Genomic DNA, 55289 nt, shown 5'->3' on the forward strand with positions numbered 1-55289 from the left:
TGAATACCCTACGGGAGATATAGCCACTGAATCCTTTCCTTCAATTTCGTTAGTTCAACTTTAAAGTTGAATTTCGGCAGACTTTACTACCTTTGAAGAACTTTACCGCAACATCTGCCGTTACGAGTGCAGGCATCTTTCTGACCGAGTTCAAAGCCCGGCTGGTAACGCCTCTGGTATTCTTCTGTACTGCCCCCGTTTGCAAAGGATTAAAAGCCCTGTGTAAATTGGGTTTCACCAACCATAACCTCACCGAGCACCTGCTCGCCCTCGAACCCACCGACTTTGTGCAAGGACCCACACCCGTCGCCGATGATATGCCGCCCCTCTGGGTGTTCGGGCGTAACATCTACACGTCGGAGCTGCGCGTCGAAGTATCGCTGGGTCCCATTCACCACCCGTATGCCTGCATCGCCTACAGCGTATCAGAACGCCCCATGACGTACCCCCTGCGCCAGCTTGCCCCGAAACGCAAACCATGATACCCCAGCAAATAGACAGCCCCACGGGCCCGGCATTGCTGCGGACTGAAACCGCTACGGAAATTTTCCGCAAAGAATCGTTTACCTACACCAAGCACTTCTACGAATGCAAAAAAACGCATAAGCAGTACCACACGGCCGAAGTTGAGAACCTGAACATCACGCAGATTTACAACCAGTACCGCGCGGAGCACCGCATTCTTTTTCCGGAGCAGATACGGCAATTACGTCAGCAATATGACCTAAGCGCCAGCAAAATGTCGATGCTGATGGACTTCGGGACCAATCAGTACCGGCAGTATGAGGACGGAGAAATACCCAGTACCTCGAACGCTGCGCACCTGCGCCTGGCCCGCGACCCAGGCATCTTCTGTCAGTTGGTACAGGACAAGCAGAATGAGTTGAAGCCCAACGAATACGAGCGCCTCATCAAACGGACCGAGGAGCTAAAGCGTGAGCAGAAGGCCACCACCGGTTTTATCATTTCCAAGCTGTTGCAGCGCAACCTCTGGAACCAAGATGAGATACCCTCGGCCCTGACCGGCTTCGCGGTGCCGCGCTTCGACAAGTTTGCGCAGATGGTGCTCTACTTCTACAACCACCTGGACCACGTGTTCACGGTGCGCCTGATGAAACTGCTGTTCTACGCTGATTTTCTGCATTTCAGCCGCACCGGCTGCTCCATCTCCGGCAACAAGTACAAGGCCATCACCTACGGCCCCGTACCGCAGGAGTACCAGATGCAGCTGGGTATGCTGATTGACGAAGGCTACCTCAGCCAGGACCTTGACCACACCAAACGACGCTCCGACACCAACGAGCCCGTGGTTGTGTACGAGCCTCTCAAGAAGCGTGAAAAAGAATTACTAACCGATGCCGAGTGGGAAACGCTTGATGCAGTTGCCACTTACCTCGGCCGGCTTAAAACCAACGACTTGATTGACCTGAGCCACCAAGAAGAAGCGTGGAAGAAGAACGAAGCCGACCGCAACCTGATTGACTACCAAAAATACGCCTTTCAACTATGTGCGGCGACTAAAATCCCTCACCACTAAGCTTATATCGATAATGTAGGAGTGTCTTTAAAACCAAAAAGCAGCCGCCACTAGGTGACGGCCGCTTAGGAACCGAGAAGCGAGCATGTAACGAATTGAGCCCCGTACCGTGCCGCGCTCTTCCGAGTGGACCTGGAGTTAGCCACCGGGTCACACTGCTTACAGGAAAAATTCTGTGCGAAAGTAGCTGCTTTTTTATTAGCGGCGAATGAGTGCGTGGTTTTCCGGCTCGGTCGGCCTCACGGTTTGAGGTCACAAGCTTACCCAATTACCACGACCATGGGCAAAAACGTCCACATCGTCTCCCGGCCTACTGGCTGGGCAGTCAAGACGGCCGGCGCCGAGCGCGCGGCCACCATTGTTCCTACCCAGGCTGCCGCGGCAGCCATCGGCCGCCAAATGGCGATTAATCGGGGCAGCGAACTGCTCATTCATGGGCGCAACGGCCAGATTCGGGAGAAAAACAGCTACGGCAACGACCCCGAATCCTCGAAAGGCTAATTCATTTTCTGGTTGGAATGCGCCTCGCTACTACTAGCGAGGCGCACCTCCGCTTGCTGCCTTTTGCCCATCCGGCGAATGGAGAACGGGGCTGCTCATGCAGTTTTCGCAGCAAACCAAGATTGAATTATGCCGGCCTGCGCCTGTCACTTTCACACACCTAAAACCAATATTCCAGTAACATGGACACTAGTAACAAAGGCTCGAATAAAGAGCCCGAAACCAAAAACAACACCCCCGCCAACGGTAACGCGGGAAACGCTGCCGGCAACGGTAATAATGGCAACGGCAATTCCGGCAATGGAAACGCGGGGGCTGGAAATTCTAACCCCGGTAACGGCAACGCTGGCGCTGGCAACAGCGGTGGGGCCGGCAACGGAAACGCCGGTGAAAATCCGGGCAATGGCAATGGTGGCAACCCCGGTAACGGGGGCGGTGCCCCAGGCAACAGCGGCGCAGGAAACGGCGATTCGGGTGCAAACCCAGGTAACGGAAATTCCGGCAACGGCAACTCCGGGGCAGGTAACTCTGGCAGCAGTGGTGCCGGTAATGGCAATTCTGGTGAAAATCCTGGGAACGGCAATCCGGGCAGTGGCAACAATGGCAACGGCAATGGAGGTCCTAAAGACATCACCATTATCGTAAACGGAACTCCGCATGTGGTGGCGAAGGAGGAAATGACGTTCCGAGAAATCATCGCATTGGCCGAACTGGCCAGCGGGCCGAACGTGAGCTACACGCTTACTTACCGCAGGGGCCACGGCAATAAGCCGGAGGGCAGCCTGGTAGAAGGAGATGTTGTTAAGGTTAAAGACGGAATGATTTTCAATGCAACAGCAACTGATAAGTCTTAGCCCCGACCTGCAGCGCCTTCGAAACGAAGGCTATGACGTGGAAATCAGAGCTGGTTTCCTACTCGTCAAAGGCATTCCGTACGTGAATTCGAGCCGAGCAATTGGCTTCGGAACATTGGTAACGCACTTATCAATGGCAGGGAATATCGCCACGAAACCGGCGACGCACGTGGCTTATTTCACGGGTGGATATCCTTGTGACAAGGATGGCAATCCATTGAGCAAGCTCGTCATCGGAAGCCAGCCCCAGCAGCCATTGGCTGCTGGGGTACTGGTTGACCATACGTTTTCCAGCAAGCCCTTTCCTCTTCAAGCGGGCTACTCGGATTACTACCAGTTAGTGACAACGTACGTTGCCATTATTGCGAGTGCGGCTGAGGCGCTCGACTCTTCCGTCACCGCCAAGTCATTCCCAGTGATTGAGCCAACGACCGACGAGTCGGTTTTCCATTACTACGACACGGCCTCCACCAGGGCGCGGATTTCGATGGTTACCGATAAGCTAGCGTCAGGTAAAGTAGCCATCGTGGGCCTGGGTGGCACGGGAACCTATGTATTGGACTTAGTGGCCAAAACACCGGTGCAGCAGATTCATCTGTTCGACGGCGACGTATTTTCTCAACACAATGCGTTTCGCTCACCAGGGGCTCCGTCGGTGGCGGCACTACAAGGCAAGCCACAAAAAGTCAACTACTTTGCGAGCTTGTATGGCAACATGCACCGTCACATTTTCCCGCATGACGGCTACCTGGATGCCACCAATGTCGAGCAGCTGCGGAGCATGAACTTCGTATTCTTGTGCCTCGATAAGGGTAGTGCAAAGCGGGCAATCGTCGCGGCTTTGGAAGCATTCGCCATTCCCTTTATTGATGTGGGTATGGGCATTTACCTGAATGAGAAAACCAACTCTTTGGGTGGTATTGTGCGGGTAACAGCTAGTAGCGCTCAGCAACGCGCGCATGTGCATGACAAGCAGCGCATTTCCTTCGGTGATGGTGACGAGGGCAATGAGTACCGGCAGAATATTCAAATCGCTGACCTCAATGCCCTGAACGGAGCTTTGGCGGTGGTAAAGTGGAAGAAAATGGCCGGGTTTTATCAGGACTTGGAGCACGAGCTGCATAGCACCTACACTATCGACGGCAACATCTTGCAGAATGAGGACCAGCCAGCATGAAGAGCGCCGTCCTCAACCACGAATTTGTAGAGTTCATCCCCAAGGTGTTGGAGGATGGTATGCTCTATGTGTCGATGACCTACGCCACAGCAGCACACAATTGCTGCTGTGGCTGCGGCAACAAGGTTATCACTCCGCTGACGCCGACCGACTGGAAGCTCATCTATGATGGCGAATCAATCTCCATTACTCCTTCGATAGGAAACTGGAGCTTTCCGTGCCAGTCACATTACTGGATAAAGCACGGGAAAATCAAATGGTCGGGCCAATGGTCATCGGGAGAAATTGCCGCAGGCAGAACCAGGGACCTATTGGCCAAGAAGAAGCAGTTCAAGAGTGTTGAAACTGCCATTGTTGATGAGGTAATTGTAGCTCCTGAGCCATTGCTACCAGTGAAGCCCCCCAAAGGATTCTGGCGTAGAATGTGGGATAAACTGACCTTTTCAAATGAAGCGGATTAATTAAAATCCGCTTCGGCCGCTGTCAGCAAGCACCAATGTCTCAATGTTATCTCACTCTTAAGGCTCGCAGTCCGTTTGTTGAAACGGACTGCGAGCCTTAGTTTTTTGTCCAAAAACCGTAATACTGGATAGTAAGCAGCTTCAACAAGCCTGTTTGAAATAAGCCATCTGAGTCTGGAAGGTGGCCAGCGCCTCCCCGTCCGGTAGCAAAAACCGCTGACTCGGGCTATTCGGGGGAAACTGCAGCAGCTCGTTCGGCACGTCGAGGCTCCGTAACAGCCGGTGCAGCAACCGGGGCTCCTCCTTCTTCAAATTGCCGTTTTTCAGATTGATGATGGTGGTGTAGGGAAACTTGTGCGCCTCGCAAAACGGTAGCAACCCACCCCGCGCAATCATTTTCAACCGGCTCTGGGCGTAGTGCAGCGCGTCCTGATAAGGCAGGGCCAGGCTCAGGTCGGGAAAGCTCAGGGGCGCTACTTCCGGCCCGCGTTTTTCTTCTTCCATGCTTTGTAGCTTTTAATCATTTCGGCGGCCTGCTCGGCCGTGGTGGCCCGGGCCTGCTCCTCCGTACAGTCGGGCTTAAACTTAGCTTTTACCTCTCCGTCGGTGACGTAAAGACCCCACTCGTTGCGGCCGATGGTGTATTTGCCCACGGTGGCCAGCACGTTTTTGGCGGCTTCCGCTTGGGCTTTAATGAGGTAATTGACGGCCAGCGCTGGGGTAACGGCCGCGGCGGTTATGCCGGCCGGCACGCTGAAATACTGCTCGCGCCACTTTAGGTAAACGCCTTTCGGCCCCTGCCCTACCACCACCGGCTTGCCCTCGTGCAGGCCCACTTCGCGGGGGGCCGACGCCCGGCGCTGGCTGATGAGGTCCCGAGCCTGCGCTTCGCTCAGCTGCGCGGGGCTAACACCTTCGGGAAGGTTGTAGTATTTCTCGGCGTGCAGAATATAGGGGCCGTTTTTGCCGGTGCCCAGCAGCATCTCCGTGCCTTCGAAGTGGCCGACGAGGCGCTTTTGCAGCTCGGCCCGGTCTGGGGTGAGCTGGTCGGCGGCGGCCACCCAGCCCAGCAGGTTCTGGTCGAACATGGGCACAAACTGCTGGTATGTCTGTTGGCCCCGGGCAATCTTGTCGAACACGGCCTCGCAGCCAGCGGTGAACTTGTAGTCCATCACCTTGGGGAAGTTGCGCTCCAGAAACTCCGTGACCTGGGTACCGGTGGCCGTGGGCAGCAGTTTGTCCTTATCGGCGCCCAGCGTTTCGCTGCGCTGGCTGGTGGTCAGCTGGCCACCTTGCCAGGCTAGGACCTGCGCGGTGAGCTTCTTGCCCGCGACGCTGCCGGTGCTGATGTACTTCCGGGCGAAGATGGTGCGCAGGATGGACGCGTAAGTGCTCGGCCGGCCAATGCCCTGCTTTTCCAAATCCGCGACCAGGGTGGCCTCGTTGTAGCGCTTGGCGGGTCGGGCAAAGCTCTGGCGGGCCTCCAGCTTGAGCAGCGTCAGCGCCTCCCCCTCCTGCACCGGGTGTTTGAGCGTCGTTTCCGCTTCGTCATCGGGCTCATCCCCTTCTTCCTCGGCATCCTGATACACGACCAGGTAGCCGGGGCGGGTGAGTACGCGGGTGGAACTGGTGTAGGTGTCGGCGGCATCGGCCGCCGGCGCGAGGGTTATGGTGGTCTGGTCGTACTGCGCGGCCAGCATCTGCGAGGCCAGGGCACGGGTGTATATCAGCCGGTAGAGCGCCTGCTCGTCGGGCGTGTCGCCGGCGTGGGCCTGCTCCCAATGCGTGGGGCGGATGGCCTCGTGGGCTTCCTGCGCGCCGTCCTTATTCTTGGTCTGGCGGGCCTGGAACTGGCCGGGCCCAAACTGCGCCGTAATCTGCGCCTGGGCCTGCTGGGTAGCTTCCTCGCCTAGGTTCACGCTGTCGGTGCGGATGTAGGTGATGTGGCCGCCCTCGAAAAGCTTCTGGGCCAGGTCCGACACCTTCTGCACGGTGAATCGGAGCTTTTTCACCCCTTCCTGCTGCAGCGTCGAAGTGGAAAACGCCGGCGCGGGCTGCCGTTCCACCGGCTTCTTCTCTACGCTCAGCACCCCAAAATCTGCGCCGCGGCCGACCTGCGACAAGTAGGCCTGCGCCTGGTCGAGCGCGGCGAAGGGCGCGGCCGTGCGGCGGGCGCGCAGCTGCTCGCCGTGACTGGTTTGCAGGGTGGCCACCACCGGCACGGTAAACGTGTCGGTGAACTGCTGAATCTGGCGCTCCCGCTCCACCACCAGGCGCACGGCCACCGACTGCACCCGGCCCGCCGAGAGGCCCGCCGCCAGCTTGCGGTTGAGTACCGGGCTGATGGTGAAGCCCACTAGCCTATCCACCGCCCGGCGGCCTTCCTGAGCGTGCACCAGGTGCAGGTCCACCGTGGTGGGCGCAGCCAGCGCGGCCTTGATAGCCTTTTCAGTGATTTCCTGGAAGGCGATGCGCTTGGTCGTGCGCGGGTCCAGACCCAGCACTTCGCAGAGGTGAAAGGCAATGGCTTCGCCCTCCCGGTCGGGGTCGGTGGCCAGGTACACGCCCTGGGGGCCGGCGGCTTTGGCCAGGCGGCGGAGGTTGGCTACTACGGCCTTCTTGTCGTCGCTGACGACATACTTCAGGGCGTGGCCGTGCTCGCGGTCAATGCCAATATACCCCCCGCCCACGGGCAAATCCCGAATGTGGCCCACCGAGGCGGCTACCTCGTAATCGGGCCCCGCGTAGCCCTTGATTTTTTTAATCTTGTTGGGACTTTCGACGATAATAAGCTTCATGCTGAGCAGATAGTACGCAGCGAAACTACCAAGCCCGATTAGCCCTGGGGAGAAAAAAGGACGAGTGGTAAAAAGTCGGCGGTGAAGTGCCGAAACTGGCTACGAATGGTAGTCCAGCTAATGTCTAAGCTAGGCGTTTGTTGACTAAAAGCTAGCTATGCCGTTGCTTCAAACGCCTCGTGGTAGCGCACCGTGCCCACGGGAATGTTTCCCTGGAAAGTAAGGGCCTGAAAATACGGCGGGGGCACGCCGGGTAAGACGAGGGTCGGCTCCGCCTGGAATCCGAACCGGCCGTAATAGCCCGGCTCGCCCAGCACGACGCAGCCCACCGCGCCCCGCTGACGTAGTTCGGTGAGCGCCGCGTGAATGAGCCGCGAGCCGATGCCCTGCTGCTGCCGGGCAGGCTCAACCGCAACGGGACCCAGGCCATACCATCCGACTGCCCCAGAAGAAATGACTACCGGGGAAATCGCCACGTGGCCTACCACCTGGCCAGCCGCCACGGCCACGAGCGATACTGTGAGCTGCTGGTGCCGGCGCAAAGCATCGATGATAAACTGCTCGGTGTGTGACGAATGCGGCTCGGACGCAAAGGCCACCTCGGTGAGCCGGGAAATAGCCGGCTCGTCGGCGGGCTGTTCAGGACGAATAAGGAGGGATTCCATCAGGGGAAGGTGGCCGCAGGGCCGCTATGCCAGCTGAATAAGCTGGGGTGGCACTAGCCGGCGTCGGTCTGGTTCTTCTTGAAGCGCGGGCGGCCCAGCGCCGGGGCGGGCGGCTCCACGGGGTTGTCCATCTGCTTCTGGGCCAGTTTGGTCATAGTGAGCAGGTCGGACTTGGCCAGCTCGGCCACTTTCACCAGCTCGTCCAGCGTGAAGCTGCCGGGCTTGGCCATGCGCACATTCAGAGTGTTATGCGAGATGCCGATGTGCCGGGCCGTGTCGCTGCGCATGCCCAGGGCGTGAATCAGTTCGGCCAGCGAATTATAGGAACTTGGTTTGAGCATAGCCGGGGCCGCAAAGAGGTCTAACACGAGCAAAGATTAGTCAATTTTTGCAACATTACGGCCCCCACCGCCCCGTAGTTCGGCTATTCAAAAAAGCTGGGCGCCTGGTAGCGGAGTATCTCCGCTCCATCCGGCTCGGTGATGCGGTCTAGGTAGACCAGCACGTTGCCATCGCGGGCTTGGCGCTCGTCGGCCCGCTGCCAGACAGCGTACAGCTCGGCGTAGGGGAAGAAATTCATCTGGTCGAAGCCGCTGGCAAAGCCCTGCACCATCTCCTCCACCTGCTCGCGCTGCTCATGGGAAACGTCGTTGTAGACCCAGCGCAGGAACTCGTCCGTGTCGGGTGGCAGGTCGAAGTAGGCCACCGTCTGCGGCACGGTGTGGCTGCCCATATAAAGCAGCAGCTCCCAGAGCTGGTAGTGGCTTTTCTCCCGCTGCCAGTATTCCACAATGTCGCGGCGGCCGGCCCCCACGTTCTGCCCGGCAAACTTCATCGTGCCCGGGTCGGCCGCGAGGGCTTTGCGAAAGCCGTAGTCGGTGACCCAGTCCTTTTTCGTGAGGCTCGGAAAGTTGTACATCGGGGCGTGGTCAGGGTTGGAGAGGCAAGTTAAGGCAAAGCCGGAACTGAAAAACCACTTTTTATAAGCGGCTATTCCGGCCCCGAAGTGGGTAGTGGGCTGTTCCAGTCGCGGTAGGCGGTGGTGTAGCGGTCGGCCACGATGGCCAAGCGCTCGGGCTGGTCGTCGCGCTTTATCCAGACGTGCGAGCTGCCGCATTGCACCTGGTAGCCGGGGCCCAGTAGCTGACGGGCGGCCTCGGCAAATCCGCGTAGGTCGGTTGTATCCGGCGCGGCCTCGATAAGCTGCCGTAGCTCCTCCAGGCGCTGCGCTTCGGCAGCGTCGGCCGGTTGCTGCTCCACGGCCAGATAAGCCAGTTGCGGGGCGAAAACGGGGCTATTCAGGGGCGGCTGAGTGGTCGGGGGCATTGCAAAAAGAACAAAAGGGAGAAAATGGCTACGCAACAGGCGGCTCGGGGCTGGCCAGCTCCTGCGCGAGCAGCAGCACCCGGGCATTGTGAAAGGCCTGGCCGAACACGCCGCGCTGGTAGTCGCGGGCCAACTGGCCCACGTTCACAAACTCGTAGCGCAGGCCCGTATCACCCAGCAGCTGCAGAAACTGGTCAGCCTCCTCGGCGCTGAAGCCGCTTAGGTCGCGGCCGTCGCTGAGCAGCAGCTGCACGCCGGGGCGCTCGTGGCGGCCCCGCTCGTAGGTGGTGTAAATCAGGCCCACGGCCGGCTCCCGGGCGTAATACACGGCATCGCCAACAACTAAATCCGGGGGCTGGGGCATGCTATAGGGGTTAAAGTAGCAGGAGAGAAAATTGGCCGCCCTGGTCCTCACGGGTGGCCCGCAGCGCTTCGCGGCCGATGGGGCGTACGGCCCGCACCAGGGCATTGAGCACGTCGAAATCGGCCTGGGTATCGATGCGCAGCCCGAGCCGCTCGGCCACTTCGGCGGTCAGGCCGTCGCAGTCGAGGCCTTTTCCGAGCTGCTGCATTAGCATTTCCACGTCGGTAATGGCGGCGATAACCCGGCTGCGGTACTGGTTCCAGCCCGGGTGGATGATGGTGGGGGCTTCGCTGGCACGCATCCGGCAGGGGCTACAGGTGGGTATCGTAGCCCGTGACCGAAGTGAACAGGGCCGGCAAGTCCTCCCCGTACACCATTTCAAAGGTTTGCTGGTTGGTAATGACCGGCTCCCAGTCGACCAGCTTCTGGTGGTAAAATTCCACCTTGTAGGTGTCGGTCGGCATAAGGGTAATTTTCAGCCGGTTCACCTGGGCCTGGTTGCGGCGCAGGTCCATTCGCAGCCAGGGGTTGGGGTTGCTGGCCGTCCGGCCGGCGGCCATGAGCTTGTCGGCCCCGGTCATCACGAGGAAGCGACGGCCCCCTAATTGCGATAGAATGATGTAAGCTTCTTCCACGACTTCGGGTTTGGTGCTCATAATCAAAAGGCTGTTTTACTGCGTTGCGGACACTAATTAAACGCAAAACAAGGCTTTAATGTTTCAATTTTGTTTAAATTAAAGTGTCTATTATTGATTAAATAAAAGGGCGTTTCCGTGCCCGTGTGTCTTTACCTGCTCACAATTCTCTTCAGGAAAACGGCCTAGTCGATTGAATCACCCTGCTAGTGTTCAATGCCCCTGTTGTTTCCGCTCTGGGCACCTAAATCTGCCAGGTATTGAGAGTATAAAACTGGTAAATGCAGTACAACAGCGTATGGTTAATTCTCTTAGCTAAGTAGCTGTTATTTTGTACCTTAATTGCGTTTAATAGGCAGTTTCACACCTAACTAATGATTCAACTTTATTAAAAATAAAGTGTCAAATTATGACGATTTAACCTGACCTCTTGGCACAGGCATTGATTTTCCCCTCTTGTTCATTTTTAAGGCAGCTTTTCAGCGCTTTTCCGGGTCACTATCACCATAATGGTACCCAGGGCTTAGTTTTTTCGGTTTTGAGGCAGGAATCGGTCAGCCGAACGCTATTGAGTGGCTACGCTGCTGTGGCCGTTGCTCTGGAAACTGTGGCCGCTGATGATTCTCTGAGCAGCTGATACTTATTCCAGTACCTTCGCAGTACAAGGCGCTGTCCTCAACCTGTAATAATAGTATAAAAAAGCAGAAAAGTGCAATCTCTGTTTTTTACCTTTTTAAACTTTGTTATTTGTTTCCCTTTCGCCCCTTGTGCCGTTGGAGTACATCCCTTCGGTTCTAAATGCCTTCGCCTGGTCGACAGACTAAATAGTAGTCTTTTACTGATTAGTTAAAAAGAACATACTAGTTTACTATAAGGAGTAAACGGCCAAAAGCTAAGTTCTGGACAGGTAAAAGCTAAGTTCCGGACAGGTACTACTGTTGCAAAAGCTAAGTTCTGGACAGGTTTTCGCCATCAAATAGTAAGTTCTGGACAGGTAAAAAGTAAGGTTTGGACAGGTGGGTTATCCACATTGCTCCGCCGGTTTCAACAGCTGCTGCGGGTTGCCAAACGGAATAAACTAAGGTTTGGACAGGTCCGTGGCTCGGGCAATTGGCTCCTGGATAGGTGGCGTTATAGCTGCGCTGGGTGAATAAACTAAGGTTTAGACAGGTGGTACTGGTCACGTCAATGCCCGCCTCGCTGGCGGGTAACCGGGGGCGGGCTACGGCAAAAGGTAAGGTAGGCGAAGTGGCACCTTACCTTTTTAGCTGTTTTGGTATATCTTGCGTATGCTTCCCACCGCTACCTGCTGCTTAACTCCATGGCTGATAAACGTATCTCCCGCGTCCCGGCGGCTCCGATGCTGGAGCTGGACCTCAAGTACGAACCCGAATACCGGGGGGAAGTCAAGCAGCACTGGAACGTCACCTTTGCCCACCAGAAGAAGATTTCGGTGTACGGCAAGCGCATCATGGCGCGGGTGATTGACCAGATTCGGGACAACGACTACCAGCTGCGAGATTTCTATCAGCTGCACATCTCCTCCATTCTGGAGGGCACCGACATTGAGCCGGAAACGGCGTATTCGAAAATCAAGGGCGCGCTCTATGAGTTGGCCGACGTGAAGTGGGAGTTTGAGAGCATCGAGAAGAAGGAATGGTACTTCCGGCACCTGCTCGACACCACCCGCGAGCAGCGTGTGGGCTACAAGGACGGCATAATCACCATCCTGCTCAACCCGCAGCTGGCCCCCTACTTGGTGAAGGCGGCCCACTTCAGCAAGTTTCCGCTGCACGGCTACATGAACCTGAAAAGCTGGTACAGCATGCGATTCTTCGAAATCCTGGCTGCTTGGCAGGACAAAGGCTACTGGGAAGTGCCGGTGGAAGAGTATCGGCAGTACATGGACTGCTGGTACGAGTACGACAAGCGCGGGCAGGTGAAGAAGGGCAAGACCGGCAAGGCGCTGATGAAGTACCCCAACACCATGCTGCTCATCGCTAACACCATGAAGGAGCCGGAAAAGGAGCTGGCCGGCACCGACTTCGAGTTCACTTTCACCCCCATCTACGAAACCACCCGGCCCACCCGGGGCCGCAAGAAGATTATCCGGTTTCGGTTCGAGTTGAAGAAGGGACCGACGCTGAAAGACATCCCCGCGTCCTGGCTGGAAAACGCGGCCACCGGCAGCATCATCGCCCGGCTGCGCGACTGGAAGGTGACCGATGCCAACATCGTCAAATACGCCCCCATCCTCAAACAGGAAGGTGCGCTGGAGCTGCTCAAGGCCTGGGAGCTGAAGAACCGCTCCAACCGGCACATTGATGACAAGCTGCGCTACTGCAACGCGGCCTTCGTGCGGGCCGGCAAGCAGGCGCTGGAAGACGCCAAGCAAGCAAAAATCGACGCCAAGAACGAGGCGGCCGAGGCCAAGCTGATTGTGCAACAGGCGCTGAATTTATAAGCCCTTTACTAAAGCTTAGTTGGTAACGCTTCAGTGGTCCACGTTTAGAACTGACACTCGGAATTCTACCAGTTAAACCACTGATAGCGAGATATTTTATTGAGCATTGCAGCACACCTACCCCGATAATTCAACCCATGGCGATTTTTACTAGGCAGACATCACTTGATAAAATTGAGTTACCGGACATCGTATACAAGTATCGGTTTTGGGATGATTCTCATCCTTTTCACAAAACCATCCTAACGAATCAGGAGGTCTTTTTTGCTTCGCCCCTGACATTCGAAGACCCTGTAGACTGCAAAAACCTGACCCGGTATGACCTGCTTACAGACGATGAAATTTATAAGCGGTATTTAACCGATTCCTTAGAACGGCATCCGAATTTCACTCCTGAGCAGCACAAAGCATTTGCTGTTCACTGGTTTGAGAAAAGCCCACTGAGGGACAAAGCATCAGTGAGGGAATACATGGAGCAGATGTTTGTGCAATTATGCAATCGGTTTGGTGTCCTGAGCCTTACGGAAAAGAATGCGTTACCCGAAATGTGGACGAAATACGCTGGCGGCCATACGGGCATATGCGTAGGCTTTGACTCCAGACTTACATTCAGTTTTTTTGGTGGCGGCGGGAAGGTCAACTACTATGAAACGTTGCCTATAATTTATCCAAGTCCTCGGCACTCAATCGAAGAGCAGATAGTAACCCAGGTTTATTCCAAGGAAGAAAAATGGGAATTCGAACAAGAATACAGAGCGCAGAAGCTATTCTTCACGAACAACGCAACTAATTCAGATAGAACGATTAAGCTTCCAAAAGCAGCCATAAAAGAAGTTATATTCGGTGCTTTGATGCCAGACAACGAAAAACAAGCACTGACCACCTTAATAGCAAGTGAGTTGCCTCATGTGATGATGAGGCAATCGTCTTTGAATGCCAACGGCTCAATTACGATTAGCTGAGGTGCTATAATCCTAATTTACAGTACGACAGTCGCTAGGTATCAGGCAACGGTTTATCAGGGCCTTGGATAAACGTTTGGTGCAAGCGTTAAATGATTGGGTTGCTTAAGCCTACTTCTGGGTGTGTCCCCAAGTCCTTCCCTGCAATCAGTGAAGCGGATTCGGCTGCGATGCCGATTCTAGGGCCTCCCAGCCCCGGCAGTTACCTGACTGGACCGGGAGTTTTCTCGCGCCGTGAACCTTTCCGCAGGGCGGCATCTTGATACTTATTGGACCCGGCCGCAGCGCCCAGCGCCGGGGGCGGGTTCTTCCCGTTTATAAACCAAAACAAGAAGTACCGTTACCGCATGAGACAGCTCAAAATCAGCAAACAGATTACCAACCGCGAAAGCCAGTCGCTGGACAAGTACCTCCAGGAAATTGGCAAAGTGAGTTTGGTGTCGATAGACGAGGAAGTAGAGCTGGCCCAGCGCATTCGCGAGGGCGACCAGATGGCCCTCGAAAAGCTGACCAAGGCCAACCTGCGTTTCGTTGTCTCGGTGTCGAAGCAATACCAAAACCAGGGCCTGACCCTGGGCGACCTCATCAACGAGGGCAACCTAGGGTTGATTAAAGCAGCCAAGCGCTTCGATGAGACCAAGGGCTTCAAGTTCATCTCCTACGCCGTGTGGTGGATTCGCCAGAGCATCCTGCAGGCCCTGGCCGAGCAGAGCCGCATCGTGCGCCTGCCCCTGAACCGGGTGGGCTCGCTCAACAAAATCAGCCGCTCGTTCTCCGAACTGGAGCAGAAGTTCGAGCGTGAACCCTCGGCCGATGAGATTGCCGAGCTGCTGGAGCTCAGCACCACTGAGGTGACGGACACGCTAAAAATCGGGGGCCGCCACGTCTCAATGGATGCGCCCTTCGTGCAGGGCGAGGAAAACCGCCTGCTCGACGTGATGCAAGATGAGGGCGCGGAAAGCCCTGATGCCGGCTTGCTGGACGACTCCCTGCGCCGGGAGGTCCAGCGGGCCCTCTCGACCCTGACCCTGCGCGAGGCGGACGTCGTGACGCTCCACTTCGGACTGAATGGTCACGCGGCGCTGACGTTGGAAGAGATTGGCGAGAAGTTTAGCCTGACCCGCGAGCGGGTCAGGCAGATTAAGGAAAAAGCCATTCGCCGCCTCAAGCACACCACCCGCTCGAAGGCCCTGAAACCTTACCTGGGCTAGCACTGCGGCTTACTTGATGCCCCATTCAGTAGTAGGGATGTTGTTAAACAACACGGTGGTTTCTCCTTTTGTAGGCGGCCACCGGTCCCCGAGCGAAAGCGCCCCGGTCAGCTGACCGGGGCGCTTTCGTTTAGCGCTCAGGCGGGCGAGGCTACCGGCCCTGGGCTTGTTTCCTGGCGAGCATCACGCTACCCACCATCGGGGCCATCTCGGTAGCGCAGCTGAACATACCCAAGTTGAGCATAGTGGGCTTAGGGCCGTACAGGTGCTGCATTTGCTTGAACAGCTTTCCGGCCTGCTTGGGGTCGGCATCCAGCCAGTGTGCCACGTCGGCCACGGTGACGAGTTGGCCAGCCAACAGGAATTCCATGTTCGGGCTCAATTCCGCGAAGGGAGCCGGCTCGGGCTGGGGCCGTAGGCTCCGGTATACCGCGTCCTCGTGCTCGGGGCGGGGGTCGGTGGTTATCCACGTATCCGCAGCCTCGGTGCCGTAGCCCTTCACCCTGGCGGCCGTGTAGGTGCTGGGGGCCATATTGCTGCCCGCTTGGCGGCTAGCCTCGGCCACGAGCTGCGGGCTGGTCAGGAAGTCATAGCCGGCCGGAAATTGGTACGGTAGGCGGTGCTGGCAGCTTAGGCGCAACTCGCCCAGCAGATTGCGGCAAGCGCCATTCATCCAAACGGCCTGCACCTGGCCATTAATGCTGGAAAACTCGCGGATGGGCGCGGCCGTGTCGGCGTTGCGGGTGCTCATGTGAACGTAAGCGCCAACGCGAAAACCTTGGGCAGCGGCTTTAGCCGTGATTTCCTGGGGGGTGGGGTAAGCCATAACAAAAGGGAGAAATGAGCTGCTGGTTTTGCAGTTGTAAAACGATAGGCTACGCGGCCAACTCTGCCGACGCGGCCGTGGTGTTGGCCTCGCTCATGGGGTGATGGGTACCCTTTGCGCCTTCGTAGAAGTAGTGCCACTGCGTCTGGCCGTAGTTCAGGCGGTCCTTGTACAAAGCCAGCCCGCTAACCGTGTGGGCCGTGTGGGGGCTGAAAAAATGCACCTGCTGCCCCACCAGAAACCCGGGGGCCGGGTGCCGCTTGCCAGTGCCAGTGCTCACGTAAGCGAGCTGGCCAACGATGCTGCCCACGGCCTGCCCACGCCAACGCAGCTCGTCCACCGGGCCAGCCGCGGCCCGCTGCTTCAGGTACTCGACTTCGCGGGCCTGGTCGCGCAGACCGATGGTAGCCGCCAGCAAGGCAATGGCCTGCTCAGCGGTATCGGCAAAATATATCCGGTCGCCCTCCGCTGGTAGCAGTACCTCAAACTTGCCGCTTAGCACCTGCTGGGTGTTCGGATTGACGTAATTAAAGCCCTGGTGGGTGTTTTCAGAAAGCAGCTCGTACTGGCCCGCGTCGTCGCTGTGGCGGTCGTTTACTTTAATGGCATAGTGGTAGCCATTCCAGTAAATGGCGGTCACCACGCCCTGCACGTCGCGGTAGCGGGTACTGCGGACGGTGGCCCCAATGGCAATGCGGCCGGCGTGGGTTTCGATGGCGGGGAGGTTCGGTAGCATAAGATTTTGCAATTGTAAAAAGTGGGGTTAGTCGCGCTGCTCATCGGCCGGGTGCTCCGGGTAGTCGGTGCTGTCCTGGTTGTCAGCCAGCTCGTCGCCCTCCTGGGGCGGGTACTCCGGAATCCAGTCGCCGTGCTCGGCCGGCCCGGGCTCCTGCCCGTTGGGGGTGAAGTCGAAGGCATACTGCGCCTGCACCTCGGCCAGAGTTAGCGGGGTCAGGTTGGGGTAATTGGGGCCGTAGTGAAAGCGGGGCTCGGTTTCCACGTAGTACTGCCCGTCGGGCTGCTGCCAAAGCGTAACCCGCCCATTGCCCTCCCCTTCTTCGGCCGTGGCCTTGCGGCCCGAAATGTAGGCGTAGCTATCGAGCGGCAGCTGGCCCAAGTCGAGCTGTACCCGCTCCCACGGGCACTCCCCACTGCCGCCCATCTCTTCCTCAAAAGCTACCCACGTCCGCCACTCGTTTTTCTCCACGATGCGGCCCCGGTACTGCTCGCCCTGCTCCTTCATCACCTCAGCCAAGGCACTCAGCGTGTCGTACTGGTCGAAGGTGTAAGGCACAGCGGCGGGGACGCGGAACGGGCCGGGGAACTGCTCGGTCAGGTAGTCCACCTGGTCCGCCGTGCCGGCGCGGAGGGCGAAAAGCTGCGGCCCCTTGCGCTCGTGGCTGGCCTCGTGAACCTCTAGGTAGTGGTGCTCAGGAATTTCCTGCCAGTTGGCCGGGTCAGCCAGTTGAGCTGCGTCCTGCCGGTCCGTGCCGGTGAAAGCTTCCACCTCATAAAAGCCGTAGTAGTCGGCCAGCCCACCGTACACCACCGTAATGCGACCGGTGTGCAGGTGGCGGTAGTAGAGCGGGGCCGGAATCACCCGGTACTCCTGCGAGCGGATTTCTACCACTTCGGGCACCTGGGCCGGCGCTGCCGGGCCGGGCGTGTAGGGCTCCAGCTCCCGGCCGAAGAAATTCCCCAGCGTTGCGCCGTGCTTCGCCAGATGCTTGGGCATCTTATCCGGCTGACAAAGCACCCCCAAATAGCCTTCGGCGTGAAAATACGCTTTCACCTTGGCCGGGCCGATGCTGTTCATGTGGACATGAACGCGGGCACCGATGGCGGGCACCTCGCCCCGGCCCGACCATTGCAGGCCGGCCGGTAAGCCGGCGCGGGTGGGAAATCCTACCCACTGCGGGCACTGCTGCGGGTCGCCGGCCCAATCGAGGGGGCTGATTTGGGGCTGCTTGGCGGCGGGGGCGGGAGTTATCATATCGAAGGGGAAAGGGGAAAGGGGAAAAGGAGTAGGAAGAAGATGAGCCGGGGGCTAGGCGGCAAGGGCCAGCTGGCTGCCGAATACCACGCCGGCGCGGGGGCTGCTGCGCTTGCGCCGGCTGGCGGTCCTGGCGTGGTGGGTGGTTTCGGTAACCAGTCCCAGAAAGCCGGCGGCGTGGGTGTAGCCTTTCACCTCGGCCCGCTCCTGGTGGCCGTCGCGGTTCACCGTTACCGTGGCTCCTACCGCTGGCACGGGCTGCTGGGCCGACCAATGCAGCCCACCGGGCAACATCGTTAAGCGGGGCGCGGCCTCGAACTCGGGCACCGGGTTGGTTAGCTGCTCGGCGGCATCCTGGCGGGCTTGCCAGGCATCCTCGCGGGCCTGACGTTTGGCGGCGTTGGCAGCGCGGAGCCGGGCTAAGCGGGCGGCGGGAATGCGGCGGGCGGGGCGAGTGGCAGGAGCGTTTTTCATACTGCGGCAAGGGGAATGAAGTGAGAAATGAATCGGCTAGAACCAGGGGGCGGCTTCCCAAGCGGCCAGCTCGGCGGCGGATACTGCCGGCAGCACGTTAGCGGCTTCGTCGGCAGGGTCGAACCGGTCGGCCCACACCTCGCCGGGGGCTAAGTCAAAAGCTTCGTCAACCATGGATAAAGAGCTGTTTTATCGTTTGTTGCTTATACTTATTAAACGCAAAAACCGGTATTAATGTTTCAATAATATGTAAATTAAAGTGATAATTATTGACTATTAAAGCAGCCACTAGGAGTATTGCAATGGCGGATTTTTCCCTTTTGTACCGCTTTAGCAGTTGTCTTTTTGCAATTGCAATCTCCTTTTGTTTCCCGCCCCGGTGGCTGCCCGACGGAATGGCTCCATCGGGCGGCCGTTGGCCTTACTGCGGCGTGGCTTCGGCACTGGGGGCTTCCTCCGCTTCGTAGCTGGGCACAATGCCCAGAATGTGGTTGGCGGCTTTCTGGCCTTGGCTAGCGGCGGAAATAATTAGCTGTTTGTCGTTGCGCAGGGCTTGCAGCCAGTTGGCTAAGTAGCTGGCGCTGCTGGGTTCGGTGCGGGTCAAGTCCAGCCCGGCCGCGTGGCTCAGGAAGGAGGCCCCCAACTCGGCCACCAGTTCTTCCTTGGCGTAGGTTTCGCTGCCAAAGGCGGCTAGTTCGGTGAGCGTGGCCCGGTCCAGCCGCTTGGCGTGGCCGGTGGAGTGAGTCAGCTCGTGAAACAGGGTGTGGTAGTAGTCCTCGGCCGTGTGGAAGTCGCTGGCCTCGGGCATGGTCACGGTGTCGGTGCTGGTGCGGTACAGGGCTTCGCTGCCCTTGTGCAGCACGCGGGGGCCACCCACGTAACCGGCCAACACCTGCTCAGCAGCCTGCTCGGGCGTGTGCTCGCGGCTGGGCAGCTCGGGAAACGACCACGCTACGCCGTCAATCTGGGCCACGTTGAACACCGTGGAGTATTTGAGAAACGCCTTTTTCTTCTCCTCGCCCTTGCCGTCCTCCTTCTTAGTTACGGTGAAGAACACCACCGGCATGCCCTTCTCGCCTCGGCGCACCTGCCCGCCCAGCTCCTTGGCTTGGTTGTAGGTCAGGAAATAGGGGTGCTCATACTCCAGCATCCCCAGCAGCAGGGCATTTACGCCCTGATACACGTGCTTGCTGCGGTAGTTGCGGGGCGCACCATGGGCGGCGTTCCACGGCTTTTTCCACGGGGTCACGCCGTTCTCCAACGCCAGAATAATGCGGTTGGTAATGATTTCGTACACGTCGGGGCGGGGAGCGAAAGGAGCGGGCTTTTTCATGACTTAACAGGTTGGTTTTATGCTTGCTGCTTATACTATTTAAACGCAAAAGTCCGCATTAATGTTTCAATAATATGTAAATTAAAGTGTCAATTACTGCGCTTTATATCACTGCATTTGGCATGGATTCTGATTTTCCCCTTTTGTTCTGTATTCGCTCTTCTCAGGCATAATCGGCCGCTTCTCCTTGATGCGGCAACGGATTGGGCAGCCGGCTTTTCCTTTGGTTCGCGAAAGGGATGGGAGGGGTGTAGTCCGCAGGACCGCAGGCCCCGCCGGAGCCCCGCACAGCCCGGCCCGGAGGGGTTCGCCCAACTGCCCTTCGGATGCAGTCGTCATCCCATCGCTCACCACGAGCAATAGCGCTCCATTTGTCACTTGTGGCAATTATTTCAGCTACCCGCTGCCCTCTTTCAATTGATGACTTCTACCAGCCAAGCTGCTTACCAAGCGCTACGGGATTATCTGAACTCGCTGCTCCTGCCCACCTGCCCCGAGCAGCCCCTGGCGGCGGTACCCATGGCCCTGCGGCCCGAGTTGGCGGCCTTCCTGCGCGGCAAAACCGGGTATGAGGACAAAACCGGCCGGCCAATGATTTACGCAGCTGACCTGGCCGCCTGGGCCCGCGATTTGATTCAGGGGGCAGGCCTGGCCGCTCCCCTACCCTTGGCCACGCTGGACCTGACCGCATTGCGAATGGCCACCCAACGCCAGGCTTAAAAGCAGCGTGAAAGGTATGCCACTTATTGGCTTTTATTGGCGTATCTTGCAGCATGCATTCGTCTGACGAGCACTTCCTGGCAACCGTAGAGGCTCAGCTTCCTGATTGGTTCGGCACTCAGCCCGTGCTTTCCCGCAAGGAGCTGCTGGCGCGGGTGGCCACGCTGAACCCGACGCTTAAGCAGGCCACGCTCGACGTGTACCTGCACCGGCTGACCCAGCGCAACCAGCTGGCGCACGCGGGCCGGGGCGTGTATGCCCTACCGGGTGGGACTTCGGGAGCCGACTTCACCCCGACGATGCCACCGGAGCTGGCGAGCCTGTGGCAGGCAGTGGCGACCGAGTTATTCCTAAGCAGTGGCTGCGCGTGGACCACGCAGTGGCTGAACGACTTCGCCACCCACCAACTGATGCGCACGGTGCAGCTGGTAGAAGTGGAGCCGGAGGCGTTGCAATCAACTTACTACGCCCTGAAAGACCGGCTGGGGGGGCGCGTGTTTTTGCAGCCCGATGCCCGCGTGCTGGAGCTGTACGTGGCCGAAACCCCCGACGCCGTACTGGTGCTGCCGCTGGTGAGCCGCGCCCCCGTGCAGCGCGTGGCCGACGTGCCCGTGCCGCGCCTGGAGAAGCTGCTGGTGGACCTGCTCAGCGACCCCACGCTGTTTGCGGCCTACCAGGGCGAGGAACTGCGCACCATTTACCGCACGGCCGCCCGCCAGTACCGGCTCGATGCCCGCACCCTGTTCTCCTACGCCAAGCGGCGGGGCAAAGCGCCGGCCCTCCGCGAGCTGCTGCTGGCCGTGGGCCTCTCTTCGCTGCTTCCCGCATGATTACCACAACTTCTTTTACCCGCGAGTGGATGATGGACCACTGCCGGCAGCGCCCCGGCCTGGACCCTTCCATTCTGGAAAAAATGATTCTGGCCCTCACCCTGGTTGAACGGTTGGTCGAAACCGGGCTGCCCTTCACGTTTAAGGGCGGCACCTGCCTAGTGCTCGTGCTGGGCCAGGCCCGGCGCTTTTCCGTGGACGTGGATTTGGTTACCCAGGCCGAACTGGCGGCCATTGAGGCGGCCCTGACGCAGGTTTGCGCGCAGCCACCGTTTCGCTCGTTTGCCTACGACGCCACCCGCAGCCACAAGGACGATGTGCCGCGGGGCCACTACTACGTGTTCTACGACTCGGCCCTGGACCAGCAATTACTGGCCGAGCACCCGCAGCGGTCCATCGCCATCGATTTACTGTTTGAGGAGCACAACTACCCGCAGGTACTGCAAGTGCCGGTGGCCTCCCCGTTCCTGCACCAGGCGGGCGAACCGCTGCGCGTGGCCGCGCCGAGCGTCGAATCCATCGCCGGCGACAAGCTCACGGCCTTTGCCCCGCGCACCACCGGCATTCTCTACGGCAAGGGCAAGGAGTTGGAAATCATCAAACAGCTCTTCGACGTGGGCGTGCTCTTTGACCAGGTGCAGGACGTGGCCACCGTGGCCGAGTCGTTTGCCGCCACCGTGGCCAAGGAGCTGCGCTACCGCCACCTGGCTGAAACAAGCGCGGCCGATGTGCTGGTTGATGCCCTGCAAACGGCCCTGCTGCTGGCCCAGATGAAGCTTAACCGAGCCCCGGCCAAGGAACTGGCCCCGGCCGAGCTGCGCCGGGGCATTGCCGGCTTCCGCAACTTCGTTATCGACGGTGCGTTTCGCGAAGACCAGGCCGTGGCCGCCGCCGCCCGCGTGGCTTATCTCGCGGCACGATTGCTCACCCAGGACTATTCCCCCTTGCCCCGGCCAGTGCCCGGCGCTGACCCGCGCACCTTCTTCGTGCCGCATCCCGACTTCAACTACCTCAACAAGCTGCGCTCGGTGCCGGGCGACGCGCTGTTCTACTGGCACCACACGGTGGCCCTGCTGGAAGCGCACGGACGAATGGCGTGGCTGGTTGCGTAAAGCCAGGCGCGCCAAAGCTGGTTGAGCCAGAGTTCCATGCCCTGAAGCAGAGCCGGGTGTTCATGGACTTCACGCGGGGCCAGCACGGAAAATCCCTGACTTATCAGCTGTCTGCGTCGGTGCCCCGTACCTAACGAGAGCGCCCCTTTTGGTAAGTTGCGCGGTAAGTGCCCCAGCCCAAAATCCCGGCTCGTTCACCCGGATTCGCTACCTTTGCCCGCACATGCGCCTGCTAGCCCTGTTTTTTGCCTTCTACTTCGCCTGCCTCTCGTGCCTTTCCTGCACGGACGAAGTACCCGTGTGCAAAGACCAGCAGCAAACCACCGTGGCCGCTTCGCACTCCGATTGCGGGGCCGGCGCGCTGGGTGACTGGTGCTCGCCGCTGTGCCAGTGCCACTGCTGCGGCGGGGCCGTGATGCCCCTGCCCCTAGCAAACCAGGTGGCGTACTCGCCGCCCGCCGAGTGGGCCACCAGCCTTCGGCACGGCCGGCTGGTCGTGGCTGCCCCGACGCGGGCGCTCGGGTCCGTGTGGCAGCCGCCCCAGGCCTAACCCTTCCCCTTTTTTCCTGCTGACCACCTTCTTCGGGTGGCCCGTCGCCGCGCGTGACGGGCGATTTGGCGCTTGGCGCTGAATCGGTTATGCCCCTTTTGCTCCCGCCGCTAGTGCCGGAGCCAGCGGGCCGCAGGGTTTCACGGAAGCGTTAGACCTAACCCCAACCAGCGGATGTTCGACCGGCTGATTCATTTTTCCATTCACAACAAGCTCATCATCGGGCTGCTGACCCTGGCCCTGGTGGCCTGGGGCGGCTACTCGCTCAGTCGGCTGCCGATTGACGCGCTGCCTGACATCACCAGCAACCAGGTCGTGGTCTACACGGTAGCTCCCTCGCTGGCCGCCCAGGAGATTGAGCGGCTGGTATCTTTTCCCGTGGAGCAGGCCATGGCCACTATCCCCGGGCAGGTCGAGGTACGCTCCTTCTCGCGCTTCGGCCTCTCGGTGGTCACCGTCGTGTTTGAGGACCAGACCGACATTTACTGGGCCCGCACCCAAGTTTCGCAGCGGCTGCAGGAGGCCGAAAGCCAGATTCCGGCCGGCACGGGCCGCCCCGAGCTAGCCCCGCTCAGCACCGGCCTGGGCGAGGTGTACCAGTACCTGGTGCGCGCCAAGCCGGGCTTCGAGAAGAAGTATAACGCCACCGAGCTGCGCACCATTCAGGACTGGATTGTGCGCCGGCAACTGCTGGGCACGCCCGGCGTGGCCGACGTGAGCAGCTTCGGCGGGCTGCTCAAGCAGTACGAAGTGGCCCTTGACCCCGAGCGCCTGCGCTCACTGGGCGTCACGGTCAATGAGGTGTACCAGGCCGTGGCCAGCAACAACCAGAACGCCGGCGGGGCCTACCTCGACCAGAACCCCACGGCCGCGTTCATCCGCACCGAAGGCCTGGCCACCTCGCCAGCCGACATCGGCAACATCGTCGTCCGCAGCACGAGCACCGGCCTGCCCGTGCTCGTGCGCGACGTGGCCGAAGTACGCTACGGCGCGGCCGTGCGCTACGGGGCCATGACCCTGAACGACCAGGGCGAAGTGACCGGCGGGCTGGTGCTCATGCTCAAAGGGGCCAACGCGGCCGAAGTCATCAAGGACGTGCAGAAGCGCATGGCCACCATCCGCAAAACGCTGCCCGAGGGCGTGAGTGTCGAGCCCTTTTTGGACCGCTCGAACCTGGTGGACCGCGCCATTCATACGGTAAGCAAGAACCTGCTGGAAGGAGCCCTGATTGTGGTGTTCGTGCTGGTGCTGTTTCTGGGCAACTGGCGCGCCGGGCTGGTGGTGGCCTCGGTCATTCCGCTGGCCATGCTCTTTGCCGTGAGCATGATGCGCCTGTTCGGCGTGTCGGGCAACCTGATGAGCCTGGGCGCAATTGACTTCGGGCTGATTGTGGACGGGGCCGTCATCATCGTCGAGGCCATCATTCACCGCCTGCACGGCGGGCAGTTGCAGGTGCCGGGCAACCGCCTGAGCACCGAGCAGATGAACGACGAAACCTACCACGCGGCCAGCAAAATTCGCTCCTCGGCCGCGTTCGGGGAAATTATCATCCTCATCGTGTACCTGCCGCTGCTGGCCCTGGCCGGCATCGAGGGCAAGATGTTCCGGCCCATGGCCGAAACCGTGGCCTTCGCCATTCTCGGGGCGTTTATCCTGAGTTTGACCTACGTGCCGATGATGTCGGCGCTGGCCCTGAGCCGCTCGACGGAGAACAAAAAGACCTTTTCCGACCGGATGATGGACTTTTACACCCGCCTCTACCACCCGCTGCTCAAGGGGGCGCTGCGCCACCAGGCGGCGGTGCTGCTCACGGCGGCGGGCCTGCTGGTGGGCGGCTTTTTCCTGTTTCGCACCCTGGGCGGCGAGTTCATCCCGACCCTGAGCGAAGGGGACTTTGCGGTGGAGATGCGCGTGCTGACCGGCTCCTCGCTGAGCTACACCATTGAGCAGGCCCAGAAAGCCGGCGGCATCCTCAAAAAGCAGTTTCCCGAAGTCAAGGAGGTCGTGGCCAAAATCGGGGCCGGCGAGATACCCACCGACCCCATGCCGGTGGAAGCGGCCGACCTGATGGTTATTCTCAAGGACCAAAAGGACTGGACTTCGGCCGACAACCGCGAGGCCCTGGCCGATAAAATGGCCCAAGCCCTGCGCGTCATACCCGGCGTCACCTTTGGTTTCCAACAGCCCATCCAGATGCGCTTCAACGAACTGATTTCGGGCGCCAAGCAGGACGTGGTACTGAAAATCTACGGCGAGGACCTCCAGCAGCTGGCCGACTACGCCCAGCAGGCCGGCCGGCTCGTGCGCCAGGTGCAGGGGGCCGCAGACGTGTACGTGGAGCAGGTGACCGGCCTGCCCCAAATCGTGGTGGCACTTGACCGCAACCGCCTCGCCCAGTTCGGGCTGAACGTGGCCGACGTGAACCGCACGGTGCAAACGGCTTTCGCCGGCGAAACGGCCGGTCAGGTGTTCGAGCAGGAGCGCCGCTTCGACCTCGTGCTGCGCCTGCGTCAGGATTTGCGCAAGGACATCAACAGCGTGCGCCGCCTCTTCATCGCCGCCCCCAACGGCCGCCAGGTGCCCCTGGAGCAGGTGGCCAATGTCGAGCTGCGCGAAGGCCCCAACCAGATTCAGCGCGACGACGCCAAGCGGCGCATCAGCGTGGCCTTCAACGTGCGGGGCCGCGACGTGGAAACCGTCGTAAAGGAACTACAGGGGAAAATAGACCGGCAGCTCAAGTTCGCCCCCGGCTACTACACCACCTACGGCGGCCAGTTCGAGAATCTGCGCCAGGCCACCGACCGCCTGAGCGTGGCGGTGCCCGTGGCGCTGGTGCTGATTTTCGTGCTGCTGTTTTTCACCTTCCGCTCCTTCAAGCAGTCGGTGATGATATTCACGGCCATTCCGCTCTCGGCCATCGGCGGCATCGCGGCCCTGTGGCTGCGCGGCATGCCGTTCAGCATCTCGGCCGGCGTGGGCTTCATTGCCCTCTTTGGCGTGGCCGTGCTCAACGGCATCGTGCTCATCGGCTACTTCAACCAGCTCAAGGCCGAAGGCGTGACCGACCTGATGGAGCGCATCCTGCGCGGCACCGAAGTGCGCCTGCGGCCGGTGCTGATGACGGCCACCGTGGCCTCGCTCGGCTTCCTGCCTATGGCCCTGGCCCAGTCGGCCGGGGCCGAAGTGCAGCGCCCGCTGGCCACCGTGGTCATCGGCGGGCTGGTGTCGGCCACGCTGCTCACGCTGCTGGTGCTGCCGGTGCTCTACGCCCTTTCGGAACGCGTGAAAGCTGGCGGACCACCGGTTGAATCGCCGCCCGAAACCATCCCGACGGTCCCCGCGAAGAGCCTGCCCGTGGCCCCGGCACTGCTGTTGCTACTGCTCGGCCTGCCCCTGCTGGGCCGGGCGCAGGGTCCGCTCACCGCCGCGCAGGCCGTAAGCCAGGCCCTGCAAACCAATGGCACGGTGCTGGCCGGCACCCGGGCGCTGGAAGCCCAGCAGGCCATTCGCCGCACGGCCTACGACTTCGGCCGCACCACGCTCACCGGCAGCTACGGGCAGTACAACTCCCTGAACCGCGACAACCAGTTCACCCTCACCCAGTCGCTGGCCCTGCCCGGCGTGTACCGCAGCGCCGCCGGCCTAGCCGACGCCCGCATTGCCGGCCAGCAGGCCCAGCTGGCGCAGGTGCAGGCCGACTTGCGCCGGCAGGTGCGCCTGAGCTACGAGCAGGCCGTGCACGCCCGCCACCGCCTGCGGGTGCTGCGGGGGCAGGACAGCCTCTACTCAGAATTTCTGCGCGCGGCCAACCTGCGCTTCAAAACCGGGGAGACCGCCCGCCTCGAACCTGCCACGGCCCTGGTGCAGCAGGGCGAAATCCGCACCCAGCTGCGGGCGGCCCGCACCGACTTCCGGGTGGCCCAGCGCCAACTGCAGGCGCTGCTGCAAGTGCCGGCCGCCGTTGCCCTGGCCGACAGCGTGCTCCGGCCGCTCGCGCTGCTGGGGGCCGCCCAGCTGGCCGACACTACGGCCCCGGCCCTGGCCGACACACTGCTGAAGCTTACCAACCCGCAGGCGCGGGTGCTGGCCCAGCAGGTAGCCGAGCGGCGGGCCGAAACCCGGGTGGCGCAGGCGGCCGGGCTGCCCGAGTTCACCGTGGGCTACTTCAACCAGAGCATCATCGGCTACCAGCGCCTCGACGCGGCCGGCACCGAACGCTACTTCGGCGGGGGCTCCCGCTTTCAGGGCGTGCAGGCTGGCGTGGCCGTGCCGCTGTGGCGGCGGCCCCAAAAAGCGAGGGTGCAGGCCGCCCGCCTGCAGGAGCAGGTGGCCCAGGCCGGCTACGAGCGCTACCGGGCCGAGCTGGCCGGCCAGCTCGATGAGCTGCTGCTGCGGCGCACCGAGCAGCAGCAGCGCCTGGCCTACTTCGAAAGCACGGCCTTGCCGCAGGCCACGGTCATCACCCGCCTCTCGACCATTGCCTACAAAGCGGGCGAGACCGGCTACTCCGAATACCTGCTCAACCTGGAGCGCGCCCGCCGCCTGCGCCTCGACTACCTCGACGCGCTGCTGCAACACAACCAGACCGTTATCGAGCTGGAATACCTGCTGGGCAGCCAGTAGCCCGGCCCGCGCCGCGCGCCGCCTTTTCCCTTCAACTTCAGAATCATCATGCGCTATATCCCCCTCTCCCTGGTGCTGCTCAGCCTGCTAAGCGGCTGCGGCTCCCCGGAAGCCCCCACGGAAAAAGAAGAAACGACCGCCGCCGCCCCCGGCGGGGAAGCGGCCGAGAAAGGCCCCGCCGACCGCGTCACGCTCACCACTGCCGAGCAGCAGGTGGGCGGAGTGCGCCTGGGCAGCATCACCCAGCGCCCCATGAGCGGGGGGCTGAAAGTGAACGGCGTGCTCGACGTGCCGCCCGAAAATCTGGTATCGGTCAGCGCCCCGCTCGGTGGCTTCGTGGACCGGACCGACCTGCTGCAGGGCTCGCGGGTGCGCGCCGGCCAGGTGCTGGCCGTCATCCGCAACCCCGATTTCGTGCAGCTCCAGCAGGACTACCTCGAAACCCGCAGCCAGCTCAAACTGGCCCGCGCCGAGTACGAGCGGCAGGGCGAGCTGTACCGGCAGGAGGTCGCGCCCCAGAAGAACTTCCAGCGCGCCCAGGCCGAGTACGAGGCTCTGCAAGTGAAAACCAACGCCCAGGCCGCCCGCCTGCGCCTGGCCGGCCTGCCCATCGGCGGGGCCATCGTGAGCACGGCCACGCTGCGCGCGCCCAAGGGTGGCTTCGTGAAGGCCGTGAACGTGAGCATCGGCCAGAGCGTGACGCCCACCGACGTGCTGTTTGAAATCGTCAACCCCGAGCACCTGCACGTGGAGCTAACGGTGTTTGAGAAGGATATTCCGCAGGTGAAAGAGGGCCAACTGGTGCGCTTCTCACTCGGCAACGACTCCCTCAGCCGCGAGCGCACCGCCCACGTCTACCTCATCAGCAAGTCCATCAGCCCCGAGCGCACCGTGCGCATCCACGCCCACCAGGACCGCGAGGATGAGCAGCTGCTGCCGGGCACCTTCGTGCGGGCCGTTATTGAAACCAACCGCGTCACCGTGCCCACGCTGCCGGAAAAAGCGGTGGTGCAGTACGGCGCCCAGTCCTACGTGTTCGTGGCCGCCGATTCGGCCGCCGCGGCCGGCCGGGCCACCTACCGTCTCGTGCCCGTGACGCGGGGCGTGAGCGAAGACGGCTACACCGAGTTTCACCTGCCGGCGACCGAACAGGGCAAACCGCTGCGCTTTGTCGTAGAGGGGGCTTACGCCCTGCTCGGCAAGCTCAAAAACGCCGAGGAGGAAGAATAAGACGCTTTTGCCTTCACGCCCATGCTTCACCTGCTCAAACCGCTGCTGATTTTCTTCCTGGCTGGCCTCTGCGAAATCGGGGGCGGCTACCTCATGTGGCAGTGGCTCAAATCGGACCGGCCGGGCTGGATGGGGGCCGTGGGGGCAGTCTTGCTCATGCTCTACGGCTGGGTGGCCACCTGGCAGCCCACCTCGTTTGGCAAAACCTACGCCGTGTACGGCGGCATTTTCATCGTCATGTCCATCGCCTGGGCCTGGTACTTCGATGGCTTCCGGCCCGACCGCTTCGATGTCATCGGTGGGGTTGTCTGCTTCGTGGGTATTGGCATTATCCTGTTCTGGCCCCGTGCCTGAACCGGTAGATTTCTCTTTAACATTCTGACCGACTTTCATGCCTGACCCATCATCCGACAAGCTCAACGAAGAGCTGAACACCGCCAAGCAGGTGCAGCCCGAAAACGTGGGCGCGCTCAGCCGCGACCAGCTCACGCCCGAAGCCGCCGCCGCGCCCCAGGGCCACGACGTGCCAGGCCACGACCACGCCCCCGCCGACGACGAGAACCACGCCGGCCATGACCACGACCCCGGTGAGTTGGACATGGACGACGACGAGCACGACCACGGCCCGGCCGGCGACAACCCCTACCTGGTGCCGGGCATCAGCTTCGCGCTGCTGCTCATTGGCATCGCGCTGGACTACTATAAAGTCGGCCTTTTCAGCGGCTACGTGCGCCTAGCCTGGTACGGGCTGGCCTTCGTGCTGGTGGGCTGGAAGGTGGTGAAAGCCGCCGTGCTCAGCATTCCCAGCGGCAACATTTTCAACGAGTTTCTGCTCATGAGCCTGGCTACGCTCGGGGCTTTCGCCATCGGCGAGTACCCGGAGGGCGTGGCCGTGATGCTGTTCTACACCGTGGGCGAGCTGTTTCAGGACGCGGCCGTGAACCGCGCCAAGCGCAGCATCCGGGCCCTGCTCGAAATTCAGGCCACCGAAGTGACGGTGGTGCGCGGCGGTAAACCGCTCGTGCTCGACCCCAAAGCGGTGCAGGTGGGCGACGTGATGGAAGTGCGACCCGGGGAGAAAGTGGCCCTCGACGGCACGCTCAATACCACGGCAGCCAACTTCAATACGGCCGCGCTCACCGGCGAGTCGGCCCCGCAAACCAAGCAGCCCGGCGAGGCGGTGCTGGCGGGCATGATTAACCTGGAGTCCCTGATTCAGGTGACCGTGACGGCGGCGTTCAAGGACACCAAGCTCTCGAAAATCCTGGCCATGGTGCAGGACGCGGTGGGCCGGAAGGCCAAGACCCAGCAGTTTATCACCAAGTTTGCCAAAATCTACACGCCCATCGTGGTGGGGCTGGCCGTGCTGCTCATCGTGGTGCCCTACTTCGTGGTGAACGACTACGTGTTCCGCGACTGGCTCTACCGGGCGCTGGTGTTCTTGGTCATTTCCTGCCCCTGCGCGCTGGTTATCAGCATTCCGCTGGGCTACTTCGGCGGCATCGGCGCAGCCTCGAAAGCGGGCATCCTCTTCAAGGGCTCCAACTTCCTGGACGTGCTGCGCGAGATTGACACCGTGGTGATGGACAAAACCGGCACGCTCACCCAAGGGGTGTTTGCCGTGCAGCAGGTGCAGCCGGCGGCCGGCACCACCCCCGAGCAGCTGCTGCGCCTGGTGGGCGCGCTGGAAACCAAATCAACCCACCCCATTGCCAAGGCGGTGGTGGCCCACGTCGGGGCGGCCGCGACGGGGGTGCCCGTCGATAACGTGGAGGAAATCGCCGGACACGGCCTGCGCGGCAAGGTGGATGGCCGCGACGTGCTGGCCGGCAACACCAAGCTTCTGGCCAAGTTCAACGTGGCCTACCCGGCCGAAGTCGACCAGGTGGTGGACAGCATCGTGGTGGCAGCTGTGGACGGAAAATATGCCGGCTACCTGACCGTGGCTGACGCCCCGAAAGAGGACGCGGCCCGCGCCGTGCAGGAGCTGAAAGCCGACGGCATCAGCAAGGTGGTCATGCTCTCCGGCGACAAGGACAGCATCGTGCAGCGCGTGGCCAAAGAGCTGGGCATCACCGAAGCCCACGGCGGGCTGCTGCCCGAAGACAAGGCCCGCTACGTGCAGCAGTACCTTACCGAGGGCCGAAAGCTGGCCTTCGTGGGCGACGGCGTGAACGATGCCCCCGTGGTGGCGCTGGCCGATGTGGGCATCGCCATGGGCGGGCTGGGCTCGGATGCCACCATCGAAACGGCCGACGTGGTGATTCAGACCGACCACCCGAGCAAGATTGCCACCGCCCGGCGCATCGCCCGCGCCACCCACAACGTGGTCTGGCAGAACATCTGGCTGGCCTTTATCGTGAAGGGCATCGTGCTGGCGCTGGGGGCCGGCGGCGTGGCCACCATGTGGGAAGCCGTGTTTGCCGACGTGGGCGTGGCCCTGCTGGCTATTCTCAACGCCGTGCGGATTCAGCGCATGGACTTCACCAGCAAAGCAGTAAGCGCCAAACCATAGGCCATCAGGCACTCACTGAAGCACGAAACATGAAGCATCCCCCCTTTTTACTGGTCCTGTTGCTCGGTGTCAGCCTGTTCATCGGCAGCTGCAACTCCAAGCACGACACCGATGAGCACGAGCAGGAAGTGCACGCTGGCGAGAAGCCCAAGCCGGCTCCCGTGGCCGCGCCCCCGGCCCTGGGCGACACCTTGCGGCTGCTGGCGCAGCAGCTCGATACGGTGCGCCGCCTCGGGTGCTGGGACGAGGACTTTGCCCGCCTGATGAGCGTGCACCACGCCGGCGCCCAGCGCCTGGCCGCGGTAGAAGTTGCCCGTGGTAAAGACTCGACTCTGCGCGCCCTGGCCCAGCACGTGCTCAAGGGACATGAGCGCGACAACCACGTGCTGGCGCTGGCCCTGACCCGGCAGCCGCCGGCGGGCCAGGAGTACCGGCCGGGCAACCTCAAAGACCCGTTTGTGCGCCGCATCTCGGCTGCGCTGGCTCCCCTGCGCCAGCCGCCGCCCCTGCCCGGCACCGTCGATGTCGATTTTGCCACGCTCATGCAGGTGCACCACCAAACCGGGGTGGCCCTGGCCCAAACGGAGCTGTCCTTTGGCAAGGACGCGGAGGTAAGAAACGCCGCCCGCCAGATTGTGCGCGATGAGCAGGCCGAAATTAAGCAGTACCAGCGCTGGCTCAAGACCCACGCGGCAACTCCTATTCCCTAACACTTTAACCTGCTGCTTCTATGCTGCTTACGATTCCCACCGCTGTCACGCCACCCTGGTCCACCATGCTGGGCTTCTCGCTGCTGCCGGCCGTGGTCATGATTGCCGGCGCCGCCCTGGCCGTGTGGCGGGCCCCGGGCCCGAAGCTGCGCAGCGCCATTCTGCACTTCGCGGCGGGCGTCATCTTCTCGGTTGTGGCCGTCGAGCTGCTGCCCGACATTGTGCAGCACCACGCACCCTACGAAGTGGCGCTGGGCTTCGGGCTGGGCGTGGCCACCATGCTGGGGCTGCGCTACTTCACCCAGCGCCTCGAAAAGAAAGAGGAGCCCGGAGAAGCCGGCAATGAGCCAGCGGCTGGCACTGACGCTACAGCGCTCCCCGGCGCGGCCTCCCTGCCCTGGGGCCTGCTGGTGGCCATCGGCATTGATATTCTCATCGACGGGCTGCTGCTGGGCATCGGCTTTGCGGCGGGCGCAAAGGAAGGCACCCTGCTGGCCATTGCCCTCACCATCGAGCTGCTGTCGCTGGGCCTGGCCACGGCCATTGAGTTGCGGCAGGACGGCCACGGCAAGGGCCGGACCGTCGCGATTGTGGCCGGCACGTCGCTCATGCTGCTGGTCGGGGCGGGCATCGGCACCACCGTGCTGCGTGGGGCCACCGGCAATATGCTGGAAATCGTGCTTTCCTTTGGCCTGGCCGCGCTGCTGTTTCTGGTCACCGAAGAGTTGCTGACCGAAGCGCACGAGGAAACCGAAACCCCGCTGCTCACGCTGGCCTTTTTCGTGGGCTTTCTTCTGTTTCTGATTCTGGGCATGGTTGCCTGACCCACCCTTTTCGAATACGCTACGCATGCACACCGCCAAAATTGACCTGACCCTGAAGCCCACCGGCCGCCACCTGGCTTTCTCGAAGGAAATGCTAGAAGTCGCCCACGTCTTTCGCCGCGTTGGGGGCGAGGCTTCCACTTGGCAGCGGGTGGCTGTCAACGCCCGCTCACCCTTCCTTGACACCGACACCTTTGCGCCCGGCACCTTACTGGAATACTACGTGCAGCATGAAACCCAGCAGGGCGAGCCGGAGGCCCGCAGCCACGTAGTCAGCACCACCGTGGCCTAATTCCACTGGTTCAGCGCCTCCGTATTATCACTATGCCGCCCACATTCACCTTCCTGTACCGTACAGCATATCCCGTGCTGCTGGCGGGCGGCCTGCTTCTGGGCAGCTGCCGCAGCGGCCCCGAGGAGACGGCCGACGTTCACGAAGCTGGCGCCCCCGCCACCATGATGGCGGCGCTGCACACCATGGCCGCGCACTCCAAAGCTCTCCCGCCGGGTACCGACCTGGACCTGTACTTTGCCCGGCTCATGCGCGAAAACCACCGCGCAGCCGTGGCCATGTCCGCACTGGAACTGCAGCAGGGCCACGACCCGGAACTGCGGCGCATTGCGCGGGACATTCACCAGGCCCACCAGCAACTCATTTTCGGCCTCGACTCGGCCATTCGGCGCATCCGGGCCCAGCCCCCCGCGTTTCCCACGCACACCATGCAGTCGGACGAGCTAGCGGAATTGCTGGAGGCGGCCACCAATGGTCTGCATCCGGCGGCCCATCGCAGCATCGCCAAGGTAGAAGCTGGCCCCGACTCTCTCAACCACCACCACACCCCCAAGCAGGAAGATGCCGGCACCGGTAGCATCGACCACGACTACGCTGCCCTGCTCATACCCCACCACCAGAACTCCATCACGCTGGCCCACGCCGAGCTGGAGCTGGGCCGCGACGAGGGTCTGCAAAAAATAGCCTTTCTTGTCCTGAAAGACCAGCAGCGAGAAATTGAACTGGTGCAGGTTTGGCTTCGTCAGCATCCTAACCAAGCTAAGCCTTGATGTTGGCGTTACCCTTGCAGGGTATGTCCCTGGCTAATCAGCTTCCGGCGACGTTCCAATGGCTCACCTCTGAGGAATTCCCCACGGGTGCGTCCGATGGGTTAACGCGCCGACTTCGCCAGCTTATCCAGCGCCGCTTTGAACTCGGGCGTGTCGTACTCGGCCATGCCGTCGTGGCGGGCCGCAACCTGCCCGTCGGGGCCGAGGATGACGGTGGACGGGATGGAGTTGGAATCGAAGGGAGCGGGCAGGTCGCCGGTGCGCAGGTACACCGGGAAGGTGTAGCCCTGGGCCTGCACAAACTTGCGGGCTTTGGCCGCGTCGTCGTCGAGCGAGAGCATCACGAAGGCCACTTTCGACTTGTCAACTTTCTTGTACAGCGCTTCAATGCCGGGCATTTCGGCGCGGCAGGGCGGGCACCAGCTGGCCCACAGGTTCACGAATACCACCTTGCCTTTCAGGTCGCTCAGGTTGACGGGTTTCCCGTCGAGCGTGACCATGGGCAGGTTGTGAGGGTAGGCAGCGCCGCCGGTGAGCACCACCGGCATAGCGGCGGCGGGGGCCGTGGCAGGCACTTCGGCTTTCCAGAGGCCGGTAGCCAGCAGGCCGCGCTGCACGCCGCCGAGCACGATGGGCCGCAGGGGCGTGAACATAACGAGGGCGAACAGGGCCAGCGGCAGCCAGGAGGTGAGGGTCTTGCGATTCATGGTGGGGGAGTTTTAAAAGCGGGACAAAGTTAATATGAACAAAGTTTCATTTGTTAAGCGCCGGCGGGTTTTGGCTTCGCCACGGTGACGGGCTGGCCGTCGGCCACCTGTTCGGAGGCTTCGCGCAGCAGCGCATCGCCGGGGGCTAGCGGGCCGAATACTTCCACCGTGTCGCGGCTCAGCAGCTGGCCCCGGCGCACGGGCACCCACTGGGCGCGGCCGTCGTGCACCCGGATAACCTGGCTCTGCTTAGGCTGGTCGGGGCGGGCAAACACGGCGGCCGTGGGCACCGCTATTGACTGGGCCGCCGTGGGCAGGGCCACCAGCACCTGGGCGTACATGCCGGCCTTGAGCTGGCCATTGGCATTAGGCACGTCCATTTCCACCAGCTCCGAGCGCACCGTTTGGCTGAGGCGGTCAGCGTTGCGGCGGTACACGCCCATGAAGGTGCGGCCCGGAAAGGCCGGCACGGTGAACGGCACTTTCGCCCCCGGTTTCAGCCACTGGCCGGCGGCGGCTTCGGGCACGGCCACTTCCAGGCGCAGGGTCTGGTTGTTTTCGAGCGAAAACATCGGCGCGGCGGGCTGGCCGCCGCCCGGCCCCACCAGCGCGCCGGCCGACACGTTGCGGGCCGAAATGACGCCGCCGAACGGGGCGCGCACCACTAGGTAGTTGCTCAGCTCGCGGCTGGCCTGCCACTCAGAATAGGCGGCCTGCACGCCTGCCTGGTCACCCTGCATCTCGGCGCGGGCGCGCTCCAGGTCGTTGGGCGAGATGGTGCCCGGCTCCTGGCTGGTGCGCAGCAGGCGGTCGTAGCTGGCCTTGGTGCCGGAAAGCTTGGCCTGCGCCGCCTGCCAGCGCGAGCGGGCGCGGGCCAGCTGGGCGGCCAGCTCGGGGGCTTCGAGCACGGCCAGAGTCTGGCCTTTGGTTACGCAGGTGCCCCGGTCCACCAGCACTTGTTTCACGAAGGCCCCCACGCGGGGGAAGATGTCGACCTGCTCGAAGGGCTTGAGCTCGCCGGGCAGGCGCAGACGCCGCACGGCCGGCGCGTCGGTCAGGGTAAAGGTGGTGACGGGCGCGGCCACCGGGGCCGCCGGCTGGGCCGCGGCATCGGCCTCGGCCGGGCCATCGGAAGAGGAGCAGCCGGCCAGGGACAGGCCGGCCGTCAGCAGGGCCGCGCCCCGGCGCAGCATTGTAGGAAGATTTAGGAAATCAGGCATGAGCGATACAAAAGGGAGAAATCAATGAGAATTAGGCCGCCTGCCGGGTGCGCGTGGGCAGCATCGACACCGACGCGAACCCGACCCGGCCCATGGCCCAGCCAAACACGTGGGGCAGCACCAGCAGCGAGGCCAGCGTAGAGGCAATGAGCCCGCCGATGACGGCCTGGCCCAGCGGGGCAATCTGGTCGCCGCCCTCGCCCAGGCCCGAGGCCATGGGCAGCATGCCGGCCAGCATGGCGATGCTTGTCATCAGGATGGGCCGGATGCGGGTATCGGCGGCCCGGCGAGCGGCTTCGAGCGCGTCCCGGTGCTCGTGGCGCAGGTGGTCGGCGCTGGTGATGAGCAGAATGGCGTTGGCCACTGAGACGCCCACCGACATAATCATGCCCATGTAGGACTGCAGATTGAGCGTGGCCCCGCAGGCCAGCAGCATCAGCAGCGAGCCCGCCACCACGGCCGGCACCACCGAGAGCACCACCAGCGAGAGGCGAAAGCTCTGGAAGTTGGCCGCCAGCAGCAGGAATATCACCACGATGGCCATGCCCAGGCCGGTCTGCAGGCTGCTCATGGTGTCGGCCAGCAGCTGGGGCTGGCCCACCAGGTTCACCACCACGCCGCGCGGCGGCTCGCCGGCCTGCTTAATGGCTTGGCGCACGGCTTTAGCGGCGGTGCCCAGGTCGCGGCCCTGCACGTTGGCCGTGATGCTCACCAGCCGGTAAGGACCCTGGCGGTCAATCTCGCCGGGCATCATCCGGGCCGAGATGCTGGCCACCTCCCCCACCGTGGGCCGGGCCTGGCCGGGCTTCACGGGCAGGGCTTCGAGGTCCTGAATCTGGCTGAGCTGGTCGTCGGGCAGCTGCACCTGCACCTGGTAGCCGAGGCCGGACTTGGGGTCGAGCCAGAGGTTTTTGCTGGTGAAACGGCTGGACGAGGTGGCCGCCACCACCGACTGGGTGATTTCCTGGCTGGTGAGGCCGAACTGGGCGGCCCGCTCCCGGTCCACGTCGATGCGCAGGGCCGGGTACTGCAGGGGCTGGGCAATCTGCACGTCGCGCAGGTAGGGAATCCGCTTCAGCTCGGCCAGCACCTTGCGGGCCTGGCCGGCGGCTTCCTTGAGGTTTTTGCCGCCCACGTTCACCTGAATGGGCGTGGGCGCGCCGTCGCTCATTACCTTTTCCACCAATTCAATCGGCTCGAAGCTCAGCAGCAAGCCCGGATGGGCCTGCCCGATGCGCCGGCGCAGGCGCTCCTTGAGCTGGTTGAGGTTCACGTGCACGCCCTCTTTCAAGGCCACCTGCATGATGGCCTCGTGCGGGCCGGTGGTGAACACGAAAATGGAATTCACCGCGAAGCTCGCCGGCTGGGTGCCCACGAAGGTGGACGAGATTTCCACGTTCTGCGGCCCCACTTCCTGGTTGATGAGGGCCTGCACGGCGGCCACGGTCTTTTCGGTCTGCTCCAGGCGGGTGCCCACCTTTTCGCGCAGCCGCAGCTGGAACTGCCCGCTATTGGCCTGCGGGAAAATATCGGTGCCGATGAAGGCAAAGCCGGCCCCTACCACCAGCACGCTCAGCGCGAGGTAGCCGAGCACAATACCCCGCCGCCGGCCCTGGCCGCGCACAAGCAGGCGCTGGTAGCCGGCCTGAAAGCGGGCGAAAAAGCCGGTTTTTTCGGCGTGGCCGTCGGCCGCGTGGTTGGTATCGTGGCCGGGCGCGTGGTCCTTGAGCAGCCAGTTGGCCATCACGGGCACCAGGGTTTGCGAGAGCAGGAACGAGGCCACCATGGCGAAGCCCACGGCCAGCGACAGGGGTAGGAACATGGCGCGCGGCACCCCCACCATAATCAGGGCCGGCGCGAACACGGCCAGCACGCAGAGCAGAATCAGCAGTTTGGGCAGGGCAATTTCGCGGGCCGCGTCCCAGATGGCCTGGGCCTTGGTTTTGCCCTTTTCCAGGTGCTGGTGAATGTTTTCGATGGTCACCGTGGCCTCGTCCACCAGCACGCCGATGGCCAGCGCCAGGCCCGACAGGGTCATGATGTTGAGCGTCTGCCCGAAGAGCTTGAGCAGAATCACGGCCGAGAGCACCGAGAGCGGAATGGTGGTAATGACGATGATGACGCTGCGCCAGTCGCGCAGAAACAGCAGCACCATTAGGCCCGTGAGCACCGCGCCAAGGATGCCCTCGGTGACCAGGCTTTTGAGCGAGTTGGCCACGTACACCGACTGGTCGAAGGCGTAGCTCAGCTTCACATCCTCGGGCAGCAGTGCCCGCAGAGTGGGCAGCTTGTCCTTCACTTCCTGCACCACTTTCAGGGTCGAGGCGTCAGCTTTTTTGATGACGGGCATATAGATGGCCCGCTTGCCGTTGATGACGGCGTAGCCCGTAGTGATGTCGGCCGCGTCTTCCACCGTGGCCACGTCGCGCAGGTACACGCCGGGGCCGGCCCCGGTGCGCAGCGGCACATCCAGAAAGTCGGCGGGGTTCTCAATCAGCGAGTTCACCGGGGCCATGTAGGCCAGAGTACCCATCTTCACGTTACCGGCCGCCGAGGGCTGGTTGCTGGCCACGATGGCCTTCACCACGTCGTCGGGCGTGAGCTGGTAGCCGCGCAGCTTCGCCGGGTCGGCCTTCACCACGATGGTGCGGATATTGCCGCCGAACGGGGCCGTGGACGTGACGCCCGGAATGGTGGTGAACATGGGCCGGATGCGGCTGGCGGCCAAATCCTGGAGCTGGGTGAGCGAGCTTTTATCGCTTTCCAGTACCAGCTGGCCCACCGGCAGCGAGCTGGCATCGAAGCGTACCACCTGCGGGGGCAGCGTGCCGAGCGGCATAAACGCCGTGGCCCGCGACACCTGGGTAGCCACCTCGGCGGCGGCCTGGGCCATGTCGGTGCCGGGGTAAAAGGAGAGCTTGATGAGCGTCAGCCCCTGAATGCTTTTGGTTTCAATCTTCTTGACCCCGGACACGAACAGGAAGTTGTTCTGGAACTGGTTGGCCATGAAGCCGTCGAGCTGCTCGGGCGAGAGCCCGCCGTAGGGCTCGGCCACGTAGATGGCCGGCACGTCCATGCTCGGGAAGATGTCCACGGCAATGTCGCGCACGGCGGCGAAGGCGAAAAAGAGGATGGCCAGCATGGCCACCACCACGGAGATGGGCCGCTGTAGGGCCGACCGGATAAGTTCGTACATGCGGCTAGGGCGTTACGTGGGTGAAAAAGAAGGAGAAGTCGCCGGCGGCGGCGGTTTGCAGCAGCACGGCCTGCCAGGCGGCATTGGCGGTGAGCACCTGGTCCTGCTCGGCCTGTTGCAGCCCGTAGAGGGCCTGCGTCACGTCGACCACCGTGGCCAGTCCGGAATTGTAGAGGGCCAGCTTCTGGCGGTAGGCCTGGCGGGCGGCGGCCAGCTGCACGGGCGCTTCCCGCGCGCGGTCAGCGGCCAGCGCGAGGCGCTGCCCGGCCAGCGTGGCCTGGTTGCCAAGCTCCAGCTGCTGCTGGCGGTACTCGGCCTGCAGCCCCTGGGTGCGCAGGTTTTCGGCCCGCGCCTGGGCCTGCAGGCGCGGCCAGTCCAGCAGGTCAAACACCAGGCCCACGCCCACGGCGTAGTTGAAGCGGGTGGGCGCGGCCCCGGTCAGGCCGTAATCGGTCTGGCCGTTGTAGCCCAGGCCCGAGCCCCGGCCCCAGGTGGCGCCCAGCAGCGAAAGCCGGGGCCGGTAGCTGCGCCGAATGACCGTTTCGCGCGCCTGCCCCAGCTCTACGGCCCGCTGCTGGAAACCCAGCGTGGGGTGGGTGGCCGGGGGCGGGGCCAGCGTGGGCGGCAGGGACCGGTTGTAGAGGGTATCGGGCTGCCAGGTAGCGCCGGGCTGCCCCAGCAGGGTCGAAAGCCGGGCCTGCCGGTCGGCTTCCTGCTCGCGGGCCGCAATCAGGGCCAGCTGCGACTGGGCCACGGTGGCGCGGGCCAGGGTGCTGTCCACGCCCGGGCGCAGCCCGTTGAGCGCCAGCCGGGTAATGGTCTTTTTCAGAGTACCCACCCGGCGCACGTCCTGCTCGCGCACCCGGCGCAGGCTTTGGGTGGCCAGCAGGTCGAGGTAGGTCTGGGCCACGCGCAACTGCTGGGTAAACCACTCGTTGTCGGCATCGGCCTGGGCGTAGCCGCGGGCGGCCTCGGCGCGGGCCAGCTGGGCCGGGTACTGGCCGAAGGTAACCGGGCTCCACTCGGCCAGCGCCGTGCCCATGCTGCCGAACACGGCGTTGTAGGAGTTCACCCCGCTGAGCGAGCCGCTGCTGGGAATGATGGTGCCGATGGGCAGCATGGTGCCGGCCACGGCATTGGTCGAACCGTAGCTCACCTGCCCGCTGAGCCGCACCGAAGGCAGGCGCTGGGTCTTGGTTTGGGTGATGTCGGCCTCGGCGGCCTGCACCTGGTAGGCCTTGGCCTGCAGGTGGGGGGCATTGCGATGGGCCAGCTCCAGGGCTTCGGGCAGGGAAAGGGGCCGGGGGGGCGCCGGCTGCTGCGCCCGGCTGGCCGGTCCCGCCAGAAGCAGGGCCAGCACCAGCCGCCGGCTGCCGGGCGGGAGGCGCCGGGCAGCGGTTACAAAAGAAAAAAACATAAGTTCCGAGAAGTCAGGACAGAAATCCGGGCGGGCGGCGACCATAGGCGCAGCCCGCCTGCTAACAGGCAGATTTGCTGGGGATTCTCAGGAAAATGCGGGGCCCTAGCGGCCAGCGGCAACGAGGGCTAAGCCGCTCTGCGCCGGGAGTGTGCCCGGCCGGTTCGGGCATAAAAAAACCGGCTGCCGGCCCGTAAATCGGGCACAGCTAACCGGGCGTAAACCCGGCTCCTCCGCGCATTTTCCTAAGAAAAGCGGACGGGCGGAGCCTTATTGGGGTGGTTGGCAAAAACCTGCGCGGGGCCGGCATTCGGGCCCCGGGCGGGGTTAAGCGTGGGCTGGGGGGCCGGGAACAGCAGGCCGAAGTACAGCGCCGCGAAGTCGCCGCCGAGGCAGAGGTCCAGCGGCAGCAGTTTGGCCTGGGCTTGGTGGGCCTGCTCCGCCTGCGGGGCGGCCTGCACGGTTTGCAGCTTCTTCTGGCAGAGGCTGCCCCGACGTTGCTCCTGGCGGTTGCCGCCGGCATCATCGGCCCCTTCCGCGCGAGCGGGCAGCGGTTGGCAATGCAGGTAAACCCCCGCATAAATCAGCAACAGCAAATGGGACAACAGACGGGACATTCGGTCAGGTTAGGCAACGCAAAGGTGCGGACTTTTTCATTAAAGCGTCGAAGTCAAAGGCGCGGCGAGCCGTAGAATAGTTGCTTATTACTGCAAACAATCCATTTCACGGCCCACCCGCTACCTCTATTCAGCTCACTAAAGCAGCCGGCCGACGGCGGTGTAAAAAGCATCCTGCCGGTCTGCCAGCTTCTGGAGATTTACACCGGCCAGCGAATTATCGCGCCCATAATACTTCTTCAGCGAAGCGTCCGCTAAGTCCCGTAAATCGTGTAGCATGGCATAAAATTCCATGATGAACGAATAGTTGAGAATTCCGCTCACTGGCCCGCGTTGGAAAGCCCGGTCAATCCGGCTCTCTCGGCTCAGAAAGAAGAACGTCGATATATCGTAGCGGTAGCCAACCCCAATGGTATTGGCTTTCATCAACAGCGCCCGCTGCTTCGGCGTCAGCAGCTTGATTCTTCGTTTAGCCCGGCCTTCGACCTTGAGGTAAAGCTTTTCCAAGTCGTGACCCGTTCTTCGTGCTACTTTGTAGGCATCTTCCGGGGTTTCCCCTTTTAGTGACAGGCTAATTATCAGGGATTTCAGCGCGCACTCCGCACTCATCAAAAGGTCGACATACATTTTGGCAAAATAGGCCGTCGTATCATGGGGCCGGTTCTGGTTCAACAAGCCTACCCGCCACAAAAAATCATTGGCATCCGCCGCGAAAGAAGAGGCGATTTTCCACTTTAATTGGCTGTCGGCATTGAATGGGTTGTTGCCCAAAAGCTGTTGCAGGTTTACGATGTTACTCATACAGTGTTAGTTATCAAATTTTATTTCTTCCCAACATGGGCAGATATAAAATGATAGGGTTGGAATCCACATTAGTTTGCGGCCCAAACCAATTATTTTACTTCGCCGGTACGATGCGCACGGCGGCCAGCGTGGGCGGGGCCACGGTGCCGCGCCGCCGCAGTCCGGTTTCCACCACGTCGGTTACTTTCTGGTCCAGCTTCTTAATGTTGTCTCCTTCGGCAAACGTGGTGTAGCGGTGAATGCCGCTGAGCATGCCGTTGTGGGTGACCACGCGGTAGCTCCGGTCAGCCGCCAATGGCTGGCCGTTTACCCGCACGTCACGCACGCGCTGACCCACCGGCCGGTTCAGGTCGGCCGTCCAGGCCAGGCCGCTGGACTGAATGAGCCCGCCCACCCGCTTCAAATCGTCGCCGGGGTTCAGGTTGGTGGCGCTCTGTTCGAGCAGAGCGGTGAGTTGGCGGCCCGTCAGCGTCAGCGTGACCAGCTTGGAGGGGTGCGGCAGCAGCGTATAAAGGGCTTCGCGGGTGATGGGGCCGGCTTCGAGCGAGACGCCATAGCCTACGCCGGGCAGAAAGGCAACCTCCGCCCCCGTGGCTTCACGCAGCAGCGCGCCGGCCAGCTGGTCGAAGGGGCTGGCCGACTTATACTGCCGGCCGATGCGCCCTGTGGCGGTAGCTACCCGCGCTTCCAGCTGCGCTTTGTAGGGCGCGCGCAGGGAGTCGACCAGCCGGGCCACGGCGGGGTCGGCCGGGTAATCAGCGGTCCATAGCGTGGGGGCCTGGCCCTCCACCGCCACTACTTTGCCCGCCTGCACCTGCACGGTGAGCTGGCCGAGCACGGCGGCGTCGGACAGCGCCTGCACTATCCACGTCGCGCCCACACGGCGCGGGGGCGTAATACGGTCGTGGGAGTGGGCTCCGATGATGAGGTCGATGCCGGGCACTTCGCGGGCCAGCCGCTCGTCCACCCTGGTGCCCTGGTGCGACACCACGACCACCACGTCGGCGCGGGCGCGCAGGGCCGGCAGGTAGCGGCGGGCGGCGGCCAGGCCGCTGCCAAAGGTGAGGTCTTTGGTGTTGTCAGGGTTGCCGGTAAGGGCCGTGTTGTGGTAGGCCAGGGCCAGCAGGCCCACGCGCACGCCGCCCACGGTGCGCACCGTGGTGGGGTCGCCGAGGAAGGGCTGGCCGGTGGCCTTATCCAGCACGTTGGCCCCGCGCATGGGGAAATGGGCCAGCTGCTGCAGCGCGCGGGTGCGGGCGCTGCCGTACTCAAAATCGTGGTTGCCGAGGGCCATGAACTGGTAGCCCACGGCGTTCAGCAGGTGGATAAGTGCCTCCCCCTTGGTCAGGTTGCCGAGCAAATCATCCCCGAACGTGTCGCCGCCGTCCACCAGCAGCACGTTGGCCGCCCCGCGCTGCGCCCGCACCCGTTTGATGGCCGTGGCCAGGTGGGCAAACCCGCCCACGGTGCCCGCGTGCTCAAACGAGCTGGGCAGCCGGCCGGCATCGCCGGTCTGGGCGGTGGCGTTGCCGGGAGCCACGGCGAAGGGCCGGTGCCGGCCGTGGATGTCGTTGGTGTGCAGAATGGTGAAGCTGCCGGAAGCCAGGGGCGCGGCGGGCGCGGCCTTTTCCGTTTGCTGCGGGGCCGAGTTGCAGGCCGCCAGCAGCAGGCTCGCGCCGAGCGTGCAAGCAGCGAACCGACCCGTAAAGGCCTTTCTAGCCGGGTGAGAAGGGTTTTTCATGCGGGGGAAAGCGCAGGCTTTCGAGAAAATGAAGAAACTCCGTGAACTTATTGGGTGGGTACGATTGTACGTATGAAAAGTTGTTCATACATTTGCACTCGTTATGACACCCACCGCTTCCCCCGTTGCCGTTGACATGGGCCTCTCCGTCGAGAAGATGGAGAAGGTGGCCTTCATTCTCAAGACCACGGCCCACCCCACGCGCATTGCCATCGTGCAGCTGCTGGCGGCCACCGACAGTCTCTCGGTGACGGACATCAGCGAAAAGCTCAACGTCGAGCAAAGCCTGCTTTCGCACCACCTCTCGGGCATGAAGCTCAAGGGCATTCTCAGCAGCACCCGCGACGGCAAAAACATCTACTACGCCCTGAAAATGCGCGAAGTAATCGACGTGATTCAGTGCCTGGCCGCGTGCACCTTCCTGTAAGCGGCGCGGCTTTTTTTTGCCGCAATACATGAACAACCATTCATAATTTCATACGTTACACCCTCATGCTCCACTACATCGGCTACTTCGCCGCCATCTTCATTGGCCTCTCGCTCGGCATCATGGGCGGGGGCGGTTCCATCCTCACCGTGCCGGTGCTGGTTTATCTGATGGGCGTGAGCCCGGTGCTCAGCACGGCCTACTCGCTGTTCGTGGTCGGCAGCACGTCGGTAGTCGGCGCGTCGGGCTACTTCCGCAAGGGGTTGGTGTCGCTGAAAACCGCCATCGTTTTTCTGATTCCTTCGCTCATGGCCGTGTTTGCGGTGCGCAAGGTGCTCATGCCCGCCATCCCGCACGTGCTGTTCACGGTGGGCAGCATCGTCTTCACCAAAGACCTGCTGGTGCTCGTGGCCTTCGCAGTGCTGATGGTGGTGGCGGCCACCTCCATGATTCGCAGCAAACAGGCTGAAGAAGTACTCGATGAGGAGCTGCACCACAAGCATAAATTCAACTATCCGCTCATTCTCACCATCGGCCTGGTGGTGGGCACACTCACGGGCTTCGTGGGGGCGGGCGGGGGCTTCCTCATCATTCCGGCCCTGGTGCTGGGCGCGCGCCTGCCCATGAAGCTGGCCGTGGGCACCTCGCTGGCCATCATTGCCCTGAACTCGCTCATCGGCTTCACCGGCGATTTGAGTGCGGGCACGCCCATCGCCTGGTCGTTTTTACTGGGCTTCCTCGCCTTTGCCCTCGGCGGCATCGTGCTGGGCACCTACCTGGCCCGCTTCATTCCGGGCGCTAAGCTCAAGCCGGCCTTCGGCTGGTTCACGCTGGCCATGGGCACGTTTATTCTGACCAAAGAGCTGCTGTTTCACCACGTTTAATCAACCATTTAACGCTTTTCCGCTCCCGTTTCTTTCACCCGTTTTTTCGTTGCCAACCATGAAAATCGAACAGTTTGAAGACAAGGGCCTGGCCCACTTCTCCTACGCCATCCTCAGCGAGTGCGCCCGCGAAATCGTCCTCATCGACCCGGCCCGCAACCCGCAGCAATACTACGACTACGCGAAAGCGAATGACGCCAAAATCGTGGCCGTCATCGAAACCCACCCCCACGCCGACTTCGTCTCGTCGCACCTGGAAATCGCGCAGGCCACCGGGGCCGTCATCCGCGTGAGTAAGCTGCTCGGGGCCGACTACGCCCACGAGGGATTCGACGAGGGGCAGGAGTTCACCGTGGGCAAGCTCACCTTCCGCGCCCTGAACACACCCGGCCACTCGCCCGATTCGCTCAGCATCGTGCTCAGCCGCGAGGGTAAGGACGAGGCCGTGTTCACCGGCGACACCTTGTTCATCGGCGACGTGGGCCGGCCCGACCTGCGCGAAAATGCGGGTAACATGACCGCCAAGCGCGAGGAGCTGGCCAAGCAGATGTATCACTCGCTGCGCGAAAAGCTGATGCCGCTGGCCGCCGACGTGCTGGTGTACCCCGCCCACGGCGCGGGTTCGCTCTGCGGCAAAGCCCTGGGCGGTGCCAACAGCAGCAGCATCGGGGCCGAAAAAGCCGGTAACCCCATGCTGCGCCCCCTGAGCGAAGAAGACTTTGTAAAAGAGCTGCTGGCCGACCAGCCGTTCATCCCCAAGTACTTCGGCTACGATGTGGCGCTGAACAAAGCCGGTGCGCCCGACTATGCGCCGAGCGTGCAGCAGGTGAAGCGCTTGGCCCCCGGCGCGAAGCTGGAAGCCGGGGCGGTCATCATCGACACCCGGCCCGAAGCCGAGTTCAAAAAAGGCCACGTGGACGGCGCCATCAACATCCAGCAGGGCGGCAAGTTCGAAACCTGGCTGGGCTCCATCGTGGGGCCGGAGGAGTCCTACTACCTGATTGCTGCCGACGAGGCGACGCTGGAAGACCTGATTCAGAAAACGGCCAAAATCGGCTACGAGCCGCTGATTAAAGGCGCGCTGGTGGGTACCCCGGCCACCGAGGCCACCATGCCGGTGCTCGACGTACCGACCTTCCGCGAGCACCCGGAGAACTACACCATCGTGGACATCCGCAACCCCGTGGAGCACCGCGACGAGCCTATTTTCGATGGCTCGCTCAACATTCCGCTGCCCGAGCTGCGCGAGCGGGCCGGCGAGATTCCGACCGATAAGCCGGTGGTGGTGCACTGCGCGGGCGGCTACCGTTCGGCGGCCGGCAGCAGCATCGTGGCCGACGCCCTGCCCGGCACCGCAGTGCTCGACTTGAGCGAGGCCGTGAAGTCCTTCCAGTCGGCTTCGGCGGCCCACTAATCCCTTTGACGGGTAGGCTCCGGCAGCCGTGCCGGGGCCCCTATCCGCTCATTCTCACACTTTCAGTTTCCCTCCCCCTCCAATTCCTCCGCCATGTTCGGTTTCAATAAAACTTCCGCCCCTGCTTTTCAAAACCTGACGCCCGCGCAGTTTGCCGAGGGCCTGCGCCAGCCCGGCGCGGTGCTCGTGGACGTGCGCCGGCCCGACGAATTCGCCGCCGGCCACCTGCCCGGCGCGGTCAACATCGAAGTCACCGCGCCCGACTTCGGCCAGCGCGTGGCGGCCCTGGACAAAACCAAGCCCACCTACGTGTACTGCCGCAGCGGCGCGCGTTCGGCCAACGCGGCCGGCCAGCTCACCACCGCCGGTTTCGCGCAGGTCAGCAACCTACTCGGCGGCGTGATGGACTGGCCGGGACAACTGACGACTAAATAAGTAAGCCTCTTCATTTCGACTTCTGTTTTCATGCTTGAACTCCTGCAACAACCCTGGCCCTGGTACGTGGCCGGCCCTTTAATTGGCCTCACGGTGCCCGCGCTGCTGCTCGTGGGGAATAAGGCGCTGGGCATCAGCTCCTCGCTGCGCCACGTGTGCGCGGCCTGCGTACCGGCCGGCATTCCCTTTCTGACTTATAACTGGCGGGCCGAAATCTGGAACCTGGTGTTCGTGCTCGGCATCGCGCTGGGCGGTTTCATCGGCTACCGGCTCATGGGCCACCCCGACGTTATCGGCATCTCGGCCGCCACGGTGCGTGACCTGAAGGCCGAAATGCACCTGACGGACTTCACCGGCCTGCTGCCCAAAGAGCTGTTCGCCCTCGACAACTTGGCGAATTGGAAAGGCTGGGTCTTCCTGGTGCTGGGCGGCTTTCTGGTGGGCTTCGGCACGCGCTACGCCGGCGGCTGCACCTCGGGCCACGCCATCTCGGGCCTCTCGAACCTGCAGTGGGTGTCGCTGGTGGCCGTCATCGGCTTCTTTGCCGGTGGCCTGCTCATGACCTGGGTGATTTACCCCATGATGTTTTAATCCCTTGAATCACCGTTATATGGAAGCGCTTGCCCCCACCGCCGTCGATTTCTGGGATGCCCGCTATGAGGGCGAAACCTACGCTTACGGCACCGAGCCGAATGCCTACTTCCGCCAGCAGCTGGAGGCGCTGCCGCCCGGCCGCCTGCTGCTGCTGGCCGAGGGCGAGGGCCGCAACGCCGTGTACGCCGCCAAGCGCGGCTGGCAGGTTACGGCCGTGGATTTCAGCGACGAGGGCCGGGCCAAAGCCCTGCGCCTGGCCCTGGCCCAGGGCGTGCGCCTCGACTACCAGGTGGCCGACCTTACGGCGCTGGGCTGGCAGCAGCCCGGCCACTACGATGCCGTGGGCCTCATTTACGCCCACCTAGCGCCCGCAGACCGCCGGGCGGTGCACGCCGCCGCTACCGCCAGCCTGGCCCCCGGCGGCTACCTCATCCTGGAAGCCTTCAGCCCCCGGCAGCTGGGCCTGCCCTCGGGCGGCCCCAAGACCGCCGAAATGCTCTACGAGCCGGCTACGCTGGCCGAAGACTTCGACGGGCTGAACCTCCTCGAAAACCACGCGCTGGGCGTGGTGCTGCACGAAGGCAGCTTCCACGCCGGCCCGGCCAACGTGGTGCGCCTGCTGGGCGTGCGCGATTCCTCCTCTGAACTCACTTACTGCATATGAAATATTTCAAATACCTGGTGCTGGGCACGTTGTTCGGCATCATTCTCACCAAAAGCGAAGTCATCAGCTGGTTTCGGATTCAGGAAATGTTCCGCTTCCAGGCCTTCCACATGTACGGCGTCATCGGCTCGGCCATTCTGGTGGGCATGATTTCCATTCAGCTCATCAAGCGCAACCGCCTCAAGTCGATTGATGGCGAGCCCATCGTGCTGGCCGACAAGAAATTCAACCACGGCATCTGGATTGGGGGCTTCATTTTCGGCCTCGGCTGGGCGCTCACCGGGGCCTGCCCCGGCCCGCTGTTCGCGCAGCTGGGCAGCGGCATTGGCTCGGCCGCCGTGCTGATTCTGGCCGCCCTGGCCGGCACCTGGACCTACAGTGCCCTGCGCGAAAAGCTGCCTTACTAACTTCCTCCCCTTTTAACGCCTCCCCGCCATGAAACCCACTGATGAACGGGTGCAGCAGCTGCCCCACCTGGCGCGCCTGCTGATGGTGCTGACGGCGGCCGTGGTGCTGGTCATCGTGGTCGTGGTCACGCAGCTCTACGGGCCGCCGGCCGCACCCGCGCCCGGGGCGGAGGAGGACGAAGCCACGCAGGGCCCGCCCCCGGCGGGCAGCTACCACCGCCCGGTCCCCCCGGCACCGGACACGGCCACTATTCCGCGCACTGCCGCCGGCCGCCAGATTCGCTACGGCCGGGAGCTGATTGCCCACACCGCGCAATATCTCGGGCCGCAGGGCTCGGTGGCGCACCTCACCAACGGCATGAACTGCCAGAACTGCCACCTGCAGGCCGGCACCCAGGGCTTCGCCAACAACTACCTGGCTGTGGCTTCGACGTATCCCAAAATGCGCGCCCGCTCGGGCACGGTGGTGGGCATCGAGCAGCGCGTGGCCGACTGCATGGAGCGCAGCCTCAACGGCCGCGCCGTGCCCGACAGCAGCCGCGAGATGCGCGCCATCGTGGCCTACATCAAGTGGCTGGGCAAGGACATTCCCAAAGGCAAGAAAGTGTACGGCACGGGCTTTATGAAGCTGGCCTACCTCGACCGGGCCGCCGACCCGGTGATTGGCCAGGCCGTGTTTGCGGCCAAGTGCCAAAGCTGCCACGGCCCCGCCGGGCAGGGCCAGCCGCTGGCCGACAACAGCGGCTACCAGTACCCACCGCTGTGGGGGCCGGCCAGCTACAACGACGGCGCGGGCCTGTTCCGGGTCTCGAACTTCGCCAAATACGTGAAGGCGGCCATGCCCTTCGGGGCCACCTTCGACCACCCGCAGCTGACCAACAAGCAGGCCTGGGACGTGGCGGCCTTCGTCAACTCGCAGCCGCGCCCCCATCTGGCCACGCCCCGCGACTGGCCCGACATCCGCAAAAAGCCGGTGGACCATCCCTTTGGGCCCTACGCGGATGCTTTCTCCGAAAAGCAGCATAAATACGGGCCGTATCAGCCCATTGAGGACGCCCACCCGCAGCCGGCCAAGGCGCAATAATTCCCTGCTCATGTCTCGTTTCGCATGCCTTTTAGGGGCCGGCTTGCTGCTGGCCCCGGCCGCCGCGTGGGCGCAACACGCCGAGCCGGCCCTGGCGCGCCCCGTGACCGGCCGTACCCAGCTCGCCCCCTACCCCACCCCCGCGCTGGCCGACACCGTGCGGGCGCGCACCCTGCCCGAAGCCTTTAGCCGTGGCCGCTGGCACGGCCGCCTGCGCAACTACACCATGGCCACCTGGAACCAAGGCTACCGGCCCGACTATTTTGCCAACGGCCTGGGCGCGGGCCTGCGCTTCGAAACCGCCCCGTTTCACGGCGTGCAGGTGGGGGCGGGCGGCTTCGCCTGGGTGAGCGTGGGCTCCGCCAACCTGCTGACCGCCGACGCGGCCACCGGGGCCGTGAGCCGCTACGAGGTAGGCCTGTTCGACGTGACCAACCCCAGCCGGCGCCAGCTCGCCGGGCGGGCCGAGGAGCTGTTCGTGCGCTACCGGTTCCGGCAGTCGGCGGCCACCTTCGGCCGGCAGCTGCTCAACACCCCGCTGCTCAACGCCCACGACGGCCGCCTGAGCCCCGGCTACGAGCAGGGTCTGTGGCTGGAGTTCCGGGAGCTGCCGGCCACGACCATCACGGGCGGCTGGCTCACGCACATCGCGCCCCGGTCCACCACCGGGTGGTATTCGGTGGCCAACTCCCTCGGGCTCTACCCCATGGGCGTGAACGAAGCCGGCCAGCGCGCCAGCTACGCCGGCAACCTGCGCAGCCGGGGCCTGGGTGTGCTGGCCGTGAGCCGGCAGTGGAGCCCGCGCACCACCACGCAGGTCTGGAACTACTACGCCGACAACCTGTTCGACGCCACCTTCGCCGAGCTGACCACCGGCCGGGCCGTGGGCACGGGCCAGCTCAGCCTGGGCGCGCAGTACCACTACCAGCGCACGGTGGGCACCGGCGGCAACGCCGACCCGCGCCTGGTCTACAGCGCCCCCGGCCGCCAGGCCCACGCCCTGAGCGCCCGCCTGGGCTACCAGCGCGGCCCCTGGAGCCTGAGCGGCAACTACACCCGCATCACCCGCACCGGCCGCTTCCTGTTTCCGCGCGAATGGGGCCGCGAGCCGTTCTACACCTTCCTGCCCCGCGAGCGCACCGAGGGCCTGGGCGGCTTGGATGCCGCTGCACTGCTGGGCGGCTATACCTTCGCCCGGGTGCCGGGCCTGAAAGCGGAAGTTGGCTACGGCCACTACTACCTGCCCGACGTGCGCGACACCCGCCTCAACAAGTACGGGCTGCCCTCCTACCAGCAGCTCAACGCCTCGCTCACCTACCCGTTTGCCGGCTGGGGCCGGGGCCTGCGCGGGCAGCTGCTCTACGTGTACAAGGGCGCGCTGGGCAACACCTACGGCGAAGACCGCTACATCGTGAACAAAGTGGACTTCCACCAGCTCAACGTCATTCTGAATTACGACTTTTAAGGCTTCGGCCCATTTTCCTATCCAATCTCCTCCCCCTCAATTCCTCCATCCCATGCTGTCCATTCGCCCCCTACTCACCGCGCTGCTGCTCAGCGGCGCTGCCCTCACCGCCACCGCCCAAACGACCAAGCCCAGCGCCGACCAGCTGGCTTTTCAGAAGGGGACCTTTCAGGGGGCCACGGCCGACAAAGCCCAGTACAACGCCATCTACCAGCTCGACAGCGACGACCCGAAACTGATTAAAATGACGCTGCGCAACATCAGCAACGCGCTGGACGACCCGCGCCTCAAGGGCAAGCTGCAGGTTGAGCTGGTGGCTTTCGGCGGGGGTGTCACCGCCTTCCGCAAAGACCAGCCGTTTGAGGCCGAGCTGCTGGCCCTGAAAGAGAAGGGCGTGATTCTGGCCCAGTGCCTGAACACCATGCGCGAGCGCAAAATCACCAAGGAGGAGCTGTGGCCCTTCCTCTCTTTCGTGCCCAGCGGCAACGGCGAGCTGATTATCCGGCAGGCCCAGGGCTGGGCCATCGTCCACCCCTAACGGAATCTACTTCCCCCCCATCAATGAAGACTCCTCAACTCGGTTTGCGCGAAAACTGGCGGCAGTTCAGCCTGCTGGTGCTCATCAACGCCTTCGTGGGCGGCATGGTGGGGCTGGAGCGTAGTATCCTGCCCCGGCTGGCCGAGCAGGAGTTTCATCTGGTGGCCCGCTCGGCCATCCTTTCCTTCATCGTGGTGTTTGGCCTCACCAAAGCCGTGGCCAACTACTACGCGGGAGCCTGGGCCAATAAGGTTGGGCGCAAAAACCTGCTGGTTATCGGCTGGCTGTTCGGCCTACCGGTGCCGCTGCTGCTGCTCTGGGCACCCACCTGGGGCTGGGTGATTGCGGCCAACGTGCTGCTGGGACTGAACCAAGGCCTGGCTTGGTCGAGCACGGTGGTGATGAAAATTGATTTGGTGGGCCCCAAGCAGCGCGGGCTGGCCATGGGCCTGAACGAGTCGGCCGGTTACCTGGCCGTGGCGGCCACGGCCTTCGCCTCGGGCTGGCTGGCCACCGAATATGGCCTGCGACCCTACCCGTTTTACCTGGGCATTGTATTGGCGGTGGCTGGCCTGCTAGGCTCGCTGCTGGTGCGCGATACCCGCCACCACGTGGCCCTGGAAGCGGCGCAGGCCCCAGCAGCGCCCACCGGCCCGCCGCTCTCCTTCTGGGACGTAACGTGGCGGCACCCCAACCTGGGCTCAGTCACGCAGGCGGGGTTGGTGAATAACCTCAACGACGGCATGGTGTGGGGCCTGCTGCCGCTGCTGCTGGCCAGCAAGGGTTTCACCCTGACGCAGATTGGCACCGTGGCGGCCGTGTACCCGGCCGTCTGGGGCCTGGGCCAGCTCGTCACCGGCCCGCTGGCCGACTGCCTCTGTAAAAAGGACCTGCTGTTCTGGGGGATGCTGCTGCAGGGCGCGGTGTTACTGGCCATTCTCTTTACCGATACCTACCCCGTGTTTCTACTGCTGGCGGCCCTGCTCGGGGCGGGCACGGCCCTGGTGTACCCCACGTTTCTGGCCGCCGTGGCCGAGTACGCGCCCTTGGCGCAGCGGGCGCACAGCGTAGGCATCTTCCGCTTCTGGCGCGATGCGGGCTACGCCATCGGCGCGCTGCTCACCGGCCTGCTGGCCGATGCTTTCGGGCTGGGGACTGCGCTGGCCGCCATTGGCGGGCTTACGGTGCTTTCGGCACTGGTTATTAAGCGGCGGATGTACTGCCTACCTGATTTGACAACTAATCCTAATAAGGCAATGACCTGTCCATCAACAGGCACTAACAGGCAGCAGTACTTTGCCAGGCTCTGGCCACTGGCGTCTATTGTTAGGCTAACTTATTAATTACAAACACTTGTATTATAATACTTTTAGTGAATTTCAAACATGCTTTTACGGTCTTGAGGTGAATGCAAGGGGAAATTATGCATGTGCCAAGGAGCAACTCTGACCTTTTCCGAGTAAAGACAAAAATTAGCCTTTTCAAAAGTTTGCAACTCGATGCAAACGGCATTAACATCCAAATCATAGCACTCTGTATAAGTGACATGAGCAGGATTTGGAAAACTGTCTTTATACACTTTGTTATAAGGCGGTTCGAAATACCTTATCAAAGCAGCTTCAGTAAAATTAATTTTTTGTTGCTCATTAATTCCCTCCCAATTCAACTTGTTGTAGACGTTCTGAAATCTTACTTTGTCAGCACTTCTTTCTTCATCCGTGAACTCGGTCCTTCCGTCAAACATCATCAGGTTTATCTGAAGAAATGAGGCTAGCACCAGCCAGATTTCACAATCGGGGTTTTTAGAAATAGCTTCAGCGTATATATTTTGAAGGGTAGAATGGCTCTTCAACCTATCAGGAGCCGTCCTGGCACCCTCGACACCAAATGACTGCCCGACGTACAAAACGTCTAAGTCAAGAAAGTGCCGCTCCTCAAGATGCTGATAGAATTGTTGAAGGAAGACAGCAGCGCTCGCCTCAAATACTACTTCGCCATTAGCCAGCAGTTCAAATCTGCTATTTGGATAGGTGGCAGCTATTGCAACGTCAGTTGTTTCGAACACATTCTCTATCTGAATGTGCAATTCCTCGAACGTGTCTTCTTTCTGGATTTTGAAGTATAAATCAACGTAATCGTCAGTGACAAAAGTGCGCGATTTATCAATCACTACTCTAGGCCGCTTACATATGAAATAAATGTGGCAAGGAGATTTTTCATTGAAATAATCGTAGGACTGCATCAACTCTAAATCTCCTTGCTGCAATATGGCAACTTTATCAAGCATCATATTGATAGCAAATTCGCTTGGCAGTCTTTTACCTGGTATCATTATTTACAATCCAATTATTTACTATAATCCTTATTTTACAATTACTTGCGAAGGTAGCAGAAACCGGCACCTGCGCCCGTCCCGCCCCGATTCGGCCCCGTACAAGTTGGAGGCTGGCCGCTACTTTGCCGGCCATATCCCTCGGGTAAGGCCGCTGCCGGTGCGGCCAAAGCCTTTGCCCCCACCCTGCCAATGCCCATGAAAGCTGCCTCCGTTCCCGTCTATTGCATCGACTCCTACCCGGACGGGCATGGGCAGGGCGAGTTCTACGCGCAGCGGCTGGAAACGCTGATTGCCAGCTTTGCCGGCATCGACAAGGCCCACACCCACGACTTCTACATGCTGCTCTACATCCGGCAGGGCTCGGGCACGCACACCATCGACTTCGTGACTTATCCGGTGCAGCCGGGCTACCTTTTTTTCCTGGCCCCCGGCCAGATGCACAGCTGGGAGCTGAGCCCCGACAGCACGGGCTACCTGCTGTTTTTCGAGGCCGGCTTCTACCTGCACACCTACCCGAGCAGCCGCCTGCACGAGTACCCGTTTTTCCAGCCGCTGCGCTCGCACCTGGTCGACCTCTCGGCGCAGGAGCCGCCGTTTCCAGCCCTGCTCGACCAGCTCATGCGCGAGGCCGAAAGCGGATTCGACAACCGGCTGGAAGTGCTGCGGGGCTGCCTGTTCGTGCTGCTGGAGCTGGCCGCCCGCCACGCCAACCACGAAGAGGCCAGCGCGGGGGGCACGCTGCGCCAGGCCCAGCAGGTGCGCGAGTTTGAGGCCCTGCTCGAACAGCATTTCCGCACCGAGAAAACCGTGCAGTACTACGCCCAACGCCTGAGCCTGACGCCCAACCACCTCAACGCGCTGTGCCGCCAGCAGCGCGGCCACACGGCCAGCGACCTCATTCAGCGGCGGGTGCTGGTGGAGGCCCAGCGCCTGCTGGTGCACGCCGAGCAGCCGGTGAAGCAGCTGGCCGCCGAGCTGGGTTTTCAGGATGCGTCCTACTTCGGGCGGTTCTTTCGGAAGCGCACCGGTATGACGCCCGAACAATTTCGGGCAAATCGTTGATTTGTCCGTAAATCGCCCTGATTGGTGTCTTTTCAGGGGTTTTTAGCAGCGGTACATTTGTAAATGTACCAGCGCACCTGCCCGGCCGAGTGGCCGGAGCCGGGGGCGCGGCCTGGTAAAAGCTCATGATAGTTCTTGGAATCATAGTAGTGGGGTTGCTGCTGGTCGTGCTCGGCCTGCTGTTTCGGCTCCAGATTTTGACGGCCATTTTTTCCGGCGACTCCACCCGCGACATCGGGCCGGCCAACCGTGCCAACGCCGTGCTCATGCTCGTGTTTCTGGTGGTGGGCGGCGGGGCGTTTGCCTGGTCGTTCCGGCGCAGCTACGCCCGCATGGACGTGCCGGTGGCCTCGGTGCACGGCCTGGCGGTGGACCGCATGTTCTGGATTACGATGAGCATCATTGGCGTGGCCTTCGTGCTCACGCAGGTCATGCTGTTCTGGTACGCTTACAAGTACCAGCACCGGGAAAGCCGCCGGGCCTACTTCTTCTCGCACAACAACAAGCTCGAAATCGTCTGG

Annotated in this window: 58 protein-coding genes (2 of these 58 running past the window's edge); 35 read left to right on the forward strand and 23 right to left on the reverse strand. The window is 62.3% G+C overall.

Features of this window, described 5'->3' with window-relative positions; translation table 11 throughout:
• The 7 genes from I2I01_RS22260 to I2I01_RS22290 all read left to right on the forward strand — a co-directional run.
• Positions 1-23, forward strand: partial view of a DEAD/DEAH box helicase gene (locus I2I01_RS22260; protein WP_196288741.1) — the final stretch only. It extends 2638 nt beyond the left edge of the window; the window shows 23 of its 2661 coding nt (coding positions 2639-2661); its start codon lies beyond the left edge, outside the window; its stop codon occupies positions 21-23.
• A 204-nt stretch (positions 24-227) separates the two neighbouring features.
• Positions 228-482: a hypothetical protein gene (locus I2I01_RS22265; RefSeq protein ID WP_196288742.1), complete on the forward strand. Its 255-nt coding sequence runs from the start codon at positions 228-230 to the stop codon at positions 480-482.
• A complete protein-coding gene (locus tag I2I01_RS22270) occupies positions 479-1537 on the forward strand; it encodes a type II toxin-antitoxin system antitoxin SocA domain-containing protein (protein WP_196288743.1) in 1059 nt (352 codons plus the stop codon). Before I2I01_RS22265 ends, I2I01_RS22270 begins: the two co-directional genes overlap by 4 nt.
• A 279-nt stretch (positions 1538-1816) precedes the next feature.
• Complete coding sequence (locus tag I2I01_RS22275; protein ID WP_196288744.1) at positions 1817-2038, forward strand: DUF2188 domain-containing protein; 222 nt, start codon at positions 1817-1819, stop codon at positions 2036-2038.
• Positions 2039-2220: 182 nt separating this feature from the next.
• The gene (locus I2I01_RS22280; protein WP_196288745.1) at positions 2221-2892 is read left to right on the forward strand and encodes a multiubiquitin domain-containing protein; all 672 of its coding nucleotides are present in this window, start codon (positions 2221-2223) and stop codon (positions 2890-2892) included.
• A complete protein-coding gene (locus I2I01_RS22285) occupies positions 2867-4069 on the forward strand; it encodes a ThiF family adenylyltransferase (RefSeq protein WP_196288746.1) in 1203 nt (400 codons plus the stop codon). Before I2I01_RS22280 ends, I2I01_RS22285 begins: the two co-directional genes overlap by 26 nt.
• Positions 4066-4530 carry a DUF6527 family protein gene (locus tag I2I01_RS22290; protein WP_196288747.1) on the forward strand — a complete coding sequence of 155 codons (465 nt, stop codon included), beginning with the start codon at positions 4066-4068 and terminating at the stop codon, positions 4528-4530. Before I2I01_RS22285 ends, I2I01_RS22290 begins: the two co-directional genes overlap by 4 nt.
• Before the next feature lie 141 nt (positions 4531-4671).
• Here I2I01_RS22290 and I2I01_RS22295 read toward each other — a convergent pair whose 3' ends face one another.
• From I2I01_RS22295 to I2I01_RS22335, 9 genes are all read right to left on the reverse strand, one after another.
• On the reverse strand, positions 4672-5034 hold the full coding sequence (locus I2I01_RS22295; protein ID WP_196288748.1) for a hypothetical protein: 363 nt from the start codon (positions 5032-5034) through the stop codon (positions 4672-4674).
• Entirely contained in the window at positions 5004-7328 is a 2325-nt protein-coding gene (gene topA / locus I2I01_RS22300; RefSeq protein WP_196288749.1) for a type I DNA topoisomerase, read from the reverse strand. The genes I2I01_RS22295 and topA overlap by 31 nt, the downstream gene beginning before the upstream one ends.
• Positions 7329-7483: 155 nt before the next feature.
• On the reverse strand, positions 7484-7993 hold the full coding sequence (locus tag I2I01_RS22305) for a GNAT family N-acetyltransferase (protein ID WP_196288750.1): 510 nt from the start codon (positions 7991-7993) through the stop codon (positions 7484-7486).
• 53 nt (positions 7994-8046) lie between these two features.
• Positions 8047-8361, reverse strand: coding sequence for a hypothetical protein (locus tag I2I01_RS22310; RefSeq protein ID WP_196288751.1), 315 nt, complete (start codon positions 8359-8361; stop codon positions 8047-8049).
• A gap of 56 nt (positions 8362-8417) precedes the next feature.
• Complete coding sequence (locus I2I01_RS22315; RefSeq protein ID WP_196288752.1) at positions 8418-8912, reverse strand: hypothetical protein; 495 nt, start codon at positions 8910-8912, stop codon at positions 8418-8420.
• A 71-nt stretch (positions 8913-8983) separates the two neighbouring features.
• Entirely contained in the window at positions 8984-9319 is a 336-nt protein-coding gene (locus I2I01_RS22320) for a hypothetical protein (RefSeq protein WP_196288753.1), read from the reverse strand.
• 28 nt (positions 9320-9347) lie between these two features.
• Positions 9348-9683, reverse strand: coding sequence for a hypothetical protein (locus tag I2I01_RS22325; protein ID WP_196288754.1), 336 nt, complete (start codon positions 9681-9683; stop codon positions 9348-9350).
• 10 nt (positions 9684-9693) lie between these two features.
• Positions 9694-9984 carry a hypothetical protein gene (locus I2I01_RS22330; protein WP_196288755.1) on the reverse strand — a complete coding sequence of 97 codons (291 nt, stop codon included), beginning with the start codon at positions 9982-9984 and terminating at the stop codon, positions 9694-9696.
• 10 nt (positions 9985-9994) lie between these two features.
• Positions 9995-10339: a hypothetical protein gene (locus I2I01_RS22335; RefSeq protein WP_196288756.1), complete on the reverse strand. Its 345-nt coding sequence runs from the start codon at positions 10337-10339 to the stop codon at positions 9995-9997.
• A gap of 1300 nt (positions 10340-11639) precedes the next feature.
• Here I2I01_RS22335 and I2I01_RS22340 point away from each other — a divergent pair.
• The 3 genes from I2I01_RS22340 (at position 11640) to I2I01_RS22350 (ending at position 14955) form a co-directional block, all read left to right on the forward strand.
• Positions 11640-12782, forward strand: a complete 1143-nt coding sequence (locus I2I01_RS22340) for a replication initiation protein (protein WP_196288757.1) — start codon at positions 11640-11642, stop codon at positions 12780-12782.
• Between the two features lie 137 nt (positions 12783-12919).
• Positions 12920-13744 carry a DUF2971 domain-containing protein gene (locus I2I01_RS22345; protein ID WP_196288758.1) on the forward strand — a complete coding sequence of 275 codons (825 nt, stop codon included), beginning with the start codon at positions 12920-12922 and terminating at the stop codon, positions 13742-13744.
• Positions 13745-14091: 347 nt separating this feature from the next.
• Positions 14092-14955, forward strand: a complete 864-nt coding sequence (locus I2I01_RS22350) for a sigma-70 family RNA polymerase sigma factor (protein WP_196288759.1) — start codon at positions 14092-14094, stop codon at positions 14953-14955.
• Positions 14956-15106: 151 nt separating this feature from the next.
• Here the strand turns inward: I2I01_RS22350 and I2I01_RS22355 are convergent, their stop codons facing one another.
• From I2I01_RS22355 to I2I01_RS22380, 6 genes are all read right to left on the reverse strand, one after another.
• Positions 15107-15781, reverse strand: a complete 675-nt coding sequence (locus tag I2I01_RS22355; protein ID WP_196288760.1) for a hypothetical protein — start codon at positions 15779-15781, stop codon at positions 15107-15109.
• Between the two features lie 49 nt (positions 15782-15830).
• Positions 15831-16517, reverse strand: coding sequence for a hypothetical protein (locus tag I2I01_RS22360; protein WP_196288761.1), 687 nt, complete (start codon positions 16515-16517; stop codon positions 15831-15833).
• A 27-nt stretch (positions 16518-16544) separates the two neighbouring features.
• On the reverse strand, positions 16545-17774 hold the full coding sequence (locus I2I01_RS22365) for a hypothetical protein (RefSeq protein WP_196288762.1): 1230 nt from the start codon (positions 17772-17774) through the stop codon (positions 16545-16547).
• A gap of 54 nt (positions 17775-17828) precedes the next feature.
• A complete protein-coding gene (locus tag I2I01_RS22370; RefSeq protein WP_196288763.1) occupies positions 17829-18248 on the reverse strand; it encodes a hypothetical protein in 420 nt (139 codons plus the stop codon).
• Positions 18249-18284: 36 nt separating this feature from the next.
• Entirely contained in the window at positions 18285-18422 is a 138-nt protein-coding gene (locus I2I01_RS22375; protein ID WP_196288764.1) for a hypothetical protein, read from the reverse strand.
• A gap of 247 nt (positions 18423-18669) precedes the next feature.
• Positions 18670-19581 (reverse strand): ArdC family protein, encoded by a 912-nt coding sequence (locus tag I2I01_RS22380; RefSeq protein ID WP_196288765.1) that lies wholly within the window; start codon positions 19579-19581, stop codon positions 18670-18672.
• A 420-nt stretch (positions 19582-20001) separates the two neighbouring features.
• Between I2I01_RS22380 and I2I01_RS22385 the strand changes: the two genes are divergently transcribed.
• The 12 genes from I2I01_RS22385 to I2I01_RS22440 all read left to right on the forward strand — a co-directional run bounded on the left by I2I01_RS22385 (position 20002) and on the right by I2I01_RS22440 (position 33757).
• Positions 20002-20301, forward strand: coding sequence for a hypothetical protein (locus tag I2I01_RS22385; RefSeq protein ID WP_196288766.1), 300 nt, complete (start codon positions 20002-20004; stop codon positions 20299-20301).
• Between the two features lie 53 nt (positions 20302-20354).
• A complete protein-coding gene (locus I2I01_RS22390) occupies positions 20355-21131 on the forward strand; it encodes a DUF6577 family protein (RefSeq protein ID WP_196288767.1) in 777 nt (258 codons plus the stop codon).
• Positions 21128-22243 carry a nucleotidyl transferase AbiEii/AbiGii toxin family protein gene (locus I2I01_RS22395; protein ID WP_196288768.1) on the forward strand — a complete coding sequence of 372 codons (1116 nt, stop codon included), beginning with the start codon at positions 21128-21130 and terminating at the stop codon, positions 22241-22243. The genes I2I01_RS22390 and I2I01_RS22395 overlap by 4 nt, the downstream gene beginning before the upstream one ends.
• A 223-nt stretch (positions 22244-22466) precedes the next feature.
• The gene (locus tag I2I01_RS22400; protein WP_196288769.1) at positions 22467-22793 is read left to right on the forward strand and encodes a DUF6660 family protein; all 327 of its coding nucleotides are present in this window, start codon (positions 22467-22469) and stop codon (positions 22791-22793) included.
• 174 nt (positions 22794-22967) lie between these two features.
• Positions 22968-27416, forward strand: coding sequence for a CusA/CzcA family heavy metal efflux RND transporter (locus tag I2I01_RS22405; RefSeq protein WP_196288770.1), 4449 nt, complete (start codon positions 22968-22970; stop codon positions 27414-27416).
• A 48-nt stretch (positions 27417-27464) separates the two neighbouring features.
• Positions 27465-28646 (forward strand): efflux RND transporter periplasmic adaptor subunit, encoded by a 1182-nt coding sequence (locus tag I2I01_RS22410; protein ID WP_196288771.1) that lies wholly within the window; start codon positions 27465-27467, stop codon positions 28644-28646.
• A 21-nt stretch (positions 28647-28667) separates the two neighbouring features.
• Positions 28668-29000, forward strand: a complete 333-nt coding sequence (locus tag I2I01_RS22415) for a YnfA family protein (protein WP_196288772.1) — start codon at positions 28668-28670, stop codon at positions 28998-29000.
• Between the two features lie 37 nt (positions 29001-29037).
• Positions 29038-31161, forward strand: coding sequence for a heavy metal translocating P-type ATPase (locus I2I01_RS22420; protein WP_196288773.1), 2124 nt, complete (start codon positions 29038-29040; stop codon positions 31159-31161).
• A 29-nt stretch (positions 31162-31190) separates the two neighbouring features.
• Entirely contained in the window at positions 31191-31871 is a 681-nt protein-coding gene (locus I2I01_RS22425; protein ID WP_196288774.1) for a DUF305 domain-containing protein, read from the forward strand.
• A gap of 20 nt (positions 31872-31891) precedes the next feature.
• Positions 31892-32695 (forward strand): ZIP family metal transporter, encoded by an 804-nt coding sequence (locus I2I01_RS22430; protein ID WP_230679270.1) that lies wholly within the window; start codon positions 31892-31894, stop codon positions 32693-32695.
• 25 nt (positions 32696-32720) lie between these two features.
• Positions 32721-32987 (forward strand): hypothetical protein, encoded by a 267-nt coding sequence (locus I2I01_RS22435; protein ID WP_196288775.1) that lies wholly within the window; start codon positions 32721-32723, stop codon positions 32985-32987.
• Between the two features lie 32 nt (positions 32988-33019).
• Complete coding sequence (locus I2I01_RS22440) at positions 33020-33757, forward strand: DUF305 domain-containing protein (protein ID WP_196288776.1); 738 nt, start codon at positions 33020-33022, stop codon at positions 33755-33757.
• Between the two features lie 101 nt (positions 33758-33858).
• On the opposite strand, the gene I2I01_RS22445 is transcribed toward I2I01_RS22440, so the two are convergent.
• The 7 genes from I2I01_RS22445 to I2I01_RS22475 all read right to left on the reverse strand — a co-directional run bounded on the left by I2I01_RS22445 (position 33859) and on the right by I2I01_RS22475 (position 43459).
• The gene (locus I2I01_RS22445) at positions 33859-34464 is read right to left on the reverse strand and encodes a TlpA family protein disulfide reductase (RefSeq protein ID WP_196288777.1); all 606 of its coding nucleotides are present in this window, start codon (positions 34462-34464) and stop codon (positions 33859-33861) included.
• 53 nt (positions 34465-34517) lie between these two features.
• Positions 34518-35684: an efflux RND transporter periplasmic adaptor subunit gene (locus tag I2I01_RS22450; RefSeq protein ID WP_196288778.1), complete on the reverse strand. Its 1167-nt coding sequence runs from the start codon at positions 35682-35684 to the stop codon at positions 34518-34520.
• A gap of 31 nt (positions 35685-35715) precedes the next feature.
• Positions 35716-38880 carry an efflux RND transporter permease subunit gene (locus tag I2I01_RS22455; protein WP_196288779.1) on the reverse strand — a complete coding sequence of 1055 codons (3165 nt, stop codon included), beginning with the start codon at positions 38878-38880 and terminating at the stop codon, positions 35716-35718.
• A 4-nt stretch (positions 38881-38884) separates the two neighbouring features.
• Positions 38885-40297, reverse strand: coding sequence for a TolC family protein (locus I2I01_RS22460; protein WP_196288780.1), 1413 nt, complete (start codon positions 40295-40297; stop codon positions 38885-38887).
• 245 nt (positions 40298-40542) lie between these two features.
• A complete protein-coding gene (locus I2I01_RS22465; RefSeq protein WP_196288781.1) occupies positions 40543-40914 on the reverse strand; it encodes a hypothetical protein in 372 nt (123 codons plus the stop codon).
• A gap of 138 nt (positions 40915-41052) precedes the next feature.
• Positions 41053-41715: a hypothetical protein gene (locus tag I2I01_RS22470; protein ID WP_196288782.1), complete on the reverse strand. Its 663-nt coding sequence runs from the start codon at positions 41713-41715 to the stop codon at positions 41053-41055.
• Positions 41716-41812: 97 nt separating this feature from the next.
• Positions 41813-43459 carry a bifunctional metallophosphatase/5'-nucleotidase gene (locus tag I2I01_RS22475; RefSeq protein WP_196288783.1) on the reverse strand — a complete coding sequence of 549 codons (1647 nt, stop codon included), beginning with the start codon at positions 43457-43459 and terminating at the stop codon, positions 41813-41815.
• Positions 43460-43562: 103 nt separating this feature from the next.
• On the opposite strand from I2I01_RS22475, the gene I2I01_RS22480 reads away from it, so the two are divergent.
• From I2I01_RS22480 to I2I01_RS22530, 11 genes are all read left to right on the forward strand, one after another.
• Positions 43563-43886 carry an ArsR/SmtB family transcription factor gene (locus I2I01_RS22480; RefSeq protein ID WP_211538124.1) on the forward strand — a complete coding sequence of 108 codons (324 nt, stop codon included), beginning with the start codon at positions 43563-43565 and terminating at the stop codon, positions 43884-43886.
• A gap of 65 nt (positions 43887-43951) precedes the next feature.
• Positions 43952-44770, forward strand: a complete 819-nt coding sequence (locus I2I01_RS22485) for a sulfite exporter TauE/SafE family protein (RefSeq protein WP_196288784.1) — start codon at positions 43952-43954, stop codon at positions 44768-44770.
• Positions 44771-44828: 58 nt separating this feature from the next.
• Positions 44829-46184 carry an MBL fold metallo-hydrolase gene (locus tag I2I01_RS22490; RefSeq protein ID WP_196288785.1) on the forward strand — a complete coding sequence of 452 codons (1356 nt, stop codon included), beginning with the start codon at positions 44829-44831 and terminating at the stop codon, positions 46182-46184.
• Between the two features lie 93 nt (positions 46185-46277).
• The gene (locus I2I01_RS22495) at positions 46278-46619 is read left to right on the forward strand and encodes a rhodanese-like domain-containing protein (protein ID WP_196288786.1); all 342 of its coding nucleotides are present in this window, start codon (positions 46278-46280) and stop codon (positions 46617-46619) included.
• Positions 46620-46649: 30 nt separating this feature from the next.
• A complete protein-coding gene (locus tag I2I01_RS22500; protein ID WP_196288787.1) occupies positions 46650-47210 on the forward strand; it encodes a YeeE/YedE family protein in 561 nt (186 codons plus the stop codon).
• 19 nt (positions 47211-47229) lie between these two features.
• Positions 47230-47877, forward strand: coding sequence for a class I SAM-dependent methyltransferase (locus tag I2I01_RS22505; protein WP_196288788.1), 648 nt, complete (start codon positions 47230-47232; stop codon positions 47875-47877).
• Positions 47874-48284 (forward strand): DUF6691 family protein, encoded by a 411-nt coding sequence (locus I2I01_RS22510; RefSeq protein WP_196288789.1) that lies wholly within the window; start codon positions 47874-47876, stop codon positions 48282-48284. Before I2I01_RS22505 ends, I2I01_RS22510 begins: the two co-directional genes overlap by 4 nt.
• A 28-nt stretch (positions 48285-48312) precedes the next feature.
• Positions 48313-49368, forward strand: coding sequence for a c-type cytochrome (locus I2I01_RS22515; protein WP_196288790.1), 1056 nt, complete (start codon positions 48313-48315; stop codon positions 49366-49368).
• A 10-nt stretch (positions 49369-49378) separates the two neighbouring features.
• Positions 49379-50833, forward strand: a complete 1455-nt coding sequence (locus I2I01_RS22520) for an OprD family outer membrane porin (RefSeq protein WP_196288791.1) — start codon at positions 49379-49381, stop codon at positions 50831-50833.
• A gap of 52 nt (positions 50834-50885) precedes the next feature.
• A complete protein-coding gene (locus I2I01_RS22525; RefSeq protein WP_196288792.1) occupies positions 50886-51371 on the forward strand; it encodes a DsrE family protein in 486 nt (161 codons plus the stop codon).
• A gap of 23 nt (positions 51372-51394) precedes the next feature.
• Positions 51395-52714, forward strand: a complete 1320-nt coding sequence (locus tag I2I01_RS22530) for an MFS transporter (protein WP_196288793.1) — start codon at positions 51395-51397, stop codon at positions 52712-52714.
• Between the two features lie 26 nt (positions 52715-52740).
• Here I2I01_RS22530 and I2I01_RS22535 read toward each other — a convergent pair whose 3' ends face one another.
• Entirely contained in the window at positions 52741-53661 is a 921-nt protein-coding gene (locus I2I01_RS22535; RefSeq protein WP_196288794.1) for a hypothetical protein, read from the reverse strand.
• A 240-nt stretch (positions 53662-53901) separates the two neighbouring features.
• On the opposite strand from I2I01_RS22535, the gene I2I01_RS22540 reads away from it, so the two are divergent.
• Positions 53902-54768 (forward strand): AraC family transcriptional regulator, encoded by an 867-nt coding sequence (locus I2I01_RS22540; protein WP_196288795.1) that lies wholly within the window; start codon positions 53902-53904, stop codon positions 54766-54768.
• A gap of 125 nt (positions 54769-54893) precedes the next feature.
• A protein-coding gene (locus I2I01_RS22545; RefSeq protein WP_196288796.1) for a cytochrome c oxidase subunit II crosses the window boundary here: on the forward strand, positions 54894-55289 show its start. The gene runs 627 nt beyond the window's last position; only the first 396 of its 1023 coding nucleotides appear in the window; the start codon lies at positions 54894-54896; the stop codon falls past the right edge of the window.

Source organism: Hymenobacter properus (genome assembly GCF_015694735.1).
Lineage (GTDB): Bacteria > Bacteroidota > Bacteroidia > Cytophagales > Hymenobacteraceae > Hymenobacter > Hymenobacter properus.

What these genes read in the sequence shown, in the direction of transcription:
- I2I01_RS22270 (WP_196288743.1), top strand. Translation starts at nt 479, where the DNA reads ATGATACCCCAGCAAATAGACAGCCCCACGGGCCCGGCATTGCTGCGG.
- I2I01_RS22275 (WP_196288744.1), top strand. Translation starts at nt 1,817, where the DNA reads ATGGGCAAAAACGTCCACATCGTCTCCCGGCCTACTGGCTGGGCAGTC.
- I2I01_RS22280 (WP_196288745.1), top strand. Translation starts at nt 2,221, where the DNA reads ATGGACACTAGTAACAAAGGCTCGAATAAAGAGCCCGAAACCAAAAAC.
- I2I01_RS22285 (WP_196288746.1), top strand. Translation starts at nt 2,867, where the DNA reads ATGCAACAGCAACTGATAAGTCTTAGCCCCGACCTGCAGCGCCTTCGA.
- I2I01_RS22290 (WP_196288747.1), top strand. Translation starts at nt 4,066, where the DNA reads ATGAAGAGCGCCGTCCTCAACCACGAATTTGTAGAGTTCATCCCCAAG.
- I2I01_RS22295 (WP_196288748.1), bottom strand. Translation starts at nt 5,034, where the DNA reads ATGGAAGAAGAAAAACGCGGGCCGGAAGTAGCGCCCCTGAGCTTTCCC.
- topA (WP_196288749.1), bottom strand. Translation starts at nt 7,328, where the DNA reads ATGAAGCTTATTATCGTCGAAAGTCCCAACAAGATTAAAAAAATCAAG.
- I2I01_RS22305 (WP_196288750.1), bottom strand. Translation starts at nt 7,993, where the DNA reads ATGGAATCCCTCCTTATTCGTCCTGAACAGCCCGCCGACGAGCCGGCT.
- I2I01_RS22315 (WP_196288752.1), bottom strand. Translation starts at nt 8,912, where the DNA reads ATGTACAACTTTCCGAGCCTCACGAAAAAGGACTGGGTCACCGACTAC.
- I2I01_RS22320 (WP_196288753.1), bottom strand. Translation starts at nt 9,319, where the DNA reads ATGCCCCCGACCACTCAGCCGCCCCTGAATAGCCCCGTTTTCGCCCCG.
- I2I01_RS22325 (WP_196288754.1), bottom strand. Translation starts at nt 9,683, where the DNA reads ATGCCCCAGCCCCCGGATTTAGTTGTTGGCGATGCCGTGTATTACGCC.
- I2I01_RS22330 (WP_196288755.1), bottom strand. Translation starts at nt 9,984, where the DNA reads ATGCGTGCCAGCGAAGCCCCCACCATCATCCACCCGGGCTGGAACCAG.
- I2I01_RS22335 (WP_196288756.1), bottom strand. Translation starts at nt 10,339, where the DNA reads ATGAGCACCAAACCCGAAGTCGTGGAAGAAGCTTACATCATTCTATCG.
- I2I01_RS22340 (WP_196288757.1), top strand. Translation starts at nt 11,640, where the DNA reads ATGGCTGATAAACGTATCTCCCGCGTCCCGGCGGCTCCGATGCTGGAG.
- I2I01_RS22345 (WP_196288758.1), top strand. Translation starts at nt 12,920, where the DNA reads ATGGCGATTTTTACTAGGCAGACATCACTTGATAAAATTGAGTTACCG.
- I2I01_RS22350 (WP_196288759.1), top strand. Translation starts at nt 14,092, where the DNA reads ATGAGACAGCTCAAAATCAGCAAACAGATTACCAACCGCGAAAGCCAG.
- I2I01_RS22355 (WP_196288760.1), bottom strand. Translation starts at nt 15,781, where the DNA reads ATGGCTTACCCCACCCCCCAGGAAATCACGGCTAAAGCCGCTGCCCAA.
- I2I01_RS22360 (WP_196288761.1), bottom strand. Translation starts at nt 16,517, where the DNA reads ATGCTACCGAACCTCCCCGCCATCGAAACCCACGCCGGCCGCATTGCC.
- I2I01_RS22365 (WP_196288762.1), bottom strand. Translation starts at nt 17,774, where the DNA reads ATGATAACTCCCGCCCCCGCCGCCAAGCAGCCCCAAATCAGCCCCCTC.
- I2I01_RS22370 (WP_196288763.1), bottom strand. Translation starts at nt 18,248, where the DNA reads ATGAAAAACGCTCCTGCCACTCGCCCCGCCCGCCGCATTCCCGCCGCC.
- I2I01_RS22375 (WP_196288764.1), bottom strand. Translation starts at nt 18,422, where the DNA reads ATGGTTGACGAAGCTTTTGACTTAGCCCCCGGCGAGGTGTGGGCCGAC.
- I2I01_RS22380 (WP_196288765.1), bottom strand. Translation starts at nt 19,581, where the DNA reads ATGAAAAAGCCCGCTCCTTTCGCTCCCCGCCCCGACGTGTACGAAATC.
- I2I01_RS22385 (WP_196288766.1), top strand. Translation starts at nt 20,002, where the DNA reads ATGACTTCTACCAGCCAAGCTGCTTACCAAGCGCTACGGGATTATCTG.
- I2I01_RS22390 (WP_196288767.1), top strand. Translation starts at nt 20,355, where the DNA reads ATGCATTCGTCTGACGAGCACTTCCTGGCAACCGTAGAGGCTCAGCTT.
- I2I01_RS22395 (WP_196288768.1), top strand. Translation starts at nt 21,128, where the DNA reads ATGATTACCACAACTTCTTTTACCCGCGAGTGGATGATGGACCACTGC.
- I2I01_RS22400 (WP_196288769.1), top strand. Translation starts at nt 22,467, where the DNA reads ATGCGCCTGCTAGCCCTGTTTTTTGCCTTCTACTTCGCCTGCCTCTCG.
- I2I01_RS22405 (WP_196288770.1), top strand. Translation starts at nt 22,968, where the DNA reads ATGTTCGACCGGCTGATTCATTTTTCCATTCACAACAAGCTCATCATC.
- I2I01_RS22410 (WP_196288771.1), top strand. Translation starts at nt 27,465, where the DNA reads ATGCGCTATATCCCCCTCTCCCTGGTGCTGCTCAGCCTGCTAAGCGGC.
- I2I01_RS22415 (WP_196288772.1), top strand. Translation starts at nt 28,668, where the DNA reads ATGCTTCACCTGCTCAAACCGCTGCTGATTTTCTTCCTGGCTGGCCTC.
- I2I01_RS22420 (WP_196288773.1), top strand. Translation starts at nt 29,038, where the DNA reads ATGCCTGACCCATCATCCGACAAGCTCAACGAAGAGCTGAACACCGCC.
- I2I01_RS22425 (WP_196288774.1), top strand. Translation starts at nt 31,191, where the DNA reads ATGAAGCATCCCCCCTTTTTACTGGTCCTGTTGCTCGGTGTCAGCCTG.
- I2I01_RS22430 (WP_230679270.1), top strand. Translation starts at nt 31,892, where the DNA reads ATGCTGCTTACGATTCCCACCGCTGTCACGCCACCCTGGTCCACCATG.
- I2I01_RS22435 (WP_196288775.1), top strand. Translation starts at nt 32,721, where the DNA reads ATGCACACCGCCAAAATTGACCTGACCCTGAAGCCCACCGGCCGCCAC.
- I2I01_RS22440 (WP_196288776.1), top strand. Translation starts at nt 33,020, where the DNA reads ATGCCGCCCACATTCACCTTCCTGTACCGTACAGCATATCCCGTGCTG.
- I2I01_RS22445 (WP_196288777.1), bottom strand. Translation starts at nt 34,464, where the DNA reads ATGAATCGCAAGACCCTCACCTCCTGGCTGCCGCTGGCCCTGTTCGCC.
- I2I01_RS22450 (WP_196288778.1), bottom strand. Translation starts at nt 35,684, where the DNA reads ATGCCTGATTTCCTAAATCTTCCTACAATGCTGCGCCGGGGCGCGGCC.
- I2I01_RS22455 (WP_196288779.1), bottom strand. Translation starts at nt 38,880, where the DNA reads ATGTACGAACTTATCCGGTCGGCCCTACAGCGGCCCATCTCCGTGGTG.
- I2I01_RS22460 (WP_196288780.1), bottom strand. Translation starts at nt 40,297, where the DNA reads ATGTTTTTTTCTTTTGTAACCGCTGCCCGGCGCCTCCCGCCCGGCAGC.
- I2I01_RS22465 (WP_196288781.1), bottom strand. Translation starts at nt 40,914, where the DNA reads ATGTCCCGTCTGTTGTCCCATTTGCTGTTGCTGATTTATGCGGGGGTT.
- I2I01_RS22470 (WP_196288782.1), bottom strand. Translation starts at nt 41,715, where the DNA reads ATGAGTAACATCGTAAACCTGCAACAGCTTTTGGGCAACAACCCATTC.
- I2I01_RS22475 (WP_196288783.1), bottom strand. Translation starts at nt 43,459, where the DNA reads ATGAAAAACCCTTCTCACCCGGCTAGAAAGGCCTTTACGGGTCGGTTC.
- I2I01_RS22480 (WP_211538124.1), top strand. Translation starts at nt 43,563, where the DNA reads ATGACACCCACCGCTTCCCCCGTTGCCGTTGACATGGGCCTCTCCGTC.
- I2I01_RS22485 (WP_196288784.1), top strand. Translation starts at nt 43,952, where the DNA reads ATGCTCCACTACATCGGCTACTTCGCCGCCATCTTCATTGGCCTCTCG.
- I2I01_RS22490 (WP_196288785.1), top strand. Translation starts at nt 44,829, where the DNA reads ATGAAAATCGAACAGTTTGAAGACAAGGGCCTGGCCCACTTCTCCTAC.
- I2I01_RS22495 (WP_196288786.1), top strand. Translation starts at nt 46,278, where the DNA reads ATGTTCGGTTTCAATAAAACTTCCGCCCCTGCTTTTCAAAACCTGACG.
- I2I01_RS22500 (WP_196288787.1), top strand. Translation starts at nt 46,650, where the DNA reads ATGCTTGAACTCCTGCAACAACCCTGGCCCTGGTACGTGGCCGGCCCT.
- I2I01_RS22505 (WP_196288788.1), top strand. Translation starts at nt 47,230, where the DNA reads ATGGAAGCGCTTGCCCCCACCGCCGTCGATTTCTGGGATGCCCGCTAT.
- I2I01_RS22510 (WP_196288789.1), top strand. Translation starts at nt 47,874, where the DNA reads ATGAAATATTTCAAATACCTGGTGCTGGGCACGTTGTTCGGCATCATT.
- I2I01_RS22515 (WP_196288790.1), top strand. Translation starts at nt 48,313, where the DNA reads ATGAAACCCACTGATGAACGGGTGCAGCAGCTGCCCCACCTGGCGCGC.
- I2I01_RS22520 (WP_196288791.1), top strand. Translation starts at nt 49,379, where the DNA reads ATGTCTCGTTTCGCATGCCTTTTAGGGGCCGGCTTGCTGCTGGCCCCG.
- I2I01_RS22525 (WP_196288792.1), top strand. Translation starts at nt 50,886, where the DNA reads ATGCTGTCCATTCGCCCCCTACTCACCGCGCTGCTGCTCAGCGGCGCT.
- I2I01_RS22530 (WP_196288793.1), top strand. Translation starts at nt 51,395, where the DNA reads ATGAAGACTCCTCAACTCGGTTTGCGCGAAAACTGGCGGCAGTTCAGC.
- I2I01_RS22535 (WP_196288794.1), bottom strand. Translation starts at nt 53,661, where the DNA reads ATGATGCTTGATAAAGTTGCCATATTGCAGCAAGGAGATTTAGAGTTG.
- I2I01_RS22540 (WP_196288795.1), top strand. Translation starts at nt 53,902, where the DNA reads ATGAAAGCTGCCTCCGTTCCCGTCTATTGCATCGACTCCTACCCGGAC.